The 57,369-nt window shown below is 71.0% G+C and carries 50 protein-coding genes and 1 riboswitch (2 of these 51 cut by a window edge); of the genes, 29 read left to right on the top strand and 21 right to left on the bottom strand.

The genetic code is table 11. The features are described from left to right. From BJY18_RS10190 to BJY18_RS10180, 3 genes are all read left to right on the top strand, one after another. Positions 1–466, top strand: the 3' end of a protein-coding gene (locus tag BJY18_RS10190; RefSeq protein ID WP_184779747.1) for a heme o synthase. 515 nt of this gene lie to the left of the window's left edge; only the last 466 of its 981 coding nucleotides appear in the window; the start codon falls outside the window, past its left edge; it ends in the stop codon at positions 464–466. 102 nt (positions 467–568) lie between these two features. Next, positions 569–2,851: a HelD family protein gene (locus BJY18_RS10185; RefSeq protein ID WP_312874096.1), complete on the top strand. Its 2,283-nt coding sequence runs from the start codon at positions 569–571 to the stop codon at positions 2,849–2,851. Between the two features lie 10 nt (positions 2,852–2,861). Further along, on the top strand, positions 2,862–3,377 hold the full coding sequence (locus BJY18_RS10180) for an FKBP-type peptidyl-prolyl cis-trans isomerase (RefSeq protein WP_184779745.1): 516 nt from the start codon (positions 2,862–2,864) through the stop codon (positions 3,375–3,377). Positions 3,378–3,427: 50 nt separating this feature from the next. Here the strand turns inward: BJY18_RS10180 and BJY18_RS10175 are convergent, their stop codons facing one another. Then, positions 3,428–4,399: a quinone oxidoreductase family protein gene (locus tag BJY18_RS10175; RefSeq protein ID WP_184779744.1), complete on the bottom strand. Its 972-nt coding sequence runs from the start codon at positions 4,397–4,399 to the stop codon at positions 3,428–3,430. A 95-nt stretch (positions 4,400–4,494) separates the two neighbouring features. Between BJY18_RS10175 and BJY18_RS10170 the strand changes: the two genes are divergently transcribed. From BJY18_RS10170 to BJY18_RS10160, 3 genes are read left to right on the top strand one after another with little or no spacing between them, the layout of a single operon-like run. Then, on the top strand, positions 4,495–4,821 hold the full coding sequence (locus tag BJY18_RS10170; RefSeq protein WP_184779743.1) for a hypothetical protein: 327 nt from the start codon (positions 4,495–4,497) through the stop codon (positions 4,819–4,821). After that, positions 4,818–5,684 carry an ATP-grasp domain-containing protein gene (locus BJY18_RS10165; RefSeq protein ID WP_184779742.1) on the top strand — a complete coding sequence of 289 codons (867 nt, stop codon included), beginning with the start codon at positions 4,818–4,820 and terminating at the stop codon, positions 5,682–5,684. The genes BJY18_RS10170 and BJY18_RS10165 overlap by 4 nt, the downstream gene beginning before the upstream one ends. 26 nt (positions 5,685–5,710) lie before the next feature. Next, positions 5,711–6,190 carry a DinB family protein gene (locus tag BJY18_RS10160; RefSeq protein WP_184779741.1) on the top strand — a complete coding sequence of 160 codons (480 nt, stop codon included), beginning with the start codon at positions 5,711–5,713 and terminating at the stop codon, positions 6,188–6,190. A gap of 14 nt (positions 6,191–6,204) precedes the next feature. Here the strand turns inward: BJY18_RS10160 and BJY18_RS10155 are convergent, their stop codons facing one another. From BJY18_RS10155 to mptB, 4 genes are all read right to left on the bottom strand, one after another. Continuing rightward, positions 6,205–7,182: a COX15/CtaA family protein gene (locus BJY18_RS10155; protein ID WP_184779740.1), complete on the bottom strand. Its 978-nt coding sequence runs from the start codon at positions 7,180–7,182 to the stop codon at positions 6,205–6,207. Between the two features lie 89 nt (positions 7,183–7,271). Beyond that, positions 7,272–8,060, bottom strand: coding sequence for an ABC transporter permease (locus tag BJY18_RS10150; RefSeq protein WP_184779738.1), 789 nt, complete (start codon positions 8,058–8,060; stop codon positions 7,272–7,274). Then, positions 8,057–8,983: an ABC transporter ATP-binding protein gene (locus BJY18_RS10145; RefSeq protein WP_184779736.1), complete on the bottom strand. Its 927-nt coding sequence runs from the start codon at positions 8,981–8,983 to the stop codon at positions 8,057–8,059. The genes BJY18_RS10150 and BJY18_RS10145 overlap by 4 nt, the downstream gene beginning before the upstream one ends. 6 nt (positions 8,984–8,989) lie before the next feature. Continuing rightward, complete coding sequence (gene mptB / locus BJY18_RS10140) at positions 8,990–10,594, bottom strand: polyprenol phosphomannose-dependent alpha 1,6 mannosyltransferase MptB (protein ID WP_312874095.1); 1,605 nt, start codon at positions 10,592–10,594, stop codon at positions 8,990–8,992. Positions 10,595–11,022: 428 nt separating this feature from the next. Between mptB and BJY18_RS10135 the strand changes: the two genes are divergently transcribed. From BJY18_RS10135 to BJY18_RS10090, 10 genes are all read left to right on the top strand, one after another. After that, the gene (locus BJY18_RS10135; protein WP_184779732.1) at positions 11,023–11,808 is read left to right on the top strand and encodes a helix-turn-helix transcriptional regulator; all 786 of its coding nucleotides are present in this window, start codon (positions 11,023–11,025) and stop codon (positions 11,806–11,808) included. After that, positions 11,805–13,253 (top strand): Fe-S cluster assembly protein SufB, encoded by a 1,449-nt coding sequence (sufB, locus tag BJY18_RS10130; protein WP_184779730.1) that lies wholly within the window; start codon positions 11,805–11,807, stop codon positions 13,251–13,253. The genes BJY18_RS10135 and sufB overlap by 4 nt, the downstream gene beginning before the upstream one ends. 2 nt (positions 13,254–13,255) lie before the next feature. Next, a complete protein-coding gene (sufD, locus tag BJY18_RS10125) occupies positions 13,256–14,428 on the top strand; it encodes a Fe-S cluster assembly protein SufD (protein ID WP_184779728.1) in 1,173 nt (390 codons plus the stop codon). A gap of 72 nt (positions 14,429–14,500) precedes the next feature. After that, positions 14,501–15,271: a Fe-S cluster assembly ATPase SufC gene (sufC, locus tag BJY18_RS10120; RefSeq protein WP_184779726.1), complete on the top strand. Its 771-nt coding sequence runs from the start codon at positions 14,501–14,503 to the stop codon at positions 15,269–15,271. A gap of 51 nt (positions 15,272–15,322) precedes the next feature. Beyond that, positions 15,323–16,636, top strand: coding sequence for a cysteine desulfurase (locus BJY18_RS10115; protein ID WP_184779724.1), 1,314 nt, complete (start codon positions 15,323–15,325; stop codon positions 16,634–16,636). After that, positions 16,636–17,085: a Fe-S cluster assembly sulfur transfer protein SufU gene (gene sufU / locus BJY18_RS10110; protein ID WP_184779722.1), complete on the top strand. Its 450-nt coding sequence runs from the start codon at positions 16,636–16,638 to the stop codon at positions 17,083–17,085. Before BJY18_RS10115 ends, sufU begins: the two co-directional genes overlap by 1 nt. Then, positions 17,082–17,486 (top strand): metal-sulfur cluster assembly factor, encoded by a 405-nt coding sequence (locus tag BJY18_RS10105; RefSeq protein WP_184779720.1) that lies wholly within the window; start codon positions 17,082–17,084, stop codon positions 17,484–17,486. Before sufU ends, BJY18_RS10105 begins: the two co-directional genes overlap by 4 nt. A gap of 126 nt (positions 17,487–17,612) precedes the next feature. Next, positions 17,613–18,014 carry a hypothetical protein gene (locus BJY18_RS10100; protein WP_184779718.1) on the top strand — a complete coding sequence of 134 codons (402 nt, stop codon included), beginning with the start codon at positions 17,613–17,615 and terminating at the stop codon, positions 18,012–18,014. Then, entirely contained in the window at positions 18,011–18,346 is a 336-nt protein-coding gene (locus tag BJY18_RS10095; RefSeq protein ID WP_184779716.1) for a YnfA family protein, read from the top strand. The genes BJY18_RS10100 and BJY18_RS10095 overlap by 4 nt, the downstream gene beginning before the upstream one ends. 174 nt (positions 18,347–18,520) lie before the next feature. Continuing rightward, complete coding sequence (locus tag BJY18_RS10090) at positions 18,521–19,060, top strand: snapalysin family zinc-dependent metalloprotease (protein ID WP_184779714.1); 540 nt, start codon at positions 18,521–18,523, stop codon at positions 19,058–19,060. A 264-nt stretch (positions 19,061–19,324) separates the two neighbouring features. Here the strand turns inward: BJY18_RS10090 and BJY18_RS10085 are convergent, their stop codons facing one another. Together BJY18_RS10085 and BJY18_RS10080 are read right to left on the bottom strand one after the other, a co-directional pair. Then, a complete protein-coding gene (locus BJY18_RS10085; protein WP_184779712.1) occupies positions 19,325–21,004 on the bottom strand; it encodes a GGDEF domain-containing protein in 1,680 nt (559 codons plus the stop codon). A 72-nt stretch (positions 21,005–21,076) separates the two neighbouring features. Further along, complete coding sequence (locus BJY18_RS10080) at positions 21,077–22,315, bottom strand: lycopene cyclase family protein (RefSeq protein WP_184779710.1); 1,239 nt, start codon at positions 22,313–22,315, stop codon at positions 21,077–21,079. A gap of 50 nt (positions 22,316–22,365) precedes the next feature. Here BJY18_RS10080 and BJY18_RS10075 point away from each other — a divergent pair, with 50 nt between their 5' ends. The 4 genes from BJY18_RS10075 to BJY18_RS10060 all read left to right on the top strand — a co-directional run bounded on the left by BJY18_RS10075 (position 22,366) and on the right by BJY18_RS10060 (position 29,488). Further along, positions 22,366–23,928, top strand: a complete 1,563-nt coding sequence (locus BJY18_RS10075; RefSeq protein WP_184779709.1) for a deoxyguanosinetriphosphate triphosphohydrolase family protein — start codon at positions 22,366–22,368, stop codon at positions 23,926–23,928. A 270-nt stretch (positions 23,929–24,198) separates the two neighbouring features. Next, on the top strand, positions 24,199–27,045 hold the full coding sequence (locus BJY18_RS10070; protein WP_184779708.1) for a S8 family serine peptidase: 2,847 nt from the start codon (positions 24,199–24,201) through the stop codon (positions 27,043–27,045). A 424-nt stretch (positions 27,046–27,469) separates the two neighbouring features. Next, positions 27,470–29,098 carry an ABC-F family ATP-binding cassette domain-containing protein gene (locus tag BJY18_RS10065; protein ID WP_184779707.1) on the top strand — a complete coding sequence of 543 codons (1,629 nt, stop codon included), beginning with the start codon at positions 27,470–27,472 and terminating at the stop codon, positions 29,096–29,098. 180 nt (positions 29,099–29,278) lie between these two features. Next, the gene (locus BJY18_RS10060) at positions 29,279–29,488 is read left to right on the top strand and encodes a helix-turn-helix domain-containing protein (RefSeq protein ID WP_003071237.1); all 210 of its coding nucleotides are present in this window, start codon (positions 29,279–29,281) and stop codon (positions 29,486–29,488) included. On the opposite strand, the gene BJY18_RS10055 is transcribed toward BJY18_RS10060, so the two are convergent. Beyond that, on the bottom strand, positions 29,475–30,800 hold the full coding sequence (locus BJY18_RS10055; protein ID WP_184779706.1) for a glycosyltransferase 87 family protein: 1,326 nt from the start codon (positions 30,798–30,800) through the stop codon (positions 29,475–29,477). The two genes, BJY18_RS10060 and BJY18_RS10055, sit on opposite strands and share 14 nt — an antisense overlap. 177 nt (positions 30,801–30,977) lie before the next feature. On the opposite strand from BJY18_RS10055, the gene BJY18_RS10050 reads away from it, so the two are divergent. Continuing rightward, positions 30,978–32,843: an ABC transporter ATP-binding protein gene (locus BJY18_RS10050; RefSeq protein WP_184779705.1), complete on the top strand. Its 1,866-nt coding sequence runs from the start codon at positions 30,978–30,980 to the stop codon at positions 32,841–32,843. A 62-nt stretch (positions 32,844–32,905) separates the two neighbouring features. Here the strand turns inward: BJY18_RS10050 and BJY18_RS10045 are convergent, their stop codons facing one another. Continuing rightward, positions 32,906–33,634 (bottom strand): SIS domain-containing protein, encoded by a 729-nt coding sequence (locus BJY18_RS10045; protein WP_184779704.1) that lies wholly within the window; start codon positions 33,632–33,634, stop codon positions 32,906–32,908. A gap of 98 nt (positions 33,635–33,732) precedes the next feature. Between BJY18_RS10045 and BJY18_RS10040 the strand changes: the two genes are divergently transcribed. From BJY18_RS10040 to BJY18_RS10025, 4 genes are all read left to right on the top strand, one after another. After that, positions 33,733–34,428 (top strand): alpha/beta hydrolase, encoded by a 696-nt coding sequence (locus tag BJY18_RS10040; RefSeq protein ID WP_184779703.1) that lies wholly within the window; start codon positions 33,733–33,735, stop codon positions 34,426–34,428. 81 nt (positions 34,429–34,509) lie between these two features. Next, positions 34,510–35,769 (top strand): SAM-dependent methyltransferase, encoded by a 1,260-nt coding sequence (locus BJY18_RS10035; protein ID WP_184779701.1) that lies wholly within the window; start codon positions 34,510–34,512, stop codon positions 35,767–35,769. Between the two features lie 116 nt (positions 35,770–35,885). Continuing rightward, positions 35,886–37,076: an LCP family protein gene (locus BJY18_RS10030; RefSeq protein WP_184779699.1), complete on the top strand. Its 1,191-nt coding sequence runs from the start codon at positions 35,886–35,888 to the stop codon at positions 37,074–37,076. Positions 37,077–37,146: 70 nt separating this feature from the next. Next, a complete protein-coding gene (locus tag BJY18_RS10025; protein ID WP_184779697.1) occupies positions 37,147–37,665 on the top strand; it encodes a GNAT family N-acetyltransferase in 519 nt (172 codons plus the stop codon). Between the two features lie 237 nt (positions 37,666–37,902). On the opposite strand, the gene BJY18_RS10020 is transcribed toward BJY18_RS10025, so the two are convergent. Beyond that, on the bottom strand, positions 37,903–38,361 hold the full coding sequence (locus BJY18_RS10020) for a peroxiredoxin (protein ID WP_184779694.1): 459 nt from the start codon (positions 38,359–38,361) through the stop codon (positions 37,903–37,905). Positions 38,362–38,432: 71 nt separating this feature from the next. Beyond that, complete coding sequence (locus BJY18_RS10015; RefSeq protein WP_184779692.1) at positions 38,433–40,238, bottom strand: EAL domain-containing protein; 1,806 nt, start codon at positions 40,236–40,238, stop codon at positions 38,433–38,435. 543 nt (positions 40,239–40,781) lie between these two features. On the opposite strand from BJY18_RS10015, the gene BJY18_RS10010 reads away from it, so the two are divergent. Continuing rightward, positions 40,782–41,144 carry a hypothetical protein gene (locus BJY18_RS10010; protein WP_184784472.1) on the top strand — a complete coding sequence of 121 codons (363 nt, stop codon included), beginning with the start codon at positions 40,782–40,784 and terminating at the stop codon, positions 41,142–41,144. A 112-nt stretch (positions 41,145–41,256) separates the two neighbouring features. Here the strand turns inward: BJY18_RS10010 and BJY18_RS10005 are convergent, their stop codons facing one another. The 10 genes from BJY18_RS10005 to BJY18_RS09960 all read right to left on the bottom strand — a co-directional run bounded on the left by BJY18_RS10005 (position 41,257) and on the right by BJY18_RS09960 (position 55,552). Then, positions 41,257–41,541 carry a transcriptional regulator gene (locus BJY18_RS10005; RefSeq protein ID WP_184778725.1) on the bottom strand — a complete coding sequence of 95 codons (285 nt, stop codon included), beginning with the start codon at positions 41,539–41,541 and terminating at the stop codon, positions 41,257–41,259. Positions 41,542–41,602: 61 nt separating this feature from the next. Further along, positions 41,603–42,859 carry an IS256 family transposase gene (locus tag BJY18_RS10000; RefSeq protein ID WP_184776778.1) on the bottom strand — a complete coding sequence of 419 codons (1,257 nt, stop codon included), beginning with the start codon at positions 42,857–42,859 and terminating at the stop codon, positions 41,603–41,605. Positions 42,860–43,144: 285 nt separating this feature from the next. Then, positions 43,145–44,035, bottom strand: a complete 891-nt coding sequence (locus BJY18_RS09995; protein ID WP_184778676.1) for an IS982 family transposase — start codon at positions 44,033–44,035, stop codon at positions 43,145–43,147. Between the two features lie 250 nt (positions 44,036–44,285). After that, the gene (locus BJY18_RS09990) at positions 44,286–45,755 is read right to left on the bottom strand and encodes a cytochrome P450 (RefSeq protein ID WP_184779690.1); all 1,470 of its coding nucleotides are present in this window, start codon (positions 45,753–45,755) and stop codon (positions 44,286–44,288) included. Positions 45,756–46,027: 272 nt separating this feature from the next. Next, complete coding sequence (gene metE / locus BJY18_RS09985; protein ID WP_184779689.1) at positions 46,028–48,301, bottom strand: 5-methyltetrahydropteroyltriglutamate--homocysteine S-methyltransferase; 2,274 nt, start codon at positions 48,299–48,301, stop codon at positions 46,028–46,030. Positions 48,302–48,389: 88 nt separating this feature from the next. Beyond that, positions 48,390–48,583: riboswitch (cobalamin riboswitch) on the bottom strand. Between the two features lie 59 nt (positions 48,584–48,642). Next, a complete protein-coding gene (locus BJY18_RS09980) occupies positions 48,643–49,716 on the bottom strand; it encodes a ribonucleotide-diphosphate reductase subunit beta (protein ID WP_184779686.1) in 1,074 nt (357 codons plus the stop codon). A gap of 16 nt (positions 49,717–49,732) precedes the next feature. Next, positions 49,733–52,693, bottom strand: a complete 2,961-nt coding sequence (locus BJY18_RS09975; protein WP_184779684.1) for a ribonucleoside-diphosphate reductase subunit alpha — start codon at positions 52,691–52,693, stop codon at positions 49,733–49,735. A 220-nt stretch (positions 52,694–52,913) separates the two neighbouring features. Next, on the bottom strand, positions 52,914–53,543 hold the full coding sequence (locus tag BJY18_RS09970; RefSeq protein ID WP_184779682.1) for an acetoacetate decarboxylase family protein: 630 nt from the start codon (positions 53,541–53,543) through the stop codon (positions 52,914–52,916). Beyond that, positions 53,540–54,379 carry an enoyl-CoA hydratase-related protein gene (locus tag BJY18_RS09965; RefSeq protein WP_184779680.1) on the bottom strand — a complete coding sequence of 280 codons (840 nt, stop codon included), beginning with the start codon at positions 54,377–54,379 and terminating at the stop codon, positions 53,540–53,542. Before BJY18_RS09965 ends, BJY18_RS09970 begins: the two co-directional genes overlap by 4 nt. A gap of 39 nt (positions 54,380–54,418) precedes the next feature. Then, complete coding sequence (locus BJY18_RS09960) at positions 54,419–55,552, bottom strand: FAD-dependent oxidoreductase (RefSeq protein WP_184779677.1); 1,134 nt, start codon at positions 55,550–55,552, stop codon at positions 54,419–54,421. 73 nt (positions 55,553–55,625) lie between these two features. Between BJY18_RS09960 and BJY18_RS09955 the strand changes: the two genes are divergently transcribed. The 3 genes from BJY18_RS09955 to BJY18_RS09945 all read left to right on the top strand — a co-directional run. Continuing rightward, entirely contained in the window at positions 55,626–56,309 is a 684-nt protein-coding gene (locus tag BJY18_RS09955) for a TetR/AcrR family transcriptional regulator (RefSeq protein WP_184779674.1), read from the top strand. A 12-nt stretch (positions 56,310–56,321) separates the two neighbouring features. Next, positions 56,322–56,693, top strand: a complete 372-nt coding sequence (locus BJY18_RS09950; RefSeq protein ID WP_184779672.1) for a VOC family protein — start codon at positions 56,322–56,324, stop codon at positions 56,691–56,693. Between the two features lie 201 nt (positions 56,694–56,894). Beyond that, on the top strand, positions 56,895–57,369 hold the 5' portion of the coding sequence (locus BJY18_RS09945) for a TIGR03084 family metal-binding protein (RefSeq protein ID WP_184779669.1). 317 nt of this gene lie beyond the right edge of the window; the window shows 475 of its 792 coding nt (coding positions 1–475); the start codon lies at positions 56,895–56,897; its stop codon lies off the right edge, out of view.

Below are 57,369 nucleotides of genomic sequence, written 5' to 3'. Positions count from 1 at the left end.
CGCGGCAGGCTGCATGCCGGTGGTGATCGGCTGGGCCGCGGTCACCGGCACCGTGCAGTGGCCCGCGTTCGTGATGTTCGGGGTCATCTTCTTCTGGACCCCGCCGCACACCTGGGCGCTGGGGATGAAGTACCGCGACGACTACGAGCGCGCCGGGGTGCCGATGCTGCCGGTGGTCGCCACCGCGCAGCACGTGGCCCGCCAGATCGTCGTGTACTCGTGGGTTATGGTCGCCTGGACGCTGCTGCTGCTCCCGGTGACCAGCTGGCTGTACGCCACCTTCGCGGTCGTCGCCGGCGCGTGGTTCCTCTTCTACGCCCACCGCCTGCACGCCTCGGTCCGCCGCGGCGTGGAGACCAAGCCGATGGCGCTGTTCCACCGGTCCAACACGTATCTGATGATCGTGTTCGTGGCGCTGGCGGTCGACTCCGCGATCGGGTTGCCGGTACTCGGCCTGCCGTTCTGATTTCGTCCTCGCGCGCGGGAATGCCGTACGCTGAATGGTCGTTGGTTTCCTTTCGGCCCTCCGCCGCCTTCCCCCGATGCGAAAGCAGGATGAGTCTTGTCCGTGTCCCCGGACCGGGAAACAGACCGTGCCGTCCCGGACGGCACGTCCGACGATGCCCTTGACCATGCCGCCGAGCTGGCTCGTGAGCAGGCGTACGTCTCGACGCTCTTCGCGAAGCTCGACACCGAGCGCGAGGACGCGCAGCGGCGCCTCGGCGAGACCCTGCTGCAGAACGGCCGCAACGCGCAGGCGCGCACCGAACGCGACGTCGCCACCACGGTCTACACCGACCGGCTCGCGCAGCTCGGTTCGGTGGAACAGGGCCTGTGCTTCGGCCGGCTGGACTTCCGGCCCGGCCACGACGAGGAGACCACCTACGTCGGGCGGCTCGGGTTGTTCGACGAGGACGACGACTACCGGCCGCTGCTGATCGACTGGCGGGCCCCGGTCGCCCGGCCGTTCTACCTGGCCACCGCCGCCTCCCCGGAGGGGGTGCGCCGGCGGCGGCACCTGCGGTCGCTCAGTCGCCGGGTCACCGGATTCGACGACGAGATCCTCGACCTCACCGCCGCCGACCAGGGCCAGGACCTCGGGCTGGCGGGCGAGGCGGCGCTGCTGGCGGCGCTGGAACGCCGGCGCACCGGCGAGATGAACGACATCGTCGCCACCATCCAGGCCGAACAGGACCGGATCATCCGCGCCCCGCTCGGCGGCGTGATGGTGGTGCAGGGCGGCCCGGGTACCGGGAAGACCGCGGTGGCACTGCACCGCGCGGCCTACCTGCTCTACACCCACCGCCAGCAGCTGACCACGCGTGGCGTGCTCGTGGTGGGGCCGAACAGCACGTTCCTGCGCTACATCGGCCAGGTGCTGCCCTCGCTCGGCGAGACCGGCGTGCTGCTGGCCACGATCGGGCAGCTGTGGCCGGGGCTGGACGCCGACGGGACCGAGGCCCCGGAGGCCACCGAGATCAAGGGCCGCGCGGTGATGACCGACGTGCTCGCCGCCGCGGTGCGCGACCGTCAGCGGGTGCCCGAACCGGTGCTGGAGATCGAGCACGAGCGCGAAATCCTCAAGCTGGACCGCAAAACCTGCGCCGAGGCGCGCACGCGGGCCCGTCGTTCGCGCCGTCCGCACAACCTCGCGCGCCGGCTGTTCGTGTCCGACGTGCTCGACGCGCTGACCCGGCAGGCCGCGCGCAAGCTGGGGGAGGACCTGCTCGACGCCCAGGACGTGCAGGACATCCGCGCCGAGCTGGCGGCCAGTCCGGCCGTCGCGGCCGCGCTCACCCGGCTGTGGCCGAAGCTGACCCCGGAAAGGCTGCTCGACGACCTGTTCGCCGATCCGGCCTTCCTCGCCCGGGCGGCCGGGAAGCTGCTGCCGGAGTCCGAGCTGACCTGGCTGGAAAGCGGTCGCGACGCGAAGTGGACGCCTGCCGACGTGCCGCTGCTGGACGAGCTGGCCGAGCTGCTCGGCGTGGACGATTCCGAGGAGCAGGCCCAGCACCGCCGGCGCGAACGCGTGGAACGGGCGTACGCCGAGGGCGTGCTGGACATCCTCGAACAGGACGAGGAGATCCAGGACGAGGAGATGCTGCGGGTTTCCGACGTGCTGGACGCCGAGCTGTTCGCCGAACGGCAGCAGGCGCGCAGCGAGCTGACCGCGGCGCAGCGGGCGGCGCAGGACCGCACCTGGACGTTCGGGCACGTGATCGTGGACGAGGCGCAGGAGCTGTCCGCGATGGACTGGCGGCTGCTGATGCGCCGCACGCCGAACCGGTCGATGACGCTGGTCGGCGACGTCGCGCAGACCGGTGCTGCCGGGGGAGCGCACAGCTGGGCCGAAGTGCTGGAGCCGTACGTGGAGCAGCGCTGGCGGCTCGAGCAGCTCACCGTGAACTACCGGACCCCGGCCGAGATCATGGCGGTGGCCGCGGGCGTGCTCGCCGAACTCGGCAGCGGTCTCGTCCCGCCGTCGTCGGTGCGGGAGACCGGGGTGCCGCCCTGGCACCGGCACAGCACCGACCCGGACGTCGACCTGCCCGGCCTGGTCCGCGCCGAACTGTCCGCTGTGGACGGTGGCACGGTGGCGGTGCTCGTCCCGGCGGCGCGCCACGAACGGCTGCGCGCACTGCTGGCCGAGGACGAACGGCTCAGCGTGCTGACCGTGGACCGGGCCAAGGGGCTGGAGTTCGACGCGGTGGTGCTGGTGGCGCCGGACGAGATCGTGGCAGGCTCCGCGCGCGGGCTCAACGATCTGTACGTGGCGCTGACCCGGGCGACCCAGCGCCTCGGAGTGGTCCAGACCGGTGAACCGGTCCCGGGCCTGTCCGGGCTTGGCTAAAGTGCTGCGAATGCAGAGAATCGGCAAGATCGCGGCCGTGGCCGCGTGCGCGGTGGCCGCGGGGTCCGGGCTGACCGCCTGCGGGGGCGACAGCGACGCGGCTCCCTCCCGCGCGTGCACCGCGGACGACATCGCGACCACCGGGTCGTTCGGCCAGGCACCGGAGATCACCATCCCGGACGACTGCGCCCCGCCGGCGAAGCTGGTCACCAAGGACCTGTCCGTGGGCACCGGCGCGGCCGCGCAGCAGGGCCAGGCGGTGGCGATGGACTACACCGTGGTCACCTGGTCGGACAAGAAGCAGCTGGACACCTCGTTCGGCAAGGAGCCGTTCACCCTGCACCTCGGGGCGGGTGAGGTGATCCAGGGCTGGGACCAGGGACTGGCCGGGATCAAACAGGGCGGCCGCCGGCTGCTGATCATCCCGCCGGACCTCGCCTACGGCCAGGGTGGGCGGGGCATCGCCCCGAACGAGACGCTGGTGTTCGTGGCCGACGCGGTGGCGGTGCCGGCCGCGCAGAGCTGACCCACCCGTGGGTCCGTGCGCGCCCCGTGCGAGGGCGCGCACGGCACGGGTCACGGGATCAGCAGCAGCTTGCCCGTGGTGCGGCGGCCCTGCAGGTCCTCGTGTGCCCGGCGGGCCTCGGCCAGCGGGTAGCGGCCGCCGATGCGGATGTCGAGGGACCCGTCTCCGATCGCGGCGAACAGTTCGTGAGCACGCCAGTCCAGCTCCTCGCGCGTCCGCACGTAGTGCTGGGCCCGCGGCCGGGTGAGGTAGAGCGACCCGCCGGAGTTGAGCCGCTGCGGGTCCAGCGGCGGCACCGGACCGCTCGCCGCGCCGAACAACGCGAGCAGGCCGCGGACCCGCAGGCTCGCCAGGCTGCCGTCCACGGTGTCCTTGCCGACGCCGTCGTAGACCACCGAGACGCCTTCGCCGTCAGTCAGTTCCCTGGCGACCGCGGCGAAGTCCTCGCGGTCGTAGCGGACCACGTGGTCCGCGCCGGCGGCGCGCGCCAGCTCGGCCTTTTCGTCGGTGGACACCGTGCCGATCACGCGGGCGCCGCGGGCCTTCGCCAGCTGGACGAGCAGCAGCCCGACCCCGCCGGCGGCAGCGTGCACGAGGACGTCGTCGCCCGGCTTCACCTCGTACGTCGACCGCACCAGGTAATGCGCGGTGATGCCTTGCAGCAGCGTCGCCGCGGCCACTTCATCGGAGACGCCCTCGGGCACCTTCACCGCTTCGCGGGCGGGGACCACGGTGCGGGCGGCGTAGCCACCCATCACGCCCTGCCACGCCACGCGGTCGCCGGCGGCGAAATCCGTGACACCCGTCCCGGTTTCGACGACCGTGCCGGCGCCTTCCTGGCCCAGCACGAACGGCAGCTCGAGCGGGTAGATGCCCTGACGCTGGTAGGTGTCGATGTAGTTGACGCCGGCCGCGGCGACGTCCACCAGCAGCTCGCCGGCACCGGGCGGACCGGAGGGCACCTCGGCGATCTCCAGTACCTCCGGGCCACCGGTCCTGCTCACCTGCACAGCGGTCGGCATTGCTCCTCCTCGGGGATTCGGGCACCTTCGGCGTCCACTATGGCCGAGAACACGACCGGGCCGCGGGGCCGGGGGTGAGGGGTTAAGCTCCGGGCGTGGCTGAGGAGACCGAGAACACGCCGACCGTTCCCCCCGCGCCCAGCGCCCGGCAGGTGGCCGCGGCACGGGATTTCGTGGCGCGTCACGGCAAGCCCTCGCGTGCCGTGGTCGAGAACATCGGCCGGGCCGGTGCCCGCGTCGTGCTCGTCGGCGAGGACGGCGCGCTGGGTGACGTGGTCGTCTCCGGTACCGAGGCGGGCACCGCGCTGGTCGAGGCGGTCGAAGACCTGGAAGCCGCGGAGTGGGACAGCGACACCGTGAAGGCGGTCAAGATCGGTGCCGGGCACCGGCGCAGGATGGCCGGCCCGCGAGCCGGCCGGTGACCCGCACGGCGCTGTTCGCGTCCTGTTCCGCGATGCCCGAGGGCGACGGCGACGAAGCGGACGTGCTGCCCGCGCTCGCCGATCTCGGCTTCACGGTGCGCTGGGCGGCCTGGGACGATCCCGGCACCGACTTCGCCGTGGCCGACCTCGTGATCCTGCGCGCGACCTGGGACTACCCGGAGCGGCGCGAGGAGTTCCTCGACTGGTGCGAAAGCGTTCCGGCGCTGGCCAATCCGGCCGCCGTGGTGCGCTGGAACACCGATAAGTCCTACCTCGTCGAGCTGCTCGACGCGGGCGTGCCCACGGTGCCGGCCGAGCTCGTGCCGGTGGGCGAGCAGCCGAACTGGCCGAAGCAGCCGTTCGTGATCAAGCCCACCGTCGGCGCGGGTTCCCGTGGCGTGGCGAAGTTCGAGGCCGCCGGTCCGGAGGCCGGGGACCACCTGCGCGGTCTGCACGAGGACGGGCGGACCGCGCTGGTGCAGCCGTATCAGTCCAGTGTGGACACTCAGGGCGAGATCGCCGCGGTGTTCTTCGGCGGCGTCTACTCGCACGCCTTCACCAAGGCCGCCATGCTCGGGTCCGGAATGGACGCTTCGGGCCTGTACCTCCAGGAGCGACTGGCCGCGGCGGTCCCGGCGCCGGAGGTACGCGCGGTGGCCGAGGACGCGCTCGACGCGGCCTGCTCCCTGCTGGGCATCCTGCGTGCGGAGCTGCTGTACGCCCGAGTCGATCTCGTCCGCGGCGACGACGGCCGCCCGCTGGTGCTGGAGCTCGAGCTGGCGGAGCCGTCGCTGGGTTTCCGGCACGCGGACGGCGGCGCCCCGCTGCGGTTCGCCTCGGCAGTGCGGCAGCAGCTGGCTTAGCGCCCGGCGGCGGACTGGAGGCTCCGATGGGTACGTTCGATGTGCTGCTGGAGGACGAACGCACCCAGCTCGACGCGTTCGTCGAGGAGTACCGCCGGGGCATCGAGCGGACTATTGACGGTCTCACCGAGGACCAGGCGCGTCGCCGGCTCGTCCCTTCGGCGACGACCCTGCTCGGGCTGCTCAAGCACGTCACGTGGATGCAGCGGGTGTGGTTCGAGGAATGCGTCGGCGGCACGTCCCGCCGCGATCTCGGCCTGGTGGGGAGCCCGGACGAATCCTTCCGGCTCGCCGGGGACGACACCGTCGCCTCGGTCCTCGCGGCACACCGGGAAGCCTGCGCCACCGCCCGGACCGCGGTCGCGGACCTGCGGCTGGACGCAGTCGTGACCGGGCACCGGTCCGGGCCGCGCACCCTTCGCTGGGTGTACCTGCAGGTGCTGCGGGAGCTGGCGCACCACTGCGGGCACGCGGACATCCTGCGGGAGCAGGTACTGGCCGGCTGAGTTCCGGGCCCGGGTCAGCCGGCCGGGGTGAGTTCCCGCTCCGGCGGCGTCGCCGGGGTCAGCGACCGCACCGGGCCACGATCGCGGGTGCCGGTCCACAGCGTGGCGGTGACGACGATGACCAGCGCCGAACCGAGCACGTGGAACGAAACCATCGCCTCGGGCACACCGAGCTGGTACTGCACGGTGCCCAGTACGCCCTGCGCGAGCGCCACTGCCCACACCCAGGCGTAGCGCTGCCACACGCCCTTCGGCACGCCGCCGCGCAGCAGCGTGAGCCCGAAGACGGCGAGCACCACGAGGTAGGCGATCAGCAGCCCGCTGTGCACCCGGGCCAGCTGGTCGATCGGCGCGTCGAGGCGATGGGTGTTGAGGTCGCCGCCGTGCGGGCCGGCGCCGGTGACCGTGGTGCCCGCGATCAGCACCGCCCACATCAGCACCGTCAGCAGCACCAGGGTGCGGCGGCCGAGCGTGGGCACCAGCGGGCGGGCGGGCTCGTCTCCCTCGCGGAAGGCTTTGAGCAGCAGCACCGCCAGCCACACCAGCGGGGTGGACGCGAGGAAGTGGATCGCGACCGTCCACCACTCCAGCTTGGCGAGCACGGTCAGCCCGCCGAGCACCGCCTGCAGCACCACGCCGCCGGGCATCAGCCAGGCCAGCTTCACCAGCCGCTTGCGCTCCGGGTGGTCGAGCAGGATCCGCCAGGCGGCGAGCACCGCGAGCGCGGCCACCACGATCACCACGCCGGTGAGCAACCGGTTGGAGAACTCGATCCACTGGTTGACCGCGGCGATCTCGGGATGGCGCACCGGCACCAGGCTGCCCTGCACGCACTCCGGCCAGGTCGGGCAGCCGAGCCCGGAGCCGGTCACCCGCACCACCGAACCGGTGACGCCGATCCCGGCCTGCGTCACCACCGCGGCGATCCCGATGGCCCGCTGTACCGCGGACGAGGGATAAGGCAGGCGGGCGATCAAGCTGCGGAAAAGCACGTCCTCACGATACGCGCGTGGCCAGCGGGTATTTCGCCGGGACCGCGACCGCGCGAGCCGCGTCACGCCGCCCGCGGCAGGCCCGGAATTCAGGTGAGCTTCGTGGTCCGGGTCGCCAGGGCGCCGGCCACGGCGGCCCACACCACGAGCACCAGCATCGGTCCGAACGGGAACTGCCCGTCCACGAGCGCCGCGCGCATGCCTTCGGCCAGCGCGCCCGACGGCAGCAGCTCCACCACGACGCCGATCGCCGACGGCAGGGCCGAGGGGGCCAGCAGGATCCCGCCGGCCAGCAGCAGCACGAACCACACGATGTTGGCCAGCGCCAGCACCGCCTCCGCGCGCAGCGCGCCGCCGAGCAGCACGCCGAGTGCGCCGAACGCCAGCGTGCCCAGTACCAGCAGCACGATCGCGGCGCCGAGCCCGGCGGCCGAGGGCGACCAGCCGAGGAACGCGGCGACCACGCCCAGCACCACCGCCTGCAGCGCCACCACCACGAGCGCGGCCACCACCCGGCCGGCCACCAGCAGCCACGGCGGCAGCGCGGTGGCCGAAAGCCGCTTCAGCACGCCGTACCGGCGGTCGAAGCCGAGCGCGATGGCCTGGCCGGTGAACGCGGACGAAAGCACCGCGAGCGCCAGGATCCGCGGCGTGATCCAGTCCACTTTGGACGTCGAACCCAGCTGGCTCGCGGGCAGCACGTCGAGCAGGCTCAGCCCGATCAGCAGGGCCAGCGGGATGATCAGCGTGAGCAGCAGCTGTTCGCCGTGGCGCAGGGTGAGCGCGGCCTCGACCCGCGCGTGCGTGCGCAGCATCCGGCCCAGCGAGCCGCGAGCGGGCGCCGGGGTGAAGGTGCCGGCGGGGAACGAGGTGGTCATGCGCGCAGCTCCCGCCCGGTCAGTTCCAGGAAAACCTCTTCCAGCGTGCGCCGCCCGACCTGCAGCTGCTCGGGCAGCACGCCCTGCTGCGCGCACCACGCGGTGACCGTGGAAACCACCTGCGGGTCCACCGCGCCTTCCACGAGATACGCGCCGGGGGCCGATTCGCTGACCCGGTAGCCCTCCGGCAGCGCCGCCGCGAGCAGCGTGGTGTCGAGCCGGGTGCGGGCCCGGAACCGCAGCTGCGCGGCCGCGCCCTCCTCGAGCGTGAGCGCGTTCGGCGTTCCCTCGACCACGACCTTGCCGTGGTCCACGATCACCACCTGGTCGGCAAGCGCCTCGGCCTCCTCCATGAGGTGCGTGGTGAGCAGCACGCTCACCCCGTCCGCGCGCAACGCGGCGAGCAGGTCCCACACCAGCCGGCGGGCCTGCGGGTCCATGCCCGCGGTCGGCTCGTCGAGGAACACCAGCTCCGGACGGCCGACGAGGGCGCAGGCGAGCGAAAGGCGCTGCTGCTGGCCGCCGGAGAGCCGTTTGAACGGCGTCCGCCGCGCGCCGGTGAGGCCCAGCACGTCGAGCAGCCACCCCGGATCGAGCGGGTGCGCCGCGCAGGAGGCCACGAGCCGCAGCATCTCATCGGCACGCACTCCCGGGTACGCGCCGCCGCCCTGGGGCATGATGCCGACCCGCGGCCGCAGCCCGGCCCGGTCGGCGGCCGGATCGAGCCCGAGCACCCGCACGGTGCCCGCGTCCGGCCGGCGAAAGCCTTCACAGACCTCCACGGTGGTGGTCTTGCCGGCCCCGTTCGGCCCGAGCAGGGCGAGCAGTGAGCCACGCTCCATCCGCAGGTCGAGTCCGTCGACCGCGGTGGTGGAGCCGTAGCTTTTCACCAGACCGGTGATCTCGACCGCGGAGTTGTCCACAACCGGTCACGATACGACGTCGGCGTGGGCTCCCGGTGCCGGGGACGGGGGAGACGTCCGCGACAGCAGCAACGGGGAAACCCGGTACACGATCGCGAGCCCGCCCAGCGTCACGAGCACCGCCGCGCCGTACGCCCAGGGCAGGATGTAGGCGCGGCCGTCGAAGGTGCCGCCGGTGGGCGGCAGCAGGAACGGCAGCCCGGCGCTGATCACCGTCGCCGCGACCCGGAACCTGGACGTGCCCGCCGCCGCGGCCAGCGGGATCACCGCCCACAGCAGGTACCACGGCTGCAGGCTGATCTGCAGGATCATCGCCGCGCCGAGGGACACCCCGAGCCCGATGATCGGCCGGTAGCGCCATTTGAAGCTGGCCCACAGGAACTTGATCGTCACCACCGCGGTGACCAGGTAGCCCAGCGCGCCGAAGATCGGCACCAGCGCGTCGGTGTGGTTGCCGAGCCCGAGCGCGATGCCGAGCACCCCGGTGAGGTTGGCCAGTTCGGCGGTGGGCGAGATCCACGCACGCACCAGCCCCGGGGTGTTCGCGGTCGCGCCGATCCAGCCGAAGCCCAGACCGGTGCCGTAACAGACGGCCAGCAGCACCACCGCGAACAGCGCGGCCATCGGGATCCCGGCCCAGAGCAGGTCCTTGACCCGCCCGTGCCAGCGGCGCGCCACCATCACCGCGAAGAAACCCAGCGCCAGCACCGTGGGCACCTTCACGGTGGCACCGACTGTGATGGTCGCCACCCCGAGCCCGATGAACAGCAGCTCGCCTCTCGCCAGTGGCGGCGGGGAATCCCCCTTGATCCGCACCGGCAGCCTGCGGATGCCGATCTCGAGCCCGGCCACCATGAGCCCGATGGCCAGCGCGTCGTTGTGCGCGCCCGCGACGAAGTGGAAGATCAGCAGCGGATTCGCCGCACCCAGCCACAACGCGGTCGCCGGCTGCACGCCGAACCGCCGCGCCAGCCGCGGCACCGCCCACACGATGAGCATCACGCCGACGAGCGCGAGTGCACGCTGCAGCAACACCCCGGCGACGATGTTGTTGCCGCCCAGCGGAGCGAGCCAGCCGCCGAGGCGCAGCACCAGCGGACCGTACGGCGCAGGCGTCTCCCGCCAGATGTTCGACACCCCCGCGGTGAGCGGATCGGCCACACCCAGTGCCTGCGCCGGGCCGAGCTCGTAGGGATCCATGCCGCGGTGCACAATCTCGCTCTGCGCCAGGTAGCTGTACACGTCGCGGGAGAACAGCGGCGGGATGACCAGCAGCGGCGCGATCCACATGGCGATGGTGCGGGCGAGCTGCCCACGGCTGGCCAGCCGCGCGCTCGCCGGCCGCGCGAACCGGCCGAGCATCAGCCAGCTCAGCACGAGGATGCCCATGCCGGAGAAGGCGATCGCGAGCGACACGGTGGGGATGCGGGTGAACAGCCGCAGCACCGGCAGGTCCTGCACCGGGTTGATCACCGGCGCGGCCCCCGCGCCGAGCGAGCCGAGCGCGAGGAACAGCGAGCCGACCGTGCCGAAGCGGCGCACCACGTCGAGCCCGCGGTGCTCCGCGTCGTTCAACGGCTCCGTCGCCCGCGGGCGGACCGGGGACGCCACCGCGGCGGGCGCCGGGTCGCCGGAATCGCCCGGTTCCGGAACCCGCTGCTCGGAGTGCTCGCCGACTGCCACGCCGCGCAGCGTATCGAGTCGCCCTCGCCGTGACTCGGGTCACTGCCACCCGCCCCGCCTTTGCCCGTCGGACCGAAATAAGACACACTTGTGTTGTGAAAAAGAACGGGTGCACCGAAGAGGGGCGTGGCGAGCAGCCGCGCACCTCGGTCGATGCTGCGCCCGTGCAGGTCAGCGCGAGGGCTGCGACCGCTGCAGGGCGAGAGGCGGGCGCTGCCGGAGTTCGTCCTGACAGTACTGCTTCGGTCACTTCGCACGCCGCGAAGGTGCCCGCTGCTCCGGAAGCGTCCGGTGTAGCGGCGGCTGCGCACACCACGGAGGTCTCCGGCCAGCAGGCCGCTCCCACCGGCTCCGTGATGTCTTCGGTCTCGTCGGTGTCTTCGGCCGAGGGCCGTACCCGGCACGAGGTCGCCCGGCTGCTGCTGGAGCAGGGCCCGATGACCGCCGCGGTCGTCGCCGAGCAGCTCGGCATCAGCCCGACCGCGGTCCGCAGGCACCTGGACGCCCTCGTCGCCGACGGTGAGGCCGAGACCCGCGACGCGCCCCGCCGCGGCCCGCGTGGCCGTGGCCGGCCCGCCCGGCTCTTCCTGCTCACCGAGACCGGCCGGGCCCGGTTCGGGCACGCCTACGACGACCTCGCGGTGTCCGCCGTCCGGTTCCTCGCCGAGCACGCCGGACCGGACGCGGTGCGCGCGTTCGCCGAGAGCCGGGTCGACCGGCTGGTCGGACCGCACCGCGCGGCCATTGCCGGTTCACCCGATCCGGCGAGCCGGGCGGAGGCACTGGCGACCGCGTTGACCAGGGAGGGCTACGCTGCCTCGACCCGCGAGGTCGGCAGTACCGGTACCGCCGCCGCCGTCGGGGCCCAGCTGTGCCAGCACCACTGCCCGGTGGCGCACGTGGCCGCGGAGTTCCCGCAGCTGTGCGAGGCCGAGACGGAGGCGTTCGCGCGGCTGCTGGGCACCCACGTGCAGCGGCTGGCCACCATCGCACGCGGTGACAACGCGTGCACCACACACGTACCCGCCGGATCGGCGGGTATCCCGGCCCATCCCGAGCCGGACCGCACCACGGCCCCCGCCGCGGCGCCGCCGCCGCGGGAGCACCCCGCACGGATCCCGAATGGAGGGAAACCCGCATGACTGCCGCTGCCGAGCAGCGCACTCCCACCACCGAGCCGTTGAGCCAGGAAGAGACGATCGCCTCTCTTGGCAACTACGCCTTCGGCTGGGCGGACTCCGACGAGGCGGGCGCCAGCGCCCGCCGCGGACTCAACGAGGACGTCGTCCGCGACATCTCCGAGAAGAAGTCCGAGCCCGAGTGGATGCGCGACGCCCGCTTGAAGGCGCTCAAGCTCTTCGACCTCAAGCCGATGCCCAACTGGGGCGCCGACCTGTCCGGGATCGACTTCGACAACATCAAGTACTTCGTGCGGTCCACGGAGAAGCAGGCGGCCAGCTGGGAGGACCTGCCCGAGGACATCAAGAACACCTACGACAAGCTCGGCATCCCCGAGGCGGAGAAGCAGCGCCTCGTCGCCGGTGTCGCCGCGCAGTACGAGTCCGAGGTCGTCTACCACCAGATCCGCGAGGACCTGGAGGCACAGGGCGTGCTGTTCCTGGACACCGACACCGCGCTCAAGGAGCACCCGGAGATCTTCCAGGAGCACTTCGGCTCGGTGATCCCCGCCGGGGACAACAAGTTCTCCGCGCTGAACACCTCGGTGTGGTCCGGCGGCTCGTTCATCTACGTGCCGAAGGGGGTGCACGTCGACATCCCGCTGCAGGCCTACTTCCGGATCAACACGGAGAACATGGGCCAGTTCGAGCGGACGCTGATCATCGTCGACGAGGACGCCTACGTGCACTACGTCGAGGGCTGCACGGCGCCGATCTACCAGTCCGACTCGCTGCACTCGGCGGTCGTGGAGATCATCGTGAAGAAGGGCGGCCGCTGCCGCTACACGACGATCCAGAACTGGTCGAACAACGTGTACAACCTGGTCACCAAGCGCGCCAAGTGCGAAGAGGGCGCGACCATGGAGTGGGTCGACGGCAACATCGGCTCCAAGGTGACCATGAAGTACCCGTCGGTCTTCCTGATGGGTGAGCACGCCAAGGGCGAGGTGCTCTCGGTCGCGTTCGCCGGCGAGGGCCAGCACCAGGACGCCGGCGCCAAGATGGAGCACCTCGCGCCGCACACCTCCTCGACCATCGTGTCGAAGTCGGTGGCCCGTGGCGGTGGCCGCACCTCCTACCGCGGCCTGGTCAAGGTCGCCAAGCGGGCGCACCATTCGCGTTCGTCGGTGGTCTGCGACGCGCTGCTGGTGGACACCATCTCGCGGTCGGACACCTACCCGTACGTGGACATCCGCAACGACGAGGTGTCCATGGGCCACGAGGCCACCGTGTCCAAGGTCAGCGAAGAGCAGCTGTTCTACCTGATGTCCCGCGGCCTGGCCGAGGACGAGGCGATGGCGATGATCGTGCGCGGGTTCGTCGAGCCCATCGCGCGCGAGCTGCCGATGGAGTACGCGCTCGAGCTGAACCGCCTGATCGAGCTCCAGATGGAAGGGTCCGTCGGCTGACCATGTCGGTTACTGAGAACAACGTTGCCGAATCGCTGCGGGAGGGCGCCGTCATCCCGGCGGCCTCCCGCGCGGAGCGGTTCACCTCCTACGACGTCGAGGCCTTCGAGGTCCCGGGTGGTCGTGAGGAGAACTGGCGCTTCACGCCGATGAAGCGCCTGCGGGGCCTGCACGACGGCACCGCCGTCGCCTCCGGCGAGATCCGGCTGGAGTCCGACGCGGCTCCGGAGCTGAAGATCGAGACCGTCGGCCGCGACGACGCCCGCCTCGGCGAGGCCGGCACGCCCAGCGACCGCATCGCGGCGCAGGCCTACTCCTCGTTCGCCCACGCCACCGTGGTCACCGTGCCGAAGGAGACGCAGGCGTCGAAGGCGTCCGTGCTGCGGGTGCACGGTCCCGGCGAGGGCAAGGTGGCCTACGGGCACCTGCAGGTCCGCGCCGAGCCGTTCGCGGAGGCGGTGATCGTGCTCGACCACGTCGGGTCCGGCACCTACGCGGACAACGTGGAGTTCGTGATCGGCGACTCGGCGAAGGTCACCGTGGTCAGCGTCCAGGACTGGGCCGACGACGCGGTGCACGTCTCCGAGCAGCACCTGCGCCTGGGCCGCGACGCGACGCTCAAGCACACCGTGGTCACCCTCGGTGGCGACCTGGTGCGCGTCTCGCCCACCGCGACCTTCGCGGACAAGGGCGGCGACGTGGAGATGCTCGGGTTGTACTTCTCCGACGCCGGCCAGCACCAGGAACACCGGCTGTTCGTGGACCACGCGGTGGCCAACTGCAAGTCCAACGTGATGTACAAGGGCGCACTGCAGGGTGACGGCGCGCACGCGGTGTGGATCGGCGACGTGCTGATCCGGGCGGCCGCCGAGGCCACCGACACTTACGAGCTGAACCGCAATCTGGTGCTCACCCCGGGTGCACGCGCGGACTCGGTGCCGAACCTGGAGATCGAGACCGGCGAGATCGAGGGCGCCGGCCACGCGAGCGCCACGGGAAGGTTTGACGACGAGCAGTTGTTCTACCTCCAGTCGCGCGGGATCGGCGAGGAGGCCGCGCGGCGGCTGGTCGTACGCGGGTTCTTCCACGAGGTCCTGGTCCGCATCGGCGTCCCCGAGGTGCGCGAACGCCTGGAGGCTGCGATCGAGGCCGAGCTCGAAGCCGTCGGCGCCTGATCGAGGCAGTCCGTCCCGCCGAAGCGCGGCGAACACCGTGCGCCGGTCCACATCAGACTTAGGAAAAGCAGAATGGCTACCCTGGAAATCAAGGACCTGCACGCCTCGGTGACCACCGAGGAAGGTGCCAAGGAGATCCTGAAGGGCGTGAACCTGACCATCCGGTCCGGGGAGACGCACGCGATCATGGGCCCGAACGGCTCCGGCAAGTCCACCCTGTCCTACGCCATCGCCGGGCACCCGAAGTACCAGGTCACCTCCGGTGAGGTACTGCTGGACGGGGAGAACGTGCTGGAGATGGCCGTCGACGAGCGCGCCCGCGCGGGCCTGTTCCTCGCCATGCAGTACCCGGTCGAGGTGCCCGGTGTCTCGATGTCCAACTTCCTGCGCACCGCGGCCACCGCGGTCCGTGGCGAGGCTCCCAAGCTGCGCCACTGGGTCAAGGAGGTCAAGGACGAGATGGGCAAGCTCGGCATCTCGCAGGAGTTCGCCGAGCGCTCGGTCAACGAGGGCTTCTCCGGCGGCGAGAAGAAGCGTCACGAGATCCTGCAGCTGGCGCTGCTCAAGCCGAAGTTCGCGATCCTCGACGAGACCGACTCCGGCCTGGACGTCGACGCGCTGCGCGTGGTGTCCGAGGGTGTGAACGAGTACAAGGCGGGCAACGAGGTCGGCGTCATGCTGATCACCCACTACACCCGCATCCTCCGGCACATCACCCCGGACTTCGTGCACGTCTTCGCGGGCGGCCGCGTGGTCGAGTCGGGTGGGCGCGAGCTGGCCGACGAGCTGGAGGAGAACGGCTACGTCAAGTACGTCGGTTCCGCCGAGACCGTCACGGCCTGACGCGGACCGCCCCAAGATCCCGAACTGACGACACCGAGAGGAGTTGGCGCGATGACCACCACGGCCTCGAACAGCCCGACCAACTCTGTTCCCCTTGACGTGGCGGCACTGCGTGCCGACTTCCCGATCCTGTCCCGTACCGTGCGGGACGGGAAACCCTTGGTGTACCTGGACTCCGGGGCGACCTCGCAACGGCCGCTGCAGGTCCTCGACGCCGAGCGCGACTACGTGCTCACGTCGAACTCGGCCGTGCACCGCGGTGCGCACCAGCTTTCCGAGGAGGCCACCGACGCCTACGAGGGCGCCCGCGCGAAGCTCGCGGAGTTCGTCGGTGCGGAGCCCGAGGAGCTGGTGTTCACCAAGAACGCCACCGAGGGCATCAACCTCGTGGCGTACGCGATGAGCAACGCGGCCACGGCCGGTCCGGAAGCCGAGCGCTTCCGGCTCGGCCCCGGTGACGAGGTCGTGGTGACCGAAATGGAGCACCACGCCAACCTGCTGCCCTGGCAGCAGCTGTGCCAGCGGACCGGCGCCACGCTCAAGTGGTTCACCGTGACCCCCGGCGGCCGGCTGGATCTGTCCACTGTGGACGAGGTGATCACGCCGCGCACCAAGCTGGTCGCCTTCGCGCACCAGTCCAATGTGCTGGGCACGGTCAACCCGGTGGACACGCTGGTGGCCAAGGCACACGCGGTCGGCGCGCTCACCGTGCTGGACGCCTGCCAGTCGGTGCCGCACGGGGTGTACCGGCAGGGGCCGGTGGACTTCCACGCACTCGGCGTCGACTTCGCGGTGTTCTCCGGGCACAAGATGCTCGGGCCATCCGGGATCGGGGTGCTCTACGGCCGCAGCGAGCTGCTGGCCGCGATGCCGCCGTTCCTCACCGGCGGGTCGATGATCGAGATGGTCCGGATGGAGGGCTCCACGTTCGCGCCGCCGCCCCAGCGGTTCGAGGCGGGCGTGCCGATGACGTCGCAGGCGATCGGTCTCGGTGCGGCGGTGGACTACCTGTCCGCGGTGGGCATGGACCGGATCGCCGCGCACGAGCACGCGCTCGCCGAGCGGGCGCTGGCCGGGATCGCCGAGATCGACGGCGTGCGGGTGATCGGGCCGGCCGAGCTCACCGACCGCGGCGGCACGGTCGCGTTCGTGATCGACGGAGTGCATCCGCACGACGCCGGTCAGGTGCTCGACAGCCTCGGCATCGCGGTGCGGGTGGGCCACCACTGCGCCTGGCCGCTACACCGGGCGTGCTCGGTGCCGGCGACCGTGCGGGCGAGCTTCTACCTGTACAACACACCGGCGGAAGTGGACGCGCTGCTGGCCGGGATCCGCGAGGCGCAGAAGTTCTTCGGGGTGGCCTGATGAACCTGGAGAGCATGTACCAGGAGATCATCCTGGACCACTACAAGAACCCGCACGGGCGCGGTCTGCGCGATCCGTACGACGCCGAGTCGTTCCAGGTCAACCCGACCTGTGGCGACGAGGTGACGCTGCGGGTGAAGGTGACCGACGGGAAGATCGCCGACGTCTCCTACGACGGGCAGGGCTGCTCGATCAGCCAGGCCGCCACGTCGGTGCTCACCGACCTGGTCACCGGGCACACCGTGGACGAGGCGTTCACCACCATGGACGCCTTCGTGGAACTGATGCAGGGCAAGGGCAAGATCGAGCCGGACGAGGACGTGCTTGAGGACGGCATCGCCTTCGCCGGCGTCGCGAAGTACCCGGCGCGGGTCAAATGCGCGCTGCTCGGCTGGATGGCGTTCAAGGACGCCGTTTCCCGCACCACCACAGGAGCTGAGAAGGCATGAGCGAAGAGACGACCGTGACCCCGGACCACCGCGAGGGGCGCACCGCCGCGGACCTGCCCGAGCAGGCGTCCGCGGTGCCGGCTGACGTCGCGAAGATCGAGGATCTCGAGGAGGCGATGCGCGACGTCGTCGACCCGGAGCTGGGCATCAACGTGGTCGACCTCGGCCTGGTCTACGACATCCGCGTGGAGAGCGACAACACCGCCACCCTGGACATGACCCTCACCTCGGCGGCCTGCCCGCTCACCGACGTGATCGAGGACCAGACCGCGGCCGCGCTCACCTCCGGCGGGCTGGTCGGCGACTTCCGGATCAACTGGGTCTGGATGCCGCCGTGGGGCCCGGAGAAGATCACCGAGGAAGGCCGCGAACAGCTGCGTGCCCTCGGCTTCACCGTCTGAGTGTTTTCGCCCGAAAGGCCGTCCCGGTACGCCGGGGCGGCCTTTCGCGTCACTCGGGTCGTATAACGGCCTATACGGTCGTCGGTTCGGCAGCGGACTGTCGGTCCCGGGCGCTATAACTACGAGATGACCGAACCGGACGAACAGCCGCGAAGAGGCCTGGGGGTCGCCGCGGTCGCGGTGGCCGCGGTGAGCTTCGTGCTGGCCCTGTGCACGTGGATGGCCTGGCTGCTCGTGCGGCCGAAGCTGCTGACCCAGCCGGTGTACCCGATCGTCACGCAGGTGTTCCTGCTCGTGCTGGGGGCGCTGTGGTTCGTGGTGTTGCCGGCCGGCGTGCTCGCCGTGGTTCTCGGGCTCACCGGAGGCGGCCGGCGCCGCGGCGGTGATCTCGCGCGAGCGGGGGCCTTGCTGGGCGCGCTCACGTTCGTGGTCGCGCTGGCCGGTGCGGTCACGTTCACGGTCGACCCGATGGGCGGCGGGCAGCCGCATCGGCTCGGCGGCACCTACGGCAGCTATTTCGGTCGATGATGCTCGTCCGCTCGGCAGCGCTGTTCGTGGCCGCCGCGATCCTGGAGATCGGCGGCGCCTGGCTCATCTGGCAAGGCGTGCGGGAACACCGGGGCTGGGTGTGGATCGGCGGCGGGATCGTGGCGCTCGGCCTCTACGGGTTCGTCGCCACGTTGCAGCCGGACGCCCACTTCGGCCGCATCCTGGCGGCCTACGGCGGGGTTTTCGTCGCCGGTTCGCTCGTCTGGGGCATGATCGCCGACGGTTACCGCCCCGACCGCTACGACGTGCTGGGTGCCCTGCTCTGCCTCGCCGGCGTCGCAGTGATCATGTATGCCCCGCGAACCGGGTGAGCTGTCCCCAGTGGACGGTGCTGCTCGCCGGGCTTCGGTGTCTCCGGCGAGGAGACCTACTTTCGGCCGTGGTCCCTCCCGGCGGTGAACTTCTAACGTCATGAGGCGAACGGCGGTTGCCGGTTTCCGGCAGCCGGCCTCCTGGCAGTCGATTTCCCCGGTGGAGGAGACACGATGCACGCACGAGGGTTCGGGCGGATCGCCGCGCTGGCGCTGGCCGTCGCCGCGCCGCTGGGCGCCGGACTGGCCACCGCGCCGGTCGCCGCGGCGGCCGAGACCACCACGGTGTACTACAGCTCCGCCGGCGCGCCCGACTACCTGGAGCAGATCGACCAGGGCGCGGCGAACTGGAACGCCGCGGTCAGCGACGTGAAGCTGGAGAAGAACGACAGCGACGCGACGGTGGTGTTCCACGAGATCGACAGCGGGGGTTCGTACACCAACACCGACGGACACGGCAACGGCGACATCTACCTCGACACGAGCCAGGTCGGGGAGGGCTTCGACCCGACCCGCATCGCAGCCCACGAACTCGGCCACAACCTGGGCCTGCCGGACCACTACGACGGCCCGTGCACGGAACTCATGTCCGGCCACGGTCCGGGCACCTCGTGCACGAACGCCACCCCGGACGCGGACGAGTCGGCGAAGGTGCAGCAGCTGTGGGAGAACGGGTTCCGCGTCGAAGGCGCCCGCGTCACCGCCGTGTACTGAGCGTTCCCGGCAGGACGGCCGTCCGAGGTGCCGTCCTGCCCGCGATCCGCGCGCGGCGCGGCTGGTGGCGGGAGGGCGCCACGCGGAATTCTCGCGCGCCTCGGGTCGCCGTCCGGGGTGCAGCGTCACCCGGGATTGTCCTTGCATCCGCGACGTACGCACTGCTGGGTTCCGGCTGGAGCGGCTCGGCATGGCTGAACTCGCATCCAAAAGGGAGCGTTGCCCGCGCGCGGCGGGAATGCTCGGCCTGTGCGGACGAGCCCGTTACGCCGGGCGGCCGACCGCGACGTCCCGGCCGATGCCGCGCAGGACTTCGACCCGGTCGCTGCCCGGGCGGCTGAGTACCCAGCTCGAGCCGGGCACGGCCTTCGCCCGCTTCTTCAGCGGGGCCAGCAGCCGGGAGGTGTCGCGGTAGGACGCGATCGTGCCGCTGCCGCACACGAGTGTCGCCAGTGAGACCGTGACCGGCATGCCCTCGGCGGACCAGTGGGTGTCCAGCAGGGCCGCGGCGACCGTGCCGATCTCGTCCACGTCGCACACGATCAGGAAATCGTCGCCGCCGACGTGGCTCACCCGCATCCGCGACAGGCGCTGGGACAGGCCGGTGAGCGTTTCGCCGAGTGTGCGGATGAGGTCGTCTCCGGCGGCGAAACCGGCGTTGTCGTTGACCGCTTTGAACGAGTCCACGTCCAGCCACGCCACCACGAACTGCTGCCCGGTGGCGATGCGGCGTTCCACGTCGCGGGCCACCGCCTCGCTCCCGGGGAGCCGGGTCAGCGGGCTGAGCGTGACCGCCTCCTCGACCTTCGCCTCGGCGACGCCGCGCACCACCTCGGTCACCAGCACCACACCCAGGCAGCGGCCCCGCGCGTCGACCACCACCACGTCGTCGCCGGTGCGGCCCCAGTCGGCGTCGGTGACCAGTTCGAGGAATTCCAGCGCGCTCGCCCCTCCCTCGATGGTGTGCGGTTTGTCCGCCAGCCGCGCGGCCGGCCGCTTCGCGTGCAGCGCGTGCCCGTACGGACCGGTGACCGCCACGAGGAAACGGGTCCGGTCCACCGACCACTGTGGACAGTTGTCCTGATCGACGCCGACCACGCCGCTGGGTGCGTCCGCGGCGGCCAGCACCTCGCGGACGTCGTCGCAGGTGGCGTCGCCGGGCAGGGTCGTGGCCGGGCGGAGGAAGTCGGCGATGCGCGGGGCCTGCGGTGGCGCGGGGGTGCGGCGGTCCTCGGGGACGACCACTCCGGCGACCGGTGCGGAACGGTGCGGGGCGGGCGGGGCCAGCAGGTTCCCCTGTGCGATCCGCACCCCCAGGCTCTGTGCCGCGTCCAGCTGCGGTCCGGTCTCGATGCCGGTCGCCACGAGCCGGATGTTCGTCCGCGTGGTGAAGTGCAGCAGCGCTTCGACCACGGCCACCGCGGCCGGGTCGCCGGGCAGCCCGCGCAGCACGCTGCGGTCCAGCTTCACCAGGTCCACGGGTGCCTGCGCGAGCAGAGCCAGCGGAAGGTCCCCGCGGCCGAGCCCGTCGAGGGCCAGCCGGAAGCCGAGTTCGGTGACCGCGCGCATCCCGGCCAGCAGGCGGTCCGCGGGCAGGTGCGTGAACGGCGGCCCGATCTCGAGCACCACGTCGCGGGTCCGCCGCCCGGCTGCCCCGAGTTCGGCGACCAGCTCGTCGAAGGGCGCAGGGGCGGAGGCGAGCGTGCGTGCGGAGAGGTTCAGGTGCAGCGGCAGTGCGCTGGGCCTGCCGGCTTCCTGGCGCACCGCCGCGGCGGCGAGCCCCAGGTCGACCTCGGTGAGCCGGCCGGCGCGGCGGGCCTCGGCGAGCAGCTCGTGCGCCGTCCCCCGGCCGGGCCGCGCGAGTGCTTCGTACGCGACGACGCCGCCGGTGTGCAGGCTGTACATCGGCTGGAAGGCGAAGCGGACCGCACGGGTCGTCGTCACCGGCCGATCGTCGCATCGGTCCGTGCAAGAGGGAACCGTTGTCAACAAATGTTCATCGCGGCGGCACTTGCGTTACCTGGATCGGAGTAGTCCGCCCAGCAGTCGCCGCCGCAGCCCCGGCGGCGCCGTGCGGAACAGCGTCGCCATCGCCGCGGCCGTCCCCGCCACGTCGGCCCGGCCGGAGGTGAACGCACGCTGCGCAGTGGCCGGCAACGCGAAGAAGAGGTCGAAGAACCCGGTGAGTTGATCCGGTGACATGCCGAGCAGCGCACGCAGCCCATGCCGCCGCAATGCGTGCACGGCCCTCGCTTCCACCGTCCACAGTGCACGGTGCGCGGTCCGGACAGCGTCCGCCGGACCGGCTTCGAGCCCGCCGGCGAGCGCTCCGGCGACAACCGGCGCCAGCCGCAGCGAGGTGGCGAGGCTGTACCCGGTCGCCGGATGCACGAATCCGGCCGCCACCCCGAACGGCACCACCTGCCGCTGCCCCCACCCTCGCCCGGCGACCGGCAGATCAAGCGGGATCCGCACCCGCTCGATCCGCCCTTCGGCCCGCACGCCCGCCGCGGCCAGCCGTCCCCGCAACCGGGCGGCCAGCTCCCCGCCGGAGAGCCCGGGACGCCGGGCGAGGCTGGTCTCCTCGACGAGCACGGACCCGTCCCCGAGCGGAAGGAAGTAGCAGAAGGTGGCATCCGCCCCGGGCGAGCGGAGGCGGTCGACGGGAGTGGTGTCGCCGTGCCGTCCGGAGGTGGCGTGCTCCCCGGGGACACCAGGCTCGCGCCAGTCCATGAACACCGCCGTGTCCGCTGCGCCGGGGACGAGGCGTTCCGCCGACTCCGCGGGGAGGACCACGCCGTACGCGGTCTGCTCGGTCCGTGGTCCGCGCGGGCGGCCGCCGGACAGGGTTCGGGCCGCGCCCGTCGCGTCCACCACTACCGCGGTGGGAAGGCGGCGGCCGTCGGCGAGGTGGACCGTCGAGCCGTGCGGTCCGTGTTCCGCGGTGGTCACCCGGCCCGTCACCACTTCCACCTGCGGACCTACCAGCCAATCGCGCAGGCCGTCGTTCGCCAGCACCAGGTAGTTCCGGTCGACGCGGTGGGCACGGGTGCCGTAGGCGAGCGTCGTGGCCGGCGCCGCGGCGATCGCGGTGGTGGGCAGACCGGGAACGTCATCCGACCACACTCCGTAGGTCGCCCGCCACCGACGGTGCGGGGCCGGGTCGGCGAGGACGGTCGCGAGCCCCAGCCGGGCGCACGCGCCGGCCAGCGCCCATCCGGCAGGGCCGCCGCCCGCCACCAGCACGTCGGTCACGGTGCTGATCCTGCCGCACGGCCGCGGCGCGGGCGGATACGGTGGACCGCATGCACGAAACCGACCCGAGGGCCGCCCGCCGCGACCCGGCGAGTTCGGCCGGCGGGTTCACCGACCTGGCGACCAGCCCGTTCCGCATCGACCGCGACCGGATCATCGCGTCGCCGTTCTTCGCGCGGCTGGGCGGGGTCACGCAGGTGGTCAGCGGCGGTGACTCCGGGCTGCTGCACAACCGGCTCACGCACAGCCTCAAGGTCGCGCAGGTCGCCCGTGCGATCGCCGAGCGGATCACCGGCGCGAGCGAGTCCGCGGAGCTGGCGGCGAAGCTCGGCGGCTGCGATCCGGACGCGTGCGAGGCCGCCGCGCTGGCCCACGACCTCGGGCACCCGCCGTTCGGCCACCTCGGCGAGCAGACCCTCGACCGGCTCGCGCGGCACCGGTTCGGTCTCGCCGACGGTTTCGAGGGCAACGCCCAGACGTTCCGCATCCTCACCACCACCGACGTGCGCGGGCCGTCCGCGATCGGCCTCGACCTGACCACGGCGGTGCGGGCGGCGGTGCTGAAGTACCCGTGGGCGCGGCTGCACCGGCCGAGCCCGCATCCCTCGGCGATGGCCCAGCCGCCGCGTGGTGCCGCGGAGCCCGACGACGCACCGGGCACCGGCTCGAGCAAGTTCTCCGCCTACGTCACCGAACTCGACGATTTCGACCAGTCCCGCGCGCCGTTCGCCGGCCGGATCGAGCAGTGGCAGCAGACCGTCGAGGCGTCGGTGATGGACACCGCCGACGACATCGCCTACGCCATCCACGACCTGCAGGACTTCCACCGCATCGGGGTGCTGCAGCACGCGCCGGTCGCCGCGGAGCTGGGGGAGTGGCTGGAGCACGCGGTCGAGCTGGCAGGGCTGGACGACGCCCGGCTGGGCGCCGAACTGCGCCGTCCCGGCCGTTCGCTGGAGCGCATGCGCCGCCGGATGCACCTCAAGGACGGCTGGATCGTGGACGACGAAGCGTTCGCCGCGGCCGTCGCCCGGGTGCGCCACGAACTCGTCGACGGGCTGCTGGCCACCGGGTTCGACGGTTCGACCGAGGCCGAGCAGGCCACCGCGGCGTTCTCCGCGAAGTGGAGTTCCCGGCTCGTCGACGGGGTTTTCCTGCTGTCCTCGCCCTCCACCCGGTCCGGGCACCTGTCGCTGCGCCCCGCGCAGTGGCACGAGGTGCAGGTGCTCAAGTTCGTGCACCGCCGGTTCGTGCTGCTGCGCCCGGACCTCGCGTTGCACCAGCGTGGCCAGGCCAGCCTGGTGACCACGCTGGTGGACGCGCTGGAGAGCTGGCTGCTCGACCGCGACGAGGTGTCCCGGCTGCCCCGCCGGCTGCACGATCTGGTGGAACTGGCACACGACGAGTACGCCGGGATCGCCCACGCTGCCCCGGAACTGCTGGTGGGTGCCACCGGGGAACGCGTGCAGGGCCCGGACGCGGTGCGCAGTCTCGCCCGCGGCCGCGCGGTGGTGGACTTCGTGGCTTCGCTGACCGACCGGCAGGCGGTGACCCTGCTCGACGCGTTGTCCGGCCGGTCAGGGCAGCCGTGGTCGGACTCGTTCGTGCTGTAGCGCCTCTGCGTCCGGGGTGGCGGGGTTGCGCCGAGTGCGCGGGGTCGTGGGCCGGACAGCTCACGACGTCCGGCGGGGACCACGGCCGCTGTCACTCCAACGGCTGATTTTTGCCGGGTATCCGGCGGGCTTAGCTGGAGCCAGCCGGTGTTCACCGGCGTTGGCCAGCGTGAGTCGGGGCACGCGGTGCGAGATTCGGAGGCGCACGTGCGTCGAAGCCGTTCCACGAGAGCCACGACAGGATCAGCGATCGGGAGAAGACGGGCGGCGGTGCTCTCCGCTGCCGCCGCCGTCCTCGCCGCGGCCGGACTGGCCGCACCACCCGGTGCGGACGCCGCCGCGTCCACATCGGACACCCTGACTGCCGCCGCGCAGAACCAGATCGCCGCTTTGCAAGCGCTGAAGGCGAACCGCGGTACCTCAGAGTCCAAAGTGGACAGTAAACTGCTCGTCGCGCAGAAGCTGCGCAGCAAGGCGCTGAACCGCTCGGCGCTGCCCAGGGTGTCCGAAGCCGGTGCGACCGCGCTCATCGATCTCCGGGTCACGAAGGTGAGCGAGGGCCTGGTGCACGACCTGCGGGCGGCAGGGGCAGCGGTGCGCACCGTGTCCACGCGGGGCGCAAGCATCCGGGCCGAGGTACCGCTCTCGGCGTTGCCCGCGATCAGCGCGCGGGCCGACGTGCGGCGGGTGGAGATCGCGGATCAGGCGATCACCGCGCACCAGCTGGAAAACGGGGCCAAGGCCGCGAAGGAGACCAAGCAGCAGAAGGCCGATCGGATCGACCGCGAGCTGCGGCAGGCGATCGCGAGCCGGAACCAGCGGGCCGCGACCATCACCAGTGAGGGCGACCGGGCGCACAACGCGGACGTGGCCCGCCGGGACTTCGGCGTGACCGGCACCGGGGTGAAGGTCTGCGCGCTGTCCGACGGTGTCGACTCGCTGGCCGTCTCCCAGGCCAGGGGCGAGCTGCCCGCCGGCGTCGACGTACCCGCCGGACAGGCCGGCAGCGGCGACGAGGGCACCGCGATGCTGGAGATCATCCACGACCTGGCGCCGAACGCCCGGCTCGGCTTCGCCACCGCGTTCACCTCCGACGCCGGTTTCGCGGACAACATCCGTGAGCTCCGCTTCGCGTCGCACTGCGACGTGATCGTCGACGACGTCATCTACTTCCGGGAATCGCCGTTCCAGGACGGCCTCATCGCGCAGGCGGTGAACGACGTGACCGCGGACGGTGCGCTGTACTTCTCCTCGGCAGGCAACGAGGGCAACGTCGCCGACGGCACCGCGGCGCACTGGGAAGGCGATTTCGCCGACTCGGGTGTCACGGTGGGCAAGTTCGCCGGCACCGCGCACAATTTCGCCGGCGCGGGCGGCACGCAGGTCCTCGAACCGGTCTCCGACGATTCCTCGGCGAGCATTCCGGTCACCCTGCACTGGTCCGACCCGCTCGGCGCGGCTTCCGACGACTACGACCTCTACCTGCTCGACGCGGCGGGCAACGTCGTCTCGTTCAGCCAGGACGTGCAGGACGGCACGCAGGACCCGTACGAGCAGCTGGCCACCCCGCTGTTCGGCGGCACCGGCCTGCGCCTGGCCGTGGTCAAGTTCTCCGGCGAGGACCGCTACCTCTCGCTGACCGCGTTCGGCAGCCGGTTCAAGGACTCCGCGGGCGTGCTCGAGGGCTACTCCACGCCGGGCGTGGTGGTCGGTCACGGAGCGGCGCGCGACGCCTTCTCCGTCGCCGCCGCCCCCGCCGGACCGGCGTTCGGGCGTCCGCTCGAGCCCGGTGACCCGGCCAATCCGCAGGGCCCGTTCCCGGACGCGTTCTCCGCGGCGAGCAAGGCCGAACGGTTCAGCTCGGACGGTCCCCGGCGGGTCTTCTACGAGGCCGACGGCACGCCGATCACCCCTGGTGACGTCTCTTCGACCGGAGGCGAGGTCCGGGACAAGCCGGAGATCACCGCGGCCGATGGGGTGCGCACCTCGGTGAGCGGGTTCGACCCGTTCTTCGGCACGTCCGCCGCCGCACCGCACGCGGCCGCGATCGCCAGCCTCGTGCTCTCCGGCAACCCGGGACTGTCCGCTTCGGACGTCCGCGAGGCGTTTCTGCGCACCGCGGTCGACGTCGAAGCACCGGGTCCGGACAATCTGACCGGCGCCGGGGTACTGCTGGCGGACAAGGTGCTGGAGTACACCGGCGCCAGCCCTCAGCCCTACGCCCAGGCGCAGGAGCCCAGCGTCACCACTGCCGGCGGCGGCACGTCAGTGCAGCCGGGGGACACCGCGAAGGTCAGTCTGCCGGTGAAGAACAGCGGCGACGGTACGGCGGTGTCCACCAGCGTGGTGCTGACCTCGCCGACGGCGGGGGTCACCGTGGCGCCGCGGGCGAAGTCGTACGGGACGATCAGCTCCGGGCAGACGGGGGTGAACGACTTCACCGTGAAGGTGCCGGCGAACCAGGCGCTCGGCACACCGGTGGTGCTCACCGCGAAGGTGACTTTCGCCGGCGCGTTCTCGCCGCTCACCAGCACGTTCGAAATTCCGGTCGGCACGACGTCACCGGTCGCGAAAACCTTCGCCTACACCGGCCCGGCGGTGCCGATTCCGGACGATTCGCAGGTCGGGGCGTCGGTGCCGCTCGTGGTCACCGGTGTCGGCCCGGTCGCGAAGGTGTCGCTGTCGATCGACGGCACCACCTGCACCGACGGCCAGGGCGCGACCACGGTGGGCATCGACCACAGCTACGTCGGTGACCTGGTCGGCACGCTGACCTCGCCCTCGGGCGCCGAGGCGACGCTGTTCCAGGGGGCAGGCGGCAGCGGCAACAACCTGTGCCAGGTTGTGTTCGACGATTCCGCGGACCTGCCGCTCAGCACGGTCACCGCCGCGGACGCGCCGTTCACCGGCACCTACCGGCCGCTGCTCGCGCAGAAGCCGGCGGCCGGCGGTTCCGCGGACGGCACCTGGACGGTCACGGTGCTCGACACCGCCGGCGGGGACACCGGCTCACTGCGCAGCGTTTCCCTGCACGTGAACGGGTTCGTCACGCCAGGGCAGGCGGCAGCGGTGCACAAGACGGTGACCAGCGGACCGGTGCGGGCCGCGATCGCCTGAACCAGCGCGGGAACAGACGGGGCCGCCGCGGCCGGACGCGACCGCGGCGGCCCCGTCGTCCGAAGTGGACGCCGCCGAAGTCCGGACCGGAGACGGACGCCGCCGGAGTGGGTACTGATGAAGCGAACGCCGCCGGAGTAACACCCGCCGAAGCCGGCTTCGCTGTCCCGCACGCCGCCGAAGAGGGAGTCGTCGAGGCGGGCATCGCCGGTGGGAAAGCACCGGGACCGGCCGCGTTAGCAGCCCGTCCGGAGTGAGTCCCGCCACGGCCGGGAAAACGGCTCGACGCCGCCTCGTACACTGGTGTCGTGGTCATCAAGGAGCTCGTGCGGATCCAGAGAGAGTAGCCGCCGTTGCCTCGCGCGCCTGCCGCGCCGGGGCTCGTCAGCGTCCCTGCTTCCCCCTTCCGACTCCGGAGTTTTCCATGATCACGGCCACCGGCCTTGAGCTGCGCGCGGGTTCGCGCATCCTGCTGAACGGCGCCACGCTGCGCATCCAGTCCGGCGATCGCATCGGCCTCGTCGGCCGCAACGGCGCCGGCAAGACCACCTCGCTGAAGGTCCTCGCCGGCGAGGGTGAACCACACGCCGGCGACCTGCGGCGCAGTGGCGAGCTCGGCTACCTGCCGCAGGACCCGCGTGAGGGCGACCTGTCGGTCACTGCCAAGGACCGCGTGCTCTCCGCTCGCGGGCTGGACTCCCTGCTGCGCAACATGGAGAAGGCGCAGAACGAGATGTCCGAGCTGGTCGACGACAAGCAGCGGGACAAGGCGATCAACCGCTACGCCCGGCTGGAGGAGCGGTTCGCCTCCCTCGGCGGATACGCCGCGGAGAGCGAGGCCGCGCGGATCTGCTCGAACCTCGGCCTGCCCGACCGGGTGCTCGCGCAGACGCTGAGCACGCTTTCGGGTGGCCAGCGGCGCCGGGTGGAGCTGGCGCGCATCCTGTTCGCCGCGGCGGAGGCGGGCGCGGGCGGCAAGTCGGAGACGATCCTGCTGCTCGACGAGCCGACCAACCACCTCGACGCCGACTCGATCACCTGGCTGCGCGGCTTCCTCAAGCAGCACGACGGTGGTCTCGTGGTGATCAGCCACGACGTCGACCTGCTGGCCGACGTGGTGAACAAGGTGTGGTTCCTCGACGCCACGCGGGGCGAGATCGACCTCTACAACATGAGCTGGCAGCGGTACCTCGACGCCCGCGCCACCGACGAGAAGCGCCGCCGCCGCGAGCGTGCGAACGCCGAGAAGAAGGCCTCCGCGCTGCAGCAGCAGGCAGCCAAGCTCGGCGCGAAGGCGACGAAGGCGGTCGCGGCGAAGAACATGGCCCGGCGGGCGGAGCAGATGCTGGCTTCGCTGGACGAGACCCGCCAGGCCGACAAGGTCGCCCGGATCAAGTTCCCCGAGCCGGCTCCGTGCGGCCGTACGCCGCTGACCGTCGAGGGCCTGTCGAAGTCCTACGGATCACTCGAGATCTTCACCGGAGTCGATCTTGCCGTGGACCGCGGTTCGAAGGTTGTCGTACTCGGATTGAACGGCGCCGGAAAGACCACATTGCTGCGCTTGCTGAGTGGATTGGAAACTCCGGATACGGGTTCCGTCGTTCCGGGTCACGGATTGCGTTTGGGCTATTACGCACAGGAACACGAAACGCTCGACCACGAAGCGAGCGTGTGGGAAAACATCCGGCATCTCGCGCCGGACACCGGAGCACAGGAGTTGCGGAACCTGCTCGGTTCGTTCCTGTTCACCGGCGAACAGCTCGAACAACCCGCGGGTACCCTCTCCGGCGGCGAGAAAACCCGGCTCGCGCTGGCCGGGCTGGTCTCCGGTCAGGCCAACGTGCTGCTGCTGGACGAGCCCACGAACAACCTCGATCCGGCCAGTCGTGCGCAGGTCCTGGACGCGCTGCGCAGCTTCGCCGGTGCGGTCGTGCTCGTGACGCACGATCCGGGCGCGGTCGAGGCACTCGAACCGGAACGGGTGATCCTGTTACCGGACGGCACCGAGGACCACTGGTCGGCGGAATATCTGGAACTTGTGCAGCTGGCCTGACTCGGTGCGTCCGTCCGGGTGCCCACCGTGGTGACAGAAGCACTGGAATGGCCCAATGTGATCGCTTTTCGGCGAGTTTTACGGCTGTCGTCTGGCATTCCGGCCCATAGTGTTCGATCATTGCCCCGGCAGGGGCCCGGTAAGGGTCCGGAACAACCACTCGGCGGGAAGGCGATCGACGTGGCTGATCTCAAGAAAGGCGCGCGGATCACCGGCAACACGCGCGACAAGCTGGCCGCTGACCTGAAGAAGAAATACGAGAAGGGGTCGAGCATCCGGGCTCTGGCGGAGTCCACCGGACGGTCCTACGGGTTCGTCCACCGGGTTCTGTCCGAATCCGGTGTCCAGCTGCGGGGGCGTGGCGGCGCCACGCGGGTCAAGAAGAAGTAGCAGTACCCAGGCCACTGCGCGGGGGGCGCAGGGCCGGTCCGGACGCCCGGAACGTGAGCGCCGCTCCGAGCAGGACCAGCGGATAGACCAGGTAGCCGTAGCGGGTTGCCGGGGTGAGCAGGATCAGGGCGCCGAGTCCGACAGCGATCCGCACGAGTGCGGCGGATCCCGTCGCGGGGGGCCGGCGCACCAGCCAGACCAGCATCGCCACCGCCGCGATGCCCACCAGGACCAGGGCGACCGCGGTACCGGCCGAGCCGGTCTCCGCGATCAGGTGCCCGGGCAGCGGGCTCGCCGCGGGCGAACGCACCGCGCCCATGCCGAGCGGGAACCGCAGCACGTGCTCGACGAACGCACGGGGATTCACCAGATACACCGGCAGATGCAGGACCACCGTCGTCGTGACCACAGTGGTCACGAACCGGGCAAGTGCGGTGTACCCACCGGGTTTTCCGCCGCAGGTGCGGAAATACAGGAGCATCGCGAGAACCGCGAAGGCCGGCGCCGCGATGAGTTTCGCGCTGATCACCAGTGCCAGCACGAATCCCGACCAGCCGGCCCGCCCGGTCGCGGCGAGCGCGCAGGACAGCACCAGCAGGCCCACGATCGCCAGGTCCGGCCCGGCCACCGCCGAGGTCAGCGCCGTGAGCGGGCAGGCGAGCGCGAGTTGCGCGGACAACACCGGGATCCGCGGCCGGTTCAGCAGCCGCAGCGAACCGAGCACGCACAGGCAGGCCGCGAGCGCGAACATCCAGCGCGCGTCGGTCAGCGCGTCCGTGACCGGATTTCCGCCGAACAGCGCGCGTGGCAGGCCGAAAAGTGCCATCACCGGGCCGTAGGGCGTGTAGTCGTTCACCTCCGGCGCGCGGCCGAGCGTGGTCACGTCCACATAGGGCGTTCCGTGCTGCAGCAGCAGCGTCGCGCTGCGCTCGATCACCCACACTTCGGGTTGCGCGGCCCAGGAATCGGGCGTGACGAGCCAGTCCACTCCGGTCAGCCGGCGGATCACCAGCACCACCAGCGGGCACAGCATGGCCAGCAGCCCGATCGCGCCGATCCCGATCCAGCGCGAACCGAGCCGGCCGGTGTGGCGATGCAGTCGCGCGGAAACCAGCAGCCAGCCGCTGTGCGCGGCGGCGATGCCGTACCCGGCGATCGCGAACTGGCCCCAGATCCGGTACCCGTAGAACTGCGAGACGAACCCGGTGATCAGTGCGAAGACGAAGCAGCCGAGGTAGAACAGCAGGTCCCAGGTGAGCAGCCGGGTGCGCTGCGGGCCGGTCGCGCGGGCAGGGGCCATCAGCAGGTGCATGCGTTCCCTTCCGCCGCGGCCGACCGTGGCGACAGGCTACCGAGGGGGTCCGGGCCCGCCGCGTCCGCGGGGCCGGAATGCCGCGGGAAGAACCGCGAACCCGGTGGTGTTGTGCAGGTCATATCCGGAAAATAGCTCTAGTAATCTAGAGGTATTTCGAACTGGGGGGAGACTCCGATGGACAACACCTGGGCGTTGCTCGGGTCCGCGATGCGCGCCGCCGACACCCCGAGGGCGCTCACCCGCGGCACGGTGCGGCGCGTCGCCCGCTTCGCCCGCCCGCACTGGCGCGCGCTGCTGATCTTCCTGGTGCTGACGGTCGCCTCGGCGGTCCTCGCGGTGACCACGCCGGTGCTCGCCGGCAAGGTCGTCGACGCCATCGTCGGGGGGCACGACCTGACCACGGTCATCGTGCTGTCGGTGGTGATCGCGGTGCTGGCGATCGTGGACGCCGGGTTCGGCCTCGCCGAACGGTGGCAGTCGTCCCGGATCGGCGAGGGGATCATCCTCGACCTGCGGGTCACGGTGTTCGAGCACATGCAGCGGATGCCGATCGCGTTCTTCACCCGCGCCCGGACCGGGGCGCTGGTGAGCAGGCTGAACAACGACGTGATCGGTGCCCAGCGCACGTTCACCGCGACGCTGTCCGGCCTGGTCACCAACGTCATCCAGCTGGTGCTCTCGCTCGTGGTGATGGTGTCGCTGTCCTGGCAGGTCACGGTCGTCGCGCTGGTGCTGCTGCCGGTGTTCGTGCTGCCCGCGCGCCGGCTCGGCCGCCGGATGGCCGGCCTGCAGCGGGAGGCCGCGCAGCTGAACGCGGGGATGACCACGCAGATGACCGAGCGGTTCTCCGCACCGGGCGCCACCCTGGTGAAGCTCTTCGGCCGTCCCCGTCAGGAAGTTGCCGACTTCGCGGTGCGGGCCGGACGGGTGCGCGACATCGGGGTGCGCACCGCGATGCTCACCCGGTGGTTCATGACCAGCCTGACGCTCGTGTCCGCGCTCGCCCAGGCACTGGTCTACGGACTGGGTGGATACCTGGCGCTCACCGGACGGCTCGAAGCGGGCACCGTGGTCGCGCTGGCGTTGCTGCTGACCCGGCTCTACACGCCGCTGACCGCGCTGGCCAACGTGCGGGTGGACGTGATGACCGCGCTGGTCTCGTTCGAGCGGGTCTTCGAGGTGCTGGACCTGAAGCCGATGCTCGACGAGCCGGCCGACCCCACGCCGATGCCCGTGGGCGGGGTCGCGGTGGAGTTCGCCGACGTGCGCTTCGGCTATCCCGCGCCGGACCGGTTCTCCCTCGCCTCACTGGAGGACGTGGCCACTGTGGACAGCCGGGGCGGCGAGGAGGTCCTGCACGGCGTGAGCTTCCGCGCCGAGGCCGGGCAGATGGTCGCGCTGGTCGGACCGTCCGGAGCGGGCAAGTCGACGATCGCGTCCCTGCTGCCGCGGCTGTACGACGTGGACGGTGGCGCGGTCCGGCTGTCCGGGGTGGACGTCCGGGACCTCAGCTTCGCCGCGCTGCGGGACACCGTGGGAGTGGTGACCCAGGACGGGCACCTGTTCCACGACACGATCCGCGCCAACCTGGCCTACGCCCGGCCCGGCGCGACCGACGACGACCTCTGGACCGCGCTGGCCCAGGCCCGGCTGGAGGATCTGGTGCGGTCGCTGCCGGACGGCCTCGACACCACCGTCGGCGAGCGTGGTTACCGGCTTTCCGGCGGCGAACGGCAGCGGCTCACCATCGCGCGGCTGCTGCTGGCGCAGCCGAAGGTCGTGGTGCTCGACGAGGCCACCGCGCATCTGGACTCGGAGTCCGAGGTGGCCGTGGGCGAGGCGCTGACCGGCGCACTGGCCGGCCGGACATCGCTGGTGATCGCGCACCGGCTGTCCACCGTCCGCGCCGCTGACCAGATCCTCGTGGTGGAGGACGGCGTCATCGTGGAACGCGGCACCCACGACGACCTCCTGGCCCTCGAAGGCCGCTACGCGGACCTGTACCACACGCAGTTCTCCGAGGAGCCCACCGCGGCGTGACGGCCTGCCGTGAAGGCCTCCGCCGGGGAACTGGAGGAGGCCTTCACGGACTGGCGTACGGTTCAGCGCAGCGCGGGCACCCGCGGGCCGTACTTGGCCAGCAGCGCCGCGTTCGCCTCGTCCCCGCCCTCCACATTGGAGCTGCGCCACAGCGGTACGTCGAGCCCCTCGGCGGTGCCGCGGTCGAGCACTTCGGCCAGGATCAGGTTCCACAGGAACGCGTTGACCACTGTGGACAGCGGCGCCGTGCGCGGTGCGCCGGGGGGATGGCTCGCGTCGCCGGGGACGACCAGCGAATCGATGACCACGGTGCCCTCCTCGACGAGGGTGCTCGACGAGCGGCGCGGCGCGGCGGCCACACAGGCCCGCGACGTCACGGCGATCACCGATGCGCCCCGGCGGCGGGCGCCCGCGGCCAGCTCGACCGGGTACGGGTTCACCCCGGACGTCGAGAACACCACGAGGACGTCGTCCGGTCCCGGCGCGCGTTCGGTGAGCACCTCCTCGGCCAGCCCGCTGCGGCGCTCGGTCTTCGTGCTGTGCTGCGCGCCGTGCAGCGGCAGCAGCTCCGGGTGGTAGACGGGATAGACGCAGGCGAGCCCGCCCGCGCGGTAGAAGGTCTCGGCGACCGCGGCGAGCGAATGCCCGGCTCCGGCGGTGAACACGAGCGAGTCCGCCCTGATCACCCCCAGCAGCAGGTCCGCCGCCGCGGAGCACTGCCCTGCGTTGGCCTCGGCCGCCGCTTCGAGCTTCTCCGACGTGCTCTTCCAGATCTCCGTGGCGCTCACCACACCTGCCCTTCCTCGCGGGTCCGGGCGCCGAATGTATCGCGTGCGCACGCTTCGTGGTGGATTACCGTGGAGCAGGACTGGACCAATGGAGGCAGCTGGTGGCGGAGACGGGGCCGGGCCTCACCCGATGGCGCCCTCGCGGCAGCACGCGCGCGGTGGCGCTCGTCCTGCACGGCGGGGCGGAGCACGGCACCGCGCAGGTGCGCCCGTGGCGGCTGGCCTACCTGCGGATGGTTCCGCTGGCCCGGGCACTGCACCGGGCGGGCCGGGCCGACGGGCTCGAGGTACTCCTGCTGCGCAACCGCCTGTACGGCTGGAACGCGCCCGCGGAGAACCCGGTCCCGGACGCGCGATGGGCGCTGGAACGGATCCACGCCGACCACCCGGGCGTGCCGGTCGTGCTGGTCGGCCATTCCATGGGCGGGCGGGTCGCCCTGCGGGTCGCGGACGATCCGGCGGTCCTCGGCGTGTGCGCGCTGGCGCCGTGGACGCCGCCCGGCGAGCCGGTGGACGCGGTGCGTGGCCGTTCGGTGCTGATCGTGCACGGCACCCGTGACCGGATGACCTCACCTGCCGCGTCCTACGCCTTCGCCGCGCGCGCCCGCGCGGTGGCCGAACGGGTCGTCCGCTACGAGATCGCCGGGGAGGGGCACGCGATGCTCCGCCGTCCCGCGGTCTGGACCAGGCTGATGTGTGCTTTCACACGGGAGCTGACCGGAGCCGGGGAAAAGGACGAGACTTTCCGCCGGGCCGCGGCCGCGCCCGGCGACGAGGGGCTGCGCCTGCCCGGATGAACGGCCAGGTCGGGAGCGCGCGCGGGGCGGCCCGGGAATACCATCGAGAAGGGGCCGGAAGGCCCGTCCGGAGGGAGTGTCTTGTCCACGTCAAGTGTTGACCGGCCGGCGGAGCCGACCACGCAGCCGGTGCCCGACGAATCCCGGTGGCCGGGGCTGGCCACGCCACCGCATTCGCCGGTACGGGCCCGCGCCGCGGAGGCGTTGTTCCGCCGTGCGGTGAAAGCGCTGGACGTGCGGGTCACGTTCCCGGACGGCACGGTGCTCGGCGCCGGCGGACCGGAAGCGCCGGAAATGCGGATCCTGCGCCCGGCGGCGTTCTTCCACCGGCTCGGCGCGGACGCCAAGATCGGCTTCGGCGAGGCCTACATGGTCGGCGACTGGACCACCGCCGACCTGCCCGGCGTGCTGACCCCGTTCGCCGAGCGGCTGGCCACCATCGTGCCGCCGTTCCTGCAGCGGTTCCGCCGGCTGGCCGAGCGCACCCAGCCGGCCGCCGAGGAGAACACCATCGAGGGCTCCCGTTCCAACATCCACCGCCACTACGACCTGTCGAACGACCTGTTCGGCGCGTTCCTGGACGAGTCGATGATGTACTCCTCCGCGCTGTTCGGGCCCGCCGACACCCTCACCCAGGCGCAGCACCGCAAGCTGGACAGCGTGCTCGACTACGCCGGCGTACGCGAGGGCAGCGAGGTGCTGGAGATCGGCACCGGCTGGGGCGAGCTGTCCATCCGCGCGGCCTCGCGCGGGGCGAAGGTCACGTCGCTGACCATCTCGCAGGAGCAGAAGGCGCTCGCCGACGCCCGGATCGCCGAGGCCGGCTTCTCCGACCGCGTCGACGTGCGGCTCTGCGACTACCGCGAGGCCACCGGCGAGTACGACTCGGTGGTCAGCGTGGAGATGATCGAGGCGGTCGGCGCGGCGTACTGGCCCGCGTTCTTCGGCACCATCGGCGGGCGGCTGCGCCCGGGCGGCCGGTTCGGGCTGCAGGCCATCACCATGGACCACGACCGGATGGTGGCCTCGGCACGGTCCTACACGTGGATCCACAAGTACGTCTTCCCCGGCGGCATCATCCCCTCGGTCCGCGCGATCGAGGAGGGCATGCGCGACAACACCCGGCTCAAGCTGGCCGGGATGCGGGAGTTCGGCCAGGACTACGCCCGCACGCTCAGGTTGTGGCGGGAGCGCTTCCAGCAGCGCTGGGAGGACATCCGCGGGTTCGGCTTCGACGACGTGTTCCACCGGATGTGGGAGTTCTACCTCGCCTACTCCGAGGCGGGCTTCCGCTCCGGGCACCTGAAGGTGCACCAGTTCGGGTTCGCCGACCCCCGCTGACCTCGCCGCTGCCCGCCGGCACAACCCGTCCCGGGTGCCGCACGTCCTCTGTGTCGGGGAGTGCGGTTCACTGGGCCGCACACGACCACCGGATCCGGGGAACGGGGAAGAGACCGATGACGTACGGAGGCGACGACGGCAGGCGGCGGATGCCGCCCCGGCCACCGCAGCCCGCCGCGCGCCCGCGGCAGCACCAGCGGGCGCAGATGATGCCGCTGCCGGGGCGCGGGCCGAGCCCGTACGACAGCCGCACCAGACCGATGGGCACGCCGGGGCACGGCCCGGGGGAGCCGCCGCCCCCGCCGCCGCGGCAGCCCCCGCCGGGGCAATCGGCGCCGCGGCCGCGCCGGCGTCGCCGCTGGGGCGTCGGCAAGGTCCTGATGACGCTGCTGCTCGTCGTCGTGCTGTTCGTCGGCGGGATCTGGGCGTACCTCGAGTTCTCCATCAACCGGGTGGACGCGCTGAGCGACTACTCCGGCCGTCCGGCCGCCGCGTCCGGCGCCAACTGGCTGATCGTCGGCTCGGACAGCCGCGCCGGGCTGACCTCGGAACAGGAGGAGAACCTCGCCACCGGCGGGGAGACCGACGCGAGCGGGCAGCGCACGGACACCATCATGGTCGCGCACGTGCCGGACAACTCGACGAAGCCGACGCTGCTGAGCCTGCCGCGTGACTCCCGGGTGAAGATCCCCGGCCACGGGACCAGCAAGATCAACGCCGCGTTCGCCATCGGCGGGCCGGCGCTGCTGGCGAAGACCGTCGAGGGGGCCACCGGCCTGCACATCGACCACTACGCGGAGATCGGCTTCGGCGGGTTCGCGAACATCGTCGACGCGATCGGCGGGGTCGACATGTGCATCGAGAAGGACATGAACGACCCCAAGACCGGCATCAAGATCAAGGCTGGCTGCCAGCAGCTCGAAGGCCGCGAGGCGCTCGGCTTCGTCCGGATGCGCTACAGCGACGCGACCCCGCGGTCGGACCTCGACCGGGTGGCGAACCAGCGCAAGTTCATCGGCGCGCTGGTCAGCCAGATCGCGAGCCCCGGCACGCTGCTCAACCCGTTCGACTTCTTCCCGCTGCTGTCCGCGGCCCCGGACGCGCTCACCATGGACTCCGGTGACCACGTGCACAACCTCGCCGGCCTGGCGCTGGCGATGCGGGGCATCTCCGACGGCGGGGTCGTCACCACCACCGTCCCGCTGACCAGTTCTTCGGCCGAGCACTGGGACAAGGCCAAGTCGCAGCAGCTGTTCGACGCGCTCAAGAACGACACCGAGGTGCCCCCGGACATCATCGTCAGCTGAGGTCCGGCGGATCGGGCCGGGCGCGGAAAATCATGCGCCCGTCCGGTGCCGGTCCTGCGACGATGGCGGTATGGACCCACTCACCGACGGCGTGGTCACGCTCGTCCGCTGGCGCCAGGAAGACCTCGACGTGCTCGTGCGCACCGTCTCCGGATCGCTCGAGCACCTCGGCGGCTGGCTCGGCTGGGCCACCGGGGGTTATGGCGAGGCCGATGCGAAGGAGTTCCTGCGGGCGCAGGAGACCGGCGAATCGCGGGACTACGCCATCCGCGGCCCGGGTGGCGTGGTGGTCGGTGGCTGCGGCCTGATGGACCGCGATCCCGGCCGGGAGATCGGCTACTGGCTGGCGAAGGAGCACACCGGCCGGGGTTATGTGACGCGCGCGGCGGCGCTGCTGGTGGCCGAGTCCTGGCGCGAGGGCGCGACCTTCGTCGACATCAAGCACGACGAACGCAACGAACGCAGCGGCGCCGTCCCCCGCCGCCTCGGCTTCATCCACCACGGCGAGGAACTCGCCGACCCGGTCGCCCCGGAGTGCTCGGGCTTCACCCACGTGTGGCGCATGACCCGACCGGAGTGGATCGGCTGACGTGCTCCGGCCGGGGTGAGGCGCGTTGGTGACGTGCACCGGCCGGGCTGGGGTGCAGCTGCGACCGCGGTCCGGTCGAAGCGGCGTGGGCGGCGAAGGCTGACCGGCCGGGCCGGGGTTGGCGGCGACGGCTGACCCGGCGGAAGTCAGGCCGCGCCCGCCAGCTGCCACCACCCGGGTGCGGCCCTGCGGCCATGGTCAGCGGAGCCGGCCGGCCCACCCCGGCCGGAGCACGCCTCAGGCCTTCGCGCGTTCTCGCAGTACTTCCAGGGCTCGGTCGGCGTGCGTGGTGAAGTTGAGCTCGCTCTTGACCACCTCGAGCACGCGGCGGTCGGTGCCGATCACGAACGTCTGGCGTTTCGTGTGCAGTGGCAGGATCTTGCGCCACACGCCGAACTGCTTGGCCACCGTTCCGCCCACATCGGACAGCAGGGGATAGTCGAAGCCGTTGGTGGTGGAGAAGGTGCGCTGCTTGTCCACCGCGTCCGGGCTGATGCCCACGCGCTGGGCGCCCACCGCGGCGAACTCCGCGGCCAGGTCGCGGAAGTGGCAGCTCTCCGCGGTGCACCCGCCGGTCATCGCCGCGGGGTAGAAGAACAGCACCACCGGGCCGTCGGCGAGCAGGGTGGACAGGGTGCGGTCGGTGCCCTGGTCGTCGGGGAGGGTGAAATCGGGCGCGAGGTCGCCGGTCTGCATGGGGGTCCTTCCGGGTCGGGGTGGCAGCGCCATCCTGCCCGGAGTTCGGAGCCGCCGGGGACGTGGATGGGTCAGCGGGCGTGTCGTTCGATCATCTCGTCCACCTCGTCGCCGGTGGCCGAGTCGGTGACGAACGCGCCGCGCGCGGCCAGCACCCCCAGCTCCCGCAGCCGCTGGGCGTGCCCGGCGCTGCGCACCCCCTCCGCGCCGATCCGCAGGTTCAGCTCCTTGGCCCGGGTGACGAGCTGGCCGAGGTGGCGCACATCGGTCTCGGCGGGGTCCTCGGCGAGCGCGTCGATCACCGCGCCACTGAGGATCACGTGCCGCACCGGCAGCCCGAACCGGGGGATCAGCTCGAGATCGGACGAGCCGGAAATCGTGAGCACCAGCTGCGCGCCCAGGTCGGCGAGCACGGTGAAGGAATCCAGCACCTCGCCCTTGCCGTCGAACATCGACTCGCGGTCGGTGCACAGCCGCAGCGCGCGGGCGGGCAACGCGTGCCGGTCGAGCTGTTCCTTGACCAGCAGCACCAGATCGGGATCGGTGGCCAGCCGCTTCGGCAGCCGGATGCACACGTCCGGCGCGGCGTCGCCGTACCGGTCGCGCCAGCGCGCGGTGGCCGCCAGCGATTCGGCCAGCAGCCACCGGCCGAGCGGCACGGTCATGCCGGTGGTCTGCGCGAGCGGGTAGAACTCGGCGGAGTCGAGCTCGCCCTGCTCCGGATGATGCCAGCGCAGCCCGGCGTTCACCGCGGCGATCTCGTCCGGTTTGGCCAGCTTCACGGTCGGCTGGTAGATCAGCGAGAACTCGCCGTTCTCCAGCGCCCCCGCGATCACCGCGCCGAGCTGGTACCGGCTGCGGTCGTGGGCGTCCTGCTGCGGATCGAACAGCATCCACTGCGCCTTGCCGGCCTCCTTCGCCCGGTGCAGCGCGAGTTCCGCGGCCCGCAGCAGCTCGACGTGCTCGCCCTCGGCGGCCGGGCGCACCACGATGCCGGCGCTCGCGCTCACGCCGATGCCCTGCCCGTCGAGGTAGTCCGGCTCGTTCAGGTCGGCCAGCGCGCGGTCGACGAGTGCCACCGCGTGCGGCCGGGTCAGCTGCGGACCGCGCAGCAGTGCCGCGAACCCGTCGCCGGACAGCCGGGCCACGTAACCCTCGTAGCCCTCGTGCGGTCCGCCGAACACGGCGTTCAGCTTGCCCGCCACCTTCTTCAGCACCTGGTCGGCCACCCCGGTGCCGAGCCCGTCGTTGACCACCCGGAACCCGTCGACGTCCAGGTAGACCAAGGCGATCTCACCGTCGTCGGCCGCGGCGAGCGCGGCCTCGAGCCGGGCGGTGAAGGCGGCACCGTTCGGCAGTCCGGTGAGCGGATCGTGCAGGTTCTGGTGCAGCAGCCGTTCCCCGAGCAGGTGCAGGTCGTCCGCGTCGGCGGCCATCAGCACCGGGAAGCGGGTGCCCGGCTGGTCGCCGGGCAGCGAGGCGAGCGTGACGTTCGTGATCAGGCCGCCGTCCACGCGGTGGTCCAGGTGGACGCCCCGCACCGTCCGCCGTTCGTCGCCGGCGTCGGTGATCCGCTCCAGCCCGGCACGCAGCCGGCCGGCGTCCTGCGGGGTGGCGGCCAGTTCTGCGAGGTGCCTGCCCAACAGCCGCTCGGTCGCGGCGCCGAGGAGTTTCGCGAGCGCCGCGTTCGCTTCCACGATGACGCCGGAGGGGTCGGCCAGCGCGATGCCGATCGGCGCGGCGCCGAACAGCGCGGTGAAGCGGAGCAGCGCACCGTCGTCCGCCGGCGGGGCAGCGGCGACCTCGCCGGCGAAGGCGAGCAGCGTCCGCTCGAGCTCGGCGGCGGGGAGCGTTACTCCGTTGGTGTCGGTCAGCATGGCCGCGTACCTGCGCGCGGCGTCGACCCACCCTGGTGCGGGACCAGGCTCCGGCACACTCCACCTCTTCGGATGCGGACAAAGGCCAGCTCAAACCGGGTGCCGGGAAGCAAGGACCCACACTAGATGAGTGATTCCGTGAAGTTCGTGTGAAGTGGGGTCGCGTCGGCGGCAGAAGGGGGAGGTGCCCAAGGTCGATGTGTGGGCAAAGATCTGCGCTTTCTGCTCGTGCCACAAGGCTCGCCGAGTCGCCAAGACACGGGGTTGCCGCACCCGGATCGCCGCGAGGAGACCGGCCGTAACAGCACCCACGGACGACACCAACCAACCTCCGCTCTACTTACGCTTCCTGTCCGATCAAGCTGGGCTGTCAAGGGGTCCTTGAGGGACTTGGAGTCCCCCAAGGCGACTGCCTGATTGTTTACCTACTTGTGAACTCGGACGACGGCTCGTCGGGAGGTTGAGCAGGGCAGCCGACCGGACCACGCCGTAGTGCGGTTCGTCAGACCTAATCGGTCGTGTGCTCGTCGGGTGTCGGGCATGATGGCTGACGTGAGTGAGCCTGCCGACGCGACCTCTGGTCACGATGTCCCGCCGAGCTTCGCCGATGAGTTGCGCCGGAGGGCGGCAGCTTTCCGGGCGTGTGCGGAGACCGAGGGACGGGCCGCCGGGTTGTTCGCCGGGCTTGATGAGCGAGGGCTCCCCGGCATGGCCGACATGCGGAGCCGTTCCGAGCGTGCTGTGCGGATGCTGACGCAGGTGGCTTCGGTGAACGCCGCGCAAGCACTCGCTTACGACGAGATGATCGCGGCCGGTGGTCCGGACGACGCTCGGGCATACGTTGAGTACGAGGCCACCACACGGCGTCTACTTGCGCTGATGCCCGCCGACACGCTCGCCGACTGACGGTCGAGGCGCGTCGGAAGCCCGATGGGACGGGCGGGACGGGTCGTCGGGGGAACCCGCCCCGCCCTGCTTTGGGGCCGGTGGCTGTCCCGGCCAGCCGGTGAGCGGAGGCTCAGCGGCAATCGTTCGCGCGGGCTGCCGCGACTGCCTTGGACGCGGCACCGATCAGGCGTTGCCATCCGGCGAGGTGTGAGAGCAGTTGGTCACGGCCACGGTCCGAGAGCCGCCATGCTGACCGCCGCCCGTCCGTTGTCGGTCGCGTGGTCAGGTAACCCGCTATGCGCAGCGTGGCCAGTTGTTTCGACAGAACGGCCGGAGGGAGCCCCAGTTCTTCGCGGAGCGCCGAGTAGTCGTGCCACTGTTGGTCCGCCAGGAAGACGGCGATCAGTAGTCGCACTGGGGTCACGTCCGGCGGAGTGGTGTATGAGATCGACTCCGCGTGATCTTGGTTCGGGATTCTAGGCGGTTATTGCCTCGGTTGTCATGAGTGCCTCGCTGCCGGTCGGTGCGGCTTCGGTGGTGACGATGCGGATGCGTGAGCGGGCCAGTAGATCGAGGCCCATGTAGCGGCGGTTCTCGGTCCACTCATCACTCTGTTCGGCCAGGACGGCGCCGACGAGGCGGATCAGGGAGTCGCGGCCGGGGAAGATCCCGACCACGTCGGTGCGACGGCGGATCTCCTTGTTCAGTCGCTCTTGAGGGTTGTTCGACCAGATCTGGCGCCAGACCTCGCGCGGATATGCGGTGAACGCCAGCAGCTCATCGCGGGCGTTGTCGAGGTGCTCGGCTGCGTCGGGCCAGCGCGCGGTGAGAGTGTCGACCACGCGTCCGTACTGGGCTGTGACGGCGTCGGCGTCGGGCTGGTCGAAGATCGTGCGCACCTGCGTAGCGACATGCGGCTGCGCCGACTTCGGAACACGGGAGAGCAGGTTACGCAGGTAGTGGGTGCGACACCGCTGCCACGCCGCACCCGGCAACGCCGAGGCGATCGCCGCCACCAAGCCGGGATGGGCGTCGGAGATGACGAGCTGGACCCCGGACAGGCCGCGGGCGACCAGACCGCGCAGGAACGCCAACCAGCCCGCTCCGTCCTCGCTGGAGGCCACATCCAGGCCGAGGATCTCGCGGTGCCCGTCGGCGTTCACCCCGGTCGCGAGCAGCGCGTGCACGTTGACCACCCGGCCGTCTTCGCGGACCTTCACCGTGAGCGCGTCGACCCACACGAACGTGTACGGGCCCTGGTCGAGCGGGCGCTCGCGGAACGCGGCGACCTGCCCGTCGAGGTGCGTGGCCATCTCGCTGACCTGCGAACGCGACAGCGACTTCACCCCGAGTTGTTCGGCCAGCTTCTCCACCCGCCGGGTGGAGACACCGAGTAGGTAGGCCGTGGCCACGACGGTGACCAGGGCCTGCTCGGCGCGGCGGCGGTGGGTCAGCAGCCAGTCCGGGAAATAGGAGCCCTGGCGCAGCTTCGGCACCGCCAACTCGATCGTGCCCGCTCGGGTGTCCCACTCCCGGGCCCGGTAGCCGTTGCGCTGGTTCGTCCGCTCGCTGCTGCGCTCGCCATAGCCGGCCCCGCACTGCTGATCGGCCTGCGACGACATCAACGCGTTCGCCATCGTCGCGATCATCGTCTGCAACAGATCCGGCGACACACCCGCCGAGGCGAGCTCCTCGACAAGCTGGGCAGGGTCCACACTGTGTGGTGCGGCCATCGTGGTGGTCCTTCCTGGAGTTCCTTGGTCGGTACTCGAGAAAGATCACGCGGTGGCCGTCTCACGTCACGACGCCACGCCGCTCACCAGCGACGAACCCGTACACCACCTCCGCGGACGTAACCCCCACGGGCGGGACCAGGGACGGGTCTACGTCCTCGGTGAAGCCGCTGACGTGAACGAACCTTGCCATCAGGCGCCGCTCAGTTCAGGACTGGTCGGCGTCTGCCGTAGGCAGTCCGTACAGGGCATACCACCTAGACGGCTGATTCCGTGAAGTTAGTGTTAGTGGTCGTAGGCGATGAGTGATCGTTTGCTGGTCAGGCCGGTGTTCCAGTTGTGCCAGATGCCGGCGGCCATGGCCAGCAGGCGTTGGGCGACGCGGGTGAACACTCCGGCGGGGGTGCGTCCGCCGTGGGCTTCGAGGTCGAGCTGGCCCTTGAGGGTCTGGTTGACCGACTCGATCCGTTGACGGACACCGCCGAGGTTGCCGTTGCGGTAGGTCTCGTCCTTGCGGTCCGGGCGCAGCAACTCCAGCCCCATCGCCGCGGTCAGCTTCTTGAATTCCTTGCCGGCGAAACCCTTGTCCGCCAACAGGGTCTGGCCGTCACGAACGAGGTGGTGGTTGTGCTCGAGCAGGGCGGCCAAGACCTCGCGTTCGCCGAGTTTCGGGTTGGCCAGGCACCACATGATCGGCATGCCGTCGCCGGCGCAGACGAGGTAAAGCTTGAGCCCCCAATACCACCGAGAGTGTGACGCACAGTAGCCGTAACTGGCGTGGCCGGCCAGGTCGGAGCGCTTCACGGTTTCCCGGGACATCCCGCACGGCACCGGGGTGGCATCGGTGATCCACATGTCGTCAAACCAGGACGGACAGCACAGGGAAAGGGCCAGGATGGTCTTGCGCAGCAACGGTTCTGATGCCTTTAACCGCTTGTGGTAGCCGGACTGCCCAGGAAGATGAGCAAACCATTCACGCCACCGGGAGTCGGCATGAAGATGGCGAATCCATCGGCGCTCGGAGTCATACCGCAGCAACACTTGGGCAGTGGCCAGCGTGATCAACTCACTGTCCGTGAGTAGTGGGCGCCGTCCCCGGCCGGTCCGGGGCAGCACCACATGGTCATCGACGAGCACGTACAGTGCCGTCAGGAGGGTGTTCAGGTCGTTCTTCACAAAATGATCATGAGCACCCTCCACTCATGCCCACACTCGGGGCCACTTCACACGACCTTCACGGAATCACTCATCTAGGTACGAGTTGGCCGCGATTGATGCCACGGCACCACGGGCGAAACGGGGTGTCTACCGGCTGAACGAGTGATGGACGCTACACAACTGGTGACATCATGTCACCTTGAGTGCTCGATCGTGGTGATCTGGTGTGTCCGTTTTCCGGGCCGATACCCGCTTCTCGCGGCAGCCGTCAACGATAGGCGAGCCGTACCGGAAGCCCGTCGGCGGGCACCGGAAGCGAGACGTAATCCCACTTCACGTGGTAGTCCTCCGGCACCGACCAGCGGTAGGTCCGCAGCATCTCGTGCATCAGCGCCTTCACCTCGAGGCTGCCGAACTGCAGTCCGACGCACTTGTGCGCCCCGCCCCCGAAGGGCATCCAGGCGAAGCGGTGGGTCTTGTCCTCCCGGCGATCGGGCCCGAACCGCTCCGGGTCGAAGGACCTCGGGTCGGTCCAGCATTCCGGGTCGAAGTGGTTGATCGTCGGGGAAACACTGACCAGCGTGCGCGCGGGCAGGTGGTGGCCGAGCACCTCGGTGTCCTTTGTGGTCATCCGGGCCAGCGAGGGCACCGGCGCGCGCAGCCGCAGCGCCTCCTTCATCACCAGATCCAGTGTTTCGAGGCTTTCCAGTGCCTCGAGGTCCGGCAGCTCGTCGCCGAGCCGCAGCGATTCCTCCCGTGCGCGTTCCTGCCACTGCGGGTGCTTGGCGAGGTAGTAGGCCATCGCGCTGCTGGTGATGGTCGTGGTGTCGTGTGCGGCCATCATCAGGAAGATCATGTGGTTCACGACGTCCACGTCGCCGAACCGGTCGCCGTCCTCGGTGACGGCCTGGCACAGCGCGGAGAACAGGTCGTCCCCGCCGCCGGCCCGTTTCGCCGGCAGGTTCGCGCCGAAGTAGCGCTCCAGCAGTCGTCGCCCGCGCAGCCCTGCCGCCCAGCGGCCACCCGGCACCGGATGGCGTACCAGCGCGGTGCCGGCCCGCACGGCGCTCACGAAGGCGCGGTTGATCCGCGCCGCGTCGAACCCGCCGCCGGAGGACGGAAGATCCATGAACACCCGGGTCGCGACGTCGAGGGTCAGCTGCTTGAGCGCCCAGTACAGCCGTGGCCGTCCGCCGGCGCCCCAGGCGCGGATGCCTTCCCGCAGCGGCGGGCCCATCTGCGTGACGTAGCGCTCCAGCCGGTCCCGCGTGAACGCCTGCTGCATGATCCGGCGGTGCAGGTGGTGCTCGCCGAAGTCCAGCAGCATCAGCCCGCGTTCGAAGAAGTGCTCGATGAAGAACTTCCAGCCTTCCTGCGAGAACGCCTTGTCCTTGTTCACGAGCGCGATCCGGGTGGCCTCCGGCCCGGACAGCGACACGATCCGGCGGCCGAACGCGCCGGACCAGGACACCGGCCCGTACTGCTCGAAACGGCGGAAGGTGAACTCCAGGCCGAAACGCATCATGTCCGGCGCGTGCCCGACCACCGGCGGCCCGTCGTCGCCGAGGACCGGTTCCAGCCCGCTGCCCGGTGGTGGCGCGGCCAGCTCCCGCACCGGCCACCGCGCGCCGAGCCACCGCTCGTCCACGCCGCGGGGCAACGGGATCGCGGTCAGCGGAGGCATCCGCTCCCGCGCCGCGGAGGCCGCTCCGGTGATCCTGCCGGCTGCGCCGCGCATCCCGGCGACCCTCGCGGCTGCGGCGCTCGCTCCGGCGACTCTGGCGACTGCACCGCTCGCTCCGGCGACCCTGCCGACTGTGCCGGTCACGACGACCACCTCCGGGTACTGAGACCACGTCGGTTCCAGGGTGCGCCCTTGTTGACGCTGTGACAATACCCGTCCCGTGGCCCATCCGGGTGAGACCGCCGGGGCGGAAGTCCGTGCAGGCCTCTCCTTCAGGGAACAGATCCCCGAAGGAGAGGCCTGCACAGCAGCAGGGACGGGCAGGGTCAGCGCGGTTCGGCGCGTAGCTGCCGGGCCGCGGCGACAAGGTGCCGCAGCGCCGGTTCGACCTCGGCGTAGCCGCGGGTCTTGAGCCCGCAGTCCGGGTTGACCCACAGCCGGCCGGCGGGGACCGCGGCGAGCGCCGTCCGGACGAGGCCGGTCACCTCATCCGCGTCCGGCACCCGCGGGGAGTGGATGTCGTAGACACCCGGTCCGACCCCGCGCGCGAAACCGGCCGCGGTGAGGTCGGCCAGCACCTCCATTTTGGACCGTGCGGCCTCGATGCTGGTCACGTCGGCGTCCAGGGCATCGATCGCGGGCAGCACCTCGCCGAATTCCGAATAGCACATGTGCGTGTGGATCTGGGTGTGGTCCGCGACGCCCGAGGTGGCCAGCCGGAACGCGTGCACCGCCCAGCCGAAGTACTCCTCGTGCCCGGCCGCGCGCAGGGGCAGCAGTTCACGCAGCGCGGGCTCGTCGACCTGGACGACACGGATGCCCGCAGCCTCCAGATCGGCCACCTCGTCGCGGATGGCCAGCGCGACCTGCCGTGCGGTGTCGCCCAGCGGCTGGTCGTCGCGGACGAAGGACCAGGCCAGGATCGTCACCGGACCGGTCAGCATGCCCTTGACCGGACGTGCGGTGAGGGCCTGCGCGTGCCGTGCCCACTCGACGGTCATCGGCGCCGGCCGGGAAACGTCGCCGTACAGGATCGGCGGGCGCACGCAGCGCGAACCGTAGGACTGCACCCAGCCGTGCTCGGTGGCCGCGAACCCGGCCAGCTGTTCGGCGAAGTACTGCACCATGTCGTTGCGTTCCGGCTCGCCGTGCACCAGCACGTCCAGGCCGAGGTCTTCCTGCAGCCGCACCACGCGTTCGATCTCCGCGCGCATGGCGGCCCGGTATTCGCCGTCGCCGAGTCGGCCCGCCCGGTGCGCGGCCCGGGCCCGGCGGACGTCACCGGTCTGCGGGAACGAGCCGATGGTGGTCGTCGGCAGGTCCGGCAGATCCAGCGCGGCCGCCTGCGCGACGGCACGGTCGGCGTACGGCGGCCGGACGGCGTCGGCTTCGGTCAGCCCGGCGAGACGGGCGCGTACGGCCGGATCGGTCAGCTCCGTGGCGCCCGCGCGGTCGGCCACCGCGTCGCGGGCCGGGGTGAGGTCCACGTCCTCGCCGGCGAGCGCCTGTCCGAGCAGCACCACCTCGTCGACCTTCTGGCGGGCGAACGCGAGCCAGCTCCGCAGCCGCGGATCGAGCCGGGTTTCCGCGGTCACGTCGTAGGGCAGGTGCAGCAGCGAGCACGACGTGCTCACGCTGACCCGGGCCGCGGTGCCCACCAGCCGCCGTGCCCGCGCGAGCGCGCGGTCCGGATCGGTACGCCACACGTTGCGCCCGTCGACCACCCCGGCGAGAACTTCCTTGTCCCGCAGGGCACCTTCCACGACGACTTCGTCCACAAAGGACTCATCGGTGACGAGGTCCACCGCCAGCGCCTCGATCGGGGAGCGGGCCAGTACACCCAGCGCCCGGCCCAGCCTGCCGAAGTACCCGGCCACCAGCAGTTTCGGCCGGTCCGTCTCCTTCGCCAGCACGTGGTAGGCGCGGGTCAGCGCGTTCAGCTCGGCGGTGCTCCGGTCGGCCGCGAACGCCGGCTCGTCCAGCTGGACCCACTCCACGCCCTCGGCCCGCAACCGGCGCAGCAGCTCGGCGTAGGCGGGCAGCAGCTCGTCGAGCAGGTCGAGCGGCCGGAAACCGGGGGTGTCCGGCTTCGCGAGCAACAGGAAGGTGACCGGCCCGACCAGCACCGGGCGCGGCGTGACGCCGAGTGCGCGAGCCTCGCGGACCTCGTCGACCGGTGCGGTGCCGGTCAGCGTGAACCGGCTGTCCGGACCCAGTTCCGGGACGAGGTAGTGGTAGTTGGTGTCGAACCACTTCGTCATCTCCAGCGCGGGCGCGTCCGGCACCCCGCGCGCGGCGGCGAAGTAGGTGTCCAGCGGCGAAAGGCCCAGCCTGGTGAACCGCGCGGGCAGCGCGCCGAACAGTGTCGCGGTGTCCAGCATCTGGTCGTAGTGCGAAAAGGTACTCGACGGGACCGAGCCGAGACCCGCGTCGCGCAGGGCGGTCCAGGTCCGCTCGCGCAGCACCCGCCCGGTCTCCAGCAGATCGGCTTCGGTGCCGGCGCCCGCCCAGTAGGCCTCAAGGGCCCGCTTCAGCTCGCGCTCCGGCCCGATCCTCGGGTAGCCCAGGACAGTGGTGCCGATGGTGTCCACAGCATGCATCCTCACGTGCTCGCCGGAAGAGCCCGGGCACGCGGAAACCGTGCTTCGGTCGCGCCTTGTCCCACGAGGCCCGGACTCACGCACGCCGTCGGCGCGCGTACCACGGGCAGGTCTTCGGACTCGTGGGCGTAGCGCTCATGCCTACCGGCCGTCGCTTCCCGGGCTCGCGCCCAGTGCTGTACCGCTTGCGCGGTGACGGCTTCCGTTCCCACATACCGCTGCGGGGCAGTCCCGGATTCACACCGGGTTCCCTGTTGCCTCACCGGAACGCGGCTGTGCTCACAGGCGAACTCGGCCACGCCCCGGCGAACCAGTGGCGTGGCCGAGCCTAGCGGGCGGGCTCAGTCCCAGTCGAGGGCGCCGCCCGACTGGTACTCGATGACCCGGGTCTCGAAGAAGTTCTTCTCCTTCTTCAGATCCATCGCCTCCGACATCCACGGGAACGGGTTCTCCGTCTCCCCGAAAATCGGCGCGAGGCCGATCTGCTGGGCACGCCGGTCGGTGATGAAGTGCATGTACTGCTCGCACAGCTGCGCGGACAGCCCGAGCATGCCCCGCGGCATGGTGTCGCGCGCGTACGCGACCTCCAGCTCACAGGCGTCCTCGAGCATCCCGCGCACCTCCGCCTGGAACTGTTCGCTCCACAGGTGCGGGTTCTCGATCTTGATCTGGTTGATGCAGTCGATGCCGAAGTTCAGGTGGATCGACTCGTCGCGCAGGATGTACTGGTACTGCTCGGCGATGCCGACCATCTTGTTGCGCCTGCCCAGCGACAGGATCTGCGCGAACCCGGTGTAGAACCACATGCCCTCGAAGATCACGTAGAACGCGACCAGGTCCCGCAGGAAGGCCTGGTCGGCCTCCGGCGTGCCGGTCTCGAAGTCCGGGTTCTCCAGGTTCTGCGTGTACTTCAGCGCCCACGCGTCCTTCTCCGAGATGGAGGGAACCTCGCGGTACATGTTGAACAGCTCGCCCTCGACCAGGCCGAGGCTTTCGCAGATGTACTGGAAGGTGTGCGTGTGCACGGCCTCCTCGAAGGCCTGGCGCAGCAGGTACTGGCGGCATTCGGGGTTGGTGATCTGCCGGTAGACCGCGAGCACGATGTTGTTGGCCACCAGTGATTCCGCGGTCGCGAAGAAGCCGAGGTTGCGCTTGAGCATCTGCCGCTCGTCCTCGGTGAGGCCGTCGGTCGACTTCCACAGCGCGATGTCGGCCTGCATCGCCACCTCGGTCGGCATCCAGTGGTTGTTGCAGCCGGCCAGGTACTTGTCCCACGCCCACCGGTACTTCATCGGCAGCAGCTGGTTGACGTCGGCGCGCGCGTTGATCATCCGCTTGTCGTCGACGTCGATCCGGGCCGCGCCGACCTCGATCTCACCGAGACCGGTCGCGTCCGTGGTCTCCACGTTGGTCATCGTCTCCGGGTTTCCTTTACTGGCAGGCTTCGCAGTCGGGGTCGTCGATCCGGCAGGCGGCGCCCTCGGTGGCGACGAAGTCGACGTCCTCCACCTTCGGCATCTCCTTCGGCTCCGGGGTCGCGGCGGGTGGGGTGGCCGGGACCGCGGCCGCGGGCGAGGGGGACGGGCTGGGCGAGGGGGCCGGGGCCGGGGAAGCGCTCGCCGCGGGGGCGGCGGCCGGCGTGGCCGAGACGGCGTTGAGCTTGCCGTCGGTGCCGCGCAGGGTGCTCTTCTCCACGTGCGTGGCCGACCGCGCGCGCAGGTAGTAGGTGGTCTTGAGGCCCTTGTGCCAGGCGTAGCGGTACAGCTCGTCGAGCTTGCGCCCGCTCGGCGCGGCGATGTACAGGTTCAGCGACTGCGCCTGGTCGATCCACTTCTGCCGCCGCGAACCGGCGTCCACCAGCCACTTCGACTCGATCTCGAACGCGGTCGCGTACAGCGCCTTGAGATCGTCGGGCACCCGGTCGATCTGGCCGAGGCTGCCGTCGAAGTACTTCAGGTCGCTGACCATGACCTCGTCCCACAGGCCGCGCTCCTTGAGCGAGCGCACCAGGTGCGGGTTCACCACGGTGAAGTCCCCGGACATGTTCGACTTGACGAACAGGTTCTGGAACAGCGGCTCGATCGACTGGCCCACCCCGCAGATGTTGGAGATCGTCGCGGTCGGCGCGATCGCCATCACGTTGGAGTTGCGCATCCCGACGGTCTTCACCCGCTCCCGCAGCGGCGCCCAGTCCAGAGTGGACGAAGTGTCCACGTCGAGCGCGTCGCCCTGGCGAGCGTCGATCAGCAGCTGCATCGAGTCGATCGGCAGGATGCCGCGGCTCCACAGCGATCCCTCGAACGACTGGTACCGGCCGCGTTCCTCGGCGAGGTCGGTCGAGGCGGAGATCGCGTAGTAGGAGATGTGCTCCATGCTCTCGTCGGCGAACCGCACCGCGGCGTCCGAGGACAGCGGCACGCCCAGCTCGAACAGCGCGTCCTGGAAGCCCATCAGCCCCAGCCCGATCGGCCGGTGGCGCAAGTTGGAGCGGCGCGCCTCCGGGATCGTGTAGAAGTTGATGTCGATCACGTTGTCCAGCATGCGGACCGCCGTGCGCACGGTCTTCTCCAGCCGCGCGGTGTCCATCCCGGACGGACCCACGTGCTTGAGCAGGTTCACCGAACCGAGGTTGCAGACCGCGACCTCGTCGGTGCTGGTGTTGAGGGTGATCTCGGTGCACAGGTTGGACGAGTGCACCACGCCCGTGTGCTGCTGCGGCGAACGCAGGTTGCACGGGTCCTTGAAGGTGATCCACGGGTGCCCGGTCTCGAACAGCATGGTCAGCATCCGCCGCCACAGCTCCACGGCGCGGACCTTGCGGAACACCTTGATCTCGCCGCGCTCCGCGGCGGCCTCGTACTCGCGGTAGCGCTCGGCGAACGCGGTGCCGTAGAGGTCGTGCAGGTCGGGCGTCTCGTTGGGGGAGAACAGCGTCCACTGCGCGTCGGCCTCGACGCGGCGCAGGAACTCGTCGGGCACCCAGTTGGCGGTGTTCATGTCGTGCGTGCGCCGCCGGTCGTCGCCGGTGTTCTTGCGCAGGTCGAGGAATTCCTCGATGTCGACGTGCCAGGTCTCCAGGTACGCGCACGCCGCGCCCTTGCGCTTGCCGCCCTGGTTCACCGCGACCGCGGTGTCGTTGGCGATCTTCAGGAACGGCACCACGCCCTGGGACTGGCCGTTGGTGCCCTTGATGTGCGCGCCGAGCCCGCGGACCGGGGTCCAGTCGTTGCCGAGGCCGCCGGAGTACTTGGCCAGCAGCGCGTTGTTCTTGTACGCCTGGAAGATCGAGTCCAGGTCGTCGTCCATTGTGGTCAGGAAGCAGGACGAGAGCTGGGCGCGGGTGGTCCCCGAGTTGAACAGCGTGGGGGTCGAGGCCATGAAGTGGAACGTGGAGAGCAGCTCGTAGAACTCGATGGCACGGGATTCCCGGTCGTCCTCCCGAATCGCCAGGCCCATCGCCACCCGCATGAAGAACGCCTGCGGCAGCTCGAAGCGGACGCCGTCGTGGTGCTGGAAGTACCGGTCGTAGAGCGTCTGCAGGCCGAGGAAGCCGAAGTCGAGGTCACGCTCCGGATGGATCGCCGCGGTGATCCGGTCGAGGTCGAAGGTGGCCAGCTCGCCGTCCACCAGCTCCAGCTCGATCGCGCGGCGCAGGTAAGCACGGAAGTACGGCGCGTACTCGCCGGCCATCTCGTCCTGGCTGGCCTGGCGCGGGGTGCCGGCCAGGTAGCTGAGTGCCTCCCCGCGCAGCTTGTCCAGCAGCAGCCGGGCGCTCACGTAGGAGTAGTTCGGCTCCTGCTCGACGAGCACGCGCGCGGCCAGGATCTGCGCCAGGGCCAGCTCGTCGGCGCCGATGCCGTCGTAGAGGTTGCGCTTCGTCTCGGCCAGCACCGGCTCGGCCGAGGTGTCCTTGAGCCCGGCGACCGCTTCGCCGACGACGTGTGCCACGCGGGCCCAGTCGAGCGGGCGGACCGTGCCGTCGGCGCTCTTCACGCTGATCGCGGCTTCGGCCGGGGCGGGCGTGACGGCCTCGCGCGCCTTCGCGCGCTCCTCGCGGTAGAGCACGTAGGCACGCGCGACCTTGTGGTGTTCACCGCGCATCAGGGCAAGTTCGACCTGGTCCTGGATCTGCTCGATGTGCAGCGCGGCCTCCGGGCCGGCGTGCCGCAGTAGGGCGGCCTCCACCTGCGCGGTCAGTTCGGCGACCACGTGGTGCACGCGCGAGGACGCGGCGGCGTCGTCTCCCTCGACCGCGAGGAAGGCCTTGGTCAGCGCGACCGAGATCTTGCCCGCGTCGAAGGGCGAGACGCTGCCGTCCCGCCGGATGACGTGGACGGTGCTCGGCGTCCGCTCCGCCGTCGCCGGCGGTCGCTGACCGGTTTCCACTGACATGCGTGTCTCCCACCTCGCCGACCCGAAAAGGGCGCGTTCGTGCCGCACACGGCCCGGCGGGGCCCTGCGCTGCGGTTTTCCGAAACTGCCCGGCGACCCTCCCGAAGCGGTCTCCCCGTCGCTGGGGGCTGCCGGTGATCAGAGACTACATGTAGGGGTAATGGCTTGCACGTGCCCCAAGGGGTGGCGTGTCGAGGCTTCACCCTCGCGGGTTATGCGATCACCGAGAGGCGCTGGTGGAGCGCTCGCGCGGACCGAAGGTGAGGCGGAAACCGCGCAGCGCGGCACTCGCCACGGGCCGTCGTCCGGCGAGGTGCCCGAGCGGTCCGCCGGGGTTGATCGACCAGTCGGCGGCGGCCGCGTACGGCTTCGCCCGCCAGCGGACCGGAGTGCGCGCGAGCCGGCCGCGCAGCGTCTGCGCGATCTCGAACCGGGCGGGCACGGCGACCGGCAGCCCGGCCCGCGGGGTGAACGCGGCGGTGGCGATCCAGTCGTCCCCGGTGGCCGCGGTGAACGTGCGCCCGCCGGTGAAAACGAGGGACGCGAGGTCCTTCGGGATACCCCACAGCTCCCGTCCGCCGTCGCGGGAAACCTCGCTGTCGACCCAGATTTCGGTGATCGACGCGGCCAGTCCGCGCCCGCGCACGGCGACCGCGGAGAGCAGTTCGTGGTAGCTCAGCTGACCCGGTGGCAGGTAGTCGATCCAGGCGGCGAACACGGACGCGTGCCCGGCGAGCAGCACCGGTTCCACGCCCGCGGGAAGGTCGGGCAGCTCGGCGGCCGGCAGTCGCCACATCGACAAACGGGCTTCCCCGGCCAGCTGCCAGGGCTCGGGTGGATAGCCGGTCACGTGTTCACCCACGGCAGGTACGACGGCAGGTCGGTGCCGACCCGTCCGGGGAATTCGGGTGGGCGTTTCTCCAGGAAGGAGCGGACTCCCTCGACCGCGTCGGCGTTCGCGGGCAGATCGCCGACCAGCTTCGAGTCCAGCTCGTGCACCTCGTACGGCGTGGGTGCCGCCGCCATCCGGTGCAGCATCTGCCGGGTGAGCGCCACCGCGACCGGCGCGGTGTGCGCGGCGAGCTCCGCGGCCAGCTGCTGTGCCTGCGCGAGCACCTCGTCCGGCGGGACGACGCGGTGCACGAGGCCGGCTCGCAGCGCCTCGTCCGGGCCGAACACGCGGCCGCTGAGCAGCCAGTCGAACGCGGTGCCCATTCCCACGAGCCGCGGGAGGTACCAGGCGGCCCCGCCTTCGGGGGCGATGCCGCGGCGGGTGAACACGAACCCGAACTTCGAATCCGTCGAGGCGAGGCGGTAGTCGCAGGAAAGCGTGATGGTGATCCCGGCCCCGACCGAGGCGCCGCGCAACGCGGCGATGACCGGGGTGGCCATGGTGAAGATCCGGCGGGAGACCCGCCCGGCCGGCTCCTGCCATCCGGGTGGCGGCCCGTCCCCGGTGCCGAAGTCGAAACCGCCGGAGGCGAGGTCCGCGCCCACCGAGAAGTCGGTGCCGGTGGTGCCGAGCACGACGGCGCGCACGTCGTCGTCGCGGTCCGCCCGCTCGAGCGCGTCGGCGAGCTCGTCGGCCATCCGCACGGTGTAGCCGTTGCGTGCCCGCGGCCGGTCGAGCAACACCGTCGCCACCCGCGCGGTGACCTCGTAGCTGACCTCCGCGTAGGAATCCATGCGCCGAAAATAGGCCACCACGGCGTTGCTGACAAGCTGTCAATAAGACGGGCCGGCCCCGGTGAACATGGTGATGAGGCTCTGCGGCGCGGCGTCACCGAACATGAGTTCGTGCAATTGCGCGCCGTCGGCGGCGGCTTCCGCACTGCGGGGGAACATCGCCCGCTCGTACTCGGCGAGCGCGGTTTCCGCGTCGCCGGGGTGGGCGGCCAGTGCCGCACCGAGTTCGGCGCCGTCGTACAGGGCCAAGTTGGCGCCTTCGCCGTTCGGCGGGGCGAGGTGTGCCGCGTCGCCGACCAGAGTGACGCCCGGTACCCGTTCCCATCGGTGCTCGATCGGCAGCGTGTGGAGCGGGCGCAGGATCGGAGCGCTTTCGCCGCCGGTGATCAGCGCGGTGAGTTCCGGTGCCCAGCCGTCGAACTCCCGGGCGATCCGCGTGGCCGCCGCGGCGGCGTCGGTGAAGTCGATGCCGGCAAACCACTCCGGTGACCGGGTGAGTGCCACGTAGGCGTGCAGGGTGTCACCCTTTTCCCGGTGCGCCTGGATGCCCTTGCCCGGCGTCAGGCTGAGCATGCCGCCGCCGCCCACGGCGCTCGCGGTGGCCGGATACCGGGTGTCGGAGTCGGCGAGAAAGGTTTCGACGTAAGACATTCCGGTGTACTCCGGAACGGCACCGGACAGCAGCGGCCGGACTTTCGACCAGGCCCCGTCCGCGCCCACCAGCAGCTCGGTGGTGATCGTGGCACCGTGCGCGAAGGTCACCTCGTGCCTGCCTTCGCCGAGCGCGCGGACGCCGGTGACTTTGTGTCCCCAGTGGACGGTGCCGGGCGGGAGCGAGTCGAGCAGCAGCCGCCGGAGGTCGCCGCGGGACACCTCTGGCCGGCCGCCGGTGCCGTCGTCGGGTTCGTCGTAGAGCACCGCGGCGTGCCGGTCGAGAATCCGCATCTGCTGATGGCCCTCCAGGATCAGGCTGCGGAATTCCCCGGTCAGGCCGGCTGCTTCGAGGGCGAGCTGCCCGTTTTCCTCGTGGATGTCCAGCAGCCCGCCCTGCGTTCGCGCGGTGGCCGAGGCCTCGGCCTCGTAGACCGTGGCCGGGATGTCGTGGACGTGCAGAACGCGGGCCAGGACGAGGCCGCCGAGGCCGGCTCCGATGATCGTGACGTGCGGGCTCATGAGAACTCCTCGAGGTTGTCTGGAATGCTGTTCCAATCTTGGAACGCCGCTCCAGTCGTGTCAAGATGAGGAGATGACGGCAACACGGAAGGGGCGGCGAAGCGCGGCGCTCTCCCGGGAGCGCATCGTCGAGGCCGCGGTGGAGCTGCTGGACTCCGGTGGCGAGAGCGCGCTGACGTTCCGGGTGCTCACCGAGCGGCTGGCCACCGGACCGGGCGCGATCTACTGGCACGTGGCGAACAAGGACGAGCTGCTGGCCGTCGCCACCGACGGGGTCGTCGCGGACGCGCTGGCCGTCGGGAGCGAGCAGTCCCCGGCCGGGCCGGAGGACGAACTCCGCGCCGTCGCGCTGGGGCTGTACGAGGCGATTGCCGCCCATCCCTGGCTCGGTGGACAGCTGTCGAGGCAGTTCACCCGGAACGGGCCGGTGGTGCCGCGGATCTACGAGAGCATCGGCCGCCGGGTCCGCGCGCTCGGCGTGCCGGAGGCGACCTGGTTCGTCACGACTTCGGTGCTGGTGCACTACGTCCTCGGTGCCGCCGGCCAGAACGCCGCGAACTCGGCGAGCGCCCGCACCTCGGCCGACGGCGCGAACCGGGCCGATTTCCTCGACGCGGTGTCGACCGCATGGGAAGAGCTCGATCCGGACGAGTACTCGTTCGCGCGCGCGATCGCCGGCCAGATGCGCGACCATGACGACCGGGAGCAGTTCCTCGCGGGCATCGACCTTGTCCTGGCCGGCCTGCGTCTCTCGTAGAAAGGCCGGACGATGCTTCGACTCGGCACGGTGGTCCTCGGCGCCGGGAACATGGCCCGGGCAGCCGCCTTCTGGCAGGACGCTCTCGGCTACGTCCCGCGCGACGCGGATCCGGAACCGGACTTCGTGGTACTGGTCCCCGCTGGGGGAGCGGGGCCGGGGTTGTCGCTTCAGCTCACCGACGGGCCCGCGCCGGAGGAGCCGCGGGTGCACCTGGACCTGTACGCGGGGGATGCCGCCGACCAGGCGGCGGAAGTCGACCGCCTGGTGGCGCTGGGCGCGAGCCGGGTCGACTGGCCGCACTACCCGCCGGACGCGGATTTCGTCGTGCTGGCCGACCCCGAGGGCAACAGGTTCTGCGTGATCGAAACCGGGCGCGGCTGAACACACTCCGGCTGGAGGTCGTGCAGGCCTCCAGGAATCCGTGAAGGTGTCGTTCACGGATTGTCCGGTTGCGGCTGGTCGGTGGTCGGGGCGGGGAAGTCCGGAGCGACCGTCGCGGGGAAACAATCATGCGTGCTTGATTTTTCTCGCGGCGCGGTCCAGGCTGGGCGCCAGGTGCCCGCTGACGCTGGGAGGCGCAGGATGGCTGATCTCGCCGTGATCCTCGGGGATCTGGCGGACGAATCGCAGGTGGTCGACGACCTCGTGGCGGACCTGGCGCCCGCGGACTGGGCGCGGCCGACGCCGGCCCCGGGGTGGACCGTCGCGCACCAGATCGCGCATCTGGCGTGGACCGACGAGAAGGCGCTGATCTCCGCGAGCCGTCCGGAAGACTGGCAGGCCGAGGTGGAGAACTTGCTCAGCGTCGGCGAGGACTACGTCGACCGCGGTGCCGTCGAAGGGGCCGAGCAGTCGCCGGGGCAGCTGCTCGCGCGGTGGCGCACTGTGCGCGCCGAGCTCGCCGAAGCGCTCGCCGCGGTGCCCGCGGGGCAAAAGCTGCCGTGGTACGGGCCGCCGATGAGCGCGGCGTCCATGGCCACCGCGCGGATGATGGAGACCTGGGCGCACGGGCAGGACATCGCCGACGCGCTCGGAGTCACCCGTGAGCCCGGCGCGC

Source organism: Amycolatopsis jiangsuensis, assembly GCF_014204865.1.
GTDB lineage: Bacteria > Actinomycetota > Actinomycetes > Mycobacteriales > Pseudonocardiaceae > Amycolatopsis > Amycolatopsis jiangsuensis.
This window is presented reverse-complemented; position numbering and strand designations above follow the sequence as displayed.

What these genes read in the sequence shown, in the direction of transcription:
- BJY18_RS10180 (WP_184779745.1), top strand. Translation starts at nt 2,862, where the DNA reads ATGCAGAGAATCGGCAAGATCGCGGCCGTGGCCGCGTGCGCGGTGGCC.
- BJY18_RS10175 (WP_184779744.1), bottom strand. Translation starts at nt 4,399, where the DNA reads ATGCCGACCGCTGTGCAGGTGAGCAGGACCGGTGGCCCGGAGGTACTG.
- BJY18_RS10160 (WP_184779741.1), top strand. Translation starts at nt 5,711, where the DNA reads ATGGGTACGTTCGATGTGCTGCTGGAGGACGAACGCACCCAGCTCGAC.
- BJY18_RS10150 (WP_184779738.1), bottom strand. Translation starts at nt 8,060, where the DNA reads ATGACCACCTCGTTCCCCGCCGGCACCTTCACCCCGGCGCCCGCTCGC.
- BJY18_RS10135 (WP_184779732.1), top strand. Translation starts at nt 11,023, where the DNA reads ATGTCTTCGGTCTCGTCGGTGTCTTCGGCCGAGGGCCGTACCCGGCAC.
- sufB (WP_184779730.1), top strand. Translation starts at nt 11,805, where the DNA reads ATGACTGCCGCTGCCGAGCAGCGCACTCCCACCACCGAGCCGTTGAGC.
- sufD (WP_184779728.1), top strand. Translation starts at nt 13,256, where the DNA reads ATGTCGGTTACTGAGAACAACGTTGCCGAATCGCTGCGGGAGGGCGCC.
- sufC (WP_184779726.1), top strand. Translation starts at nt 14,501, where the DNA reads ATGGCTACCCTGGAAATCAAGGACCTGCACGCCTCGGTGACCACCGAG.
- BJY18_RS10115 (WP_184779724.1), top strand. Translation starts at nt 15,323, where the DNA reads ATGACCACCACGGCCTCGAACAGCCCGACCAACTCTGTTCCCCTTGAC.
- sufU (WP_184779722.1), top strand. Translation starts at nt 16,636, where the DNA reads ATGAACCTGGAGAGCATGTACCAGGAGATCATCCTGGACCACTACAAG.
- BJY18_RS10105 (WP_184779720.1), top strand. Translation starts at nt 17,082, where the DNA reads ATGAGCGAAGAGACGACCGTGACCCCGGACCACCGCGAGGGGCGCACC.
- BJY18_RS10100 (WP_184779718.1), top strand. Translation starts at nt 17,613, where the DNA reads ATGACCGAACCGGACGAACAGCCGCGAAGAGGCCTGGGGGTCGCCGCG.
- BJY18_RS10095 (WP_184779716.1), top strand. Translation starts at nt 18,011, where the DNA reads ATGATGCTCGTCCGCTCGGCAGCGCTGTTCGTGGCCGCCGCGATCCTG.
- BJY18_RS10090 (WP_184779714.1), top strand. Translation starts at nt 18,521, where the DNA reads ATGCACGCACGAGGGTTCGGGCGGATCGCCGCGCTGGCGCTGGCCGTC.
- BJY18_RS10075 (WP_184779709.1), top strand. Translation starts at nt 22,366, where the DNA reads ATGCACGAAACCGACCCGAGGGCCGCCCGCCGCGACCCGGCGAGTTCG.
- BJY18_RS10065 (WP_184779707.1), top strand. Translation starts at nt 27,470, where the DNA reads ATGATCACGGCCACCGGCCTTGAGCTGCGCGCGGGTTCGCGCATCCTG.
- BJY18_RS10055 (WP_184779706.1), bottom strand. Translation starts at nt 30,800, where the DNA reads ATGCACCTGCTGATGGCCCCTGCCCGCGCGACCGGCCCGCAGCGCACC.
- BJY18_RS10050 (WP_184779705.1), top strand. Translation starts at nt 30,978, where the DNA reads ATGGACAACACCTGGGCGTTGCTCGGGTCCGCGATGCGCGCCGCCGAC.
- BJY18_RS10030 (WP_184779699.1), top strand. Translation starts at nt 35,886, where the DNA reads ATGACGTACGGAGGCGACGACGGCAGGCGGCGGATGCCGCCCCGGCCA.
- BJY18_RS10025 (WP_184779697.1), top strand. Translation starts at nt 37,147, where the DNA reads ATGGACCCACTCACCGACGGCGTGGTCACGCTCGTCCGCTGGCGCCAG.
- BJY18_RS10020 (WP_184779694.1), bottom strand. Translation starts at nt 38,361, where the DNA reads ATGCAGACCGGCGACCTCGCGCCCGATTTCACCCTCCCCGACGACCAG.
- BJY18_RS10015 (WP_184779692.1), bottom strand. Translation starts at nt 40,238, where the DNA reads ATGCTGACCGACACCAACGGAGTAACGCTCCCCGCCGCCGAGCTCGAG.
- BJY18_RS10010 (WP_184784472.1), top strand. Translation starts at nt 40,782, where the DNA reads ATGGCTGACGTGAGTGAGCCTGCCGACGCGACCTCTGGTCACGATGTC.
- BJY18_RS10000 (WP_184776778.1), bottom strand. Translation starts at nt 42,859, where the DNA reads ATGGCCGCACCACACAGTGTGGACCCTGCCCAGCTTGTCGAGGAGCTC.
- BJY18_RS09990 (WP_184779690.1), bottom strand. Translation starts at nt 45,755, where the DNA reads ATGCGCGGCGCAGCCGGCAGGATCACCGGAGCGGCCTCCGCGGCGCGG.
- metE (WP_184779689.1), bottom strand. Translation starts at nt 48,301, where the DNA reads ATGCATGCTGTGGACACCATCGGCACCACTGTCCTGGGCTACCCGAGG.
- BJY18_RS09980 (WP_184779686.1), bottom strand. Translation starts at nt 49,716, where the DNA reads ATGACCAACGTGGAGACCACGGACGCGACCGGTCTCGGTGAGATCGAG.
- BJY18_RS09975 (WP_184779684.1), bottom strand. Translation starts at nt 52,693, where the DNA reads ATGTCAGTGGAAACCGGTCAGCGACCGCCGGCGACGGCGGAGCGGACG.
- BJY18_RS09965 (WP_184779680.1), bottom strand. Translation starts at nt 54,379, where the DNA reads ATGGATTCCTACGCGGAGGTCAGCTACGAGGTCACCGCGCGGGTGGCG.
- BJY18_RS09960 (WP_184779677.1), bottom strand. Translation starts at nt 55,552, where the DNA reads ATGAGCCCGCACGTCACGATCATCGGAGCCGGCCTCGGCGGCCTCGTC.
- BJY18_RS09955 (WP_184779674.1), top strand. Translation starts at nt 55,626, where the DNA reads ATGACGGCAACACGGAAGGGGCGGCGAAGCGCGGCGCTCTCCCGGGAG.
- BJY18_RS09950 (WP_184779672.1), top strand. Translation starts at nt 56,322, where the DNA reads ATGCTTCGACTCGGCACGGTGGTCCTCGGCGCCGGGAACATGGCCCGG.